Here is a 57,671-nt window from a genome sequence, read left to right on the forward strand (position 1 = left end):
GTCACCTCCGCCGCTGTACCACCGGTACTTCCAGGTAACGCCGGTGCGAAAGGGGGTGCAACCCTCGTCGGGAGGGGGCGCTGAGCTGGGGTTCTGGTCTGCGCGTTCGAATGTGTATTCGATAGTATGGTTCGTTCATGACCGTCACAGGTGCGGCCCCGCCGCACATGCCGCGCAGTGCTCTCGCCGACACCGTGCTGGAGCGGGTGACGGCCGCGTTCACGGCCGCCGCCGATGCCGGGCGGGCCGGTCCGATGCGGGCGTACATGAAGGATGTGGCGCCCTTCCTCGGCATCCCCACCCCGGACCGCCGTGCCCTGTCCCGCACCGTCCTCGCGGGCACCCCGCGCCCCGACGAGGCCGACTGCACTGCGATCGCCCTGCGCTGCTGGCAGCTGCCCGAGCGCGAGTACCAGTACTTCGCGGTGGACTATCTGCGCCGGCACGTCGGACGGTGCTCCTCCGGCCTCCTGCCGGTGACCCGGTACCTCGTGACGACCGTCCCGTGGTGGGACACCGTCGATCCGCTGGCCGCGCACGTGGTCGGCCGGCTGGTCGCCGCCGATCCCGCACTCGGCGCCGACATGGACGCCTGGATCACCGACGGCGACCTGTGGCCGGTGCGCACGGCCCTGCTCCACCAGCTGACCCGCAAGGAACACACCGACACCGACCGGCTGTTCGGCTACTGCCTGCTCCAGTCCGGGCATTCCGACTTCTTCGTCCGCAAGGCGATCGGCTGGGCCCTGCGCGAGTACGCCAAGACCGACCCCGGGGCCGTACGGGCCTTCCTGGCGCGGGAGCGGGGCAGGTTCGCCCCGCTGACCGTCCGGGAGGCGCTGAAGAACATCGGCGCCTGAGCAGGCCCCGACGCAGGCCTCGACGCAGGCCCCAACTCGCCGACCGCCGAAAATCGTTCGACGCCGGACATCGGCTCGGCGATGATCGACCCCATGTTCCGGTACGCCTTCCTCCTCGCAGCATCCGCCGTCGCGGATGCGCCGAAGGCTGCCGTCCTGATCCTCGCAGCCGCTGTCGACGGCGCCCGAAGCTGACCCTCCCCGGAACGTCCGGCGGACCCCGCAGGGGGAGGGTCGGCCGGTCCCCGGGGTCCTGATTCTCCTTTCACGGCTGAGAGGCTTCGAGGTACAGCCATGTCCAAAACGGCCTACGTGCGCACCAAGCCGCACCTGAACATCGGCACCATGGGTCATGTCGACCACGGCAAGACCACCCTGACCGCCGCCATCACCAAGGTCCTCGCCGAGCGCGGCACCGGCACCTTCGTGCCCTTCGACCGCATCGACCGGGCCCCGGAGGAGGCCGCGCGCGGCATCACCATCAACATCGCGCACGTCGAGTACGAGACCGACACCCGGCACTACGCCCACGTGGACATGCCGGGCCACGCGGACTACGTCAAGAACATGGTCACCGGCGCCGCGCAGCTCGACGGGGCGATCCTCGTCGTGTCCGCGCTCGACGGGATCATGCCGCAGACCGCCGAACACGTGCTGCTTGCCCGGCAGGTGGGCGTCGACCACATGGTCGTCGCGCTCAACAAGGCCGACGGCACGGACGACGGGGAGCTCGTCGACCTCGTCGAGCTGGAGGTCCGCGACCTGCTCACGGCCCAGGGCTACCCGGGCGACGCCGTACCGGTCGTACGGGTCTCGGGGCTGCGGGCGCTGGAGGGCGACCCGCGGTGGACGGCGTCCATCGAGGCGCTGCTCGACGCGGTGGACACCTACGTGCCCATGCCGGAGCGGTACTTGGACGCGCCGTTCCTGCTGCCGGTGGAGAACGTGCTCACCATCACCGGGCGGGGCACGGTCGTCACCGGCGCGGTGGAGCGGGGGACGCTCCGCCTCGGCGACCGGGTGGCGGTGCTGGGTGCCGAGCTGGAGACCGTGGTCACCGGCCTGGAGACCTTCGGCAAGCCGATGGATGAGGCGCAGGCCGGGGACAACGTGGCGGTGCTGCTGCGGGGTGTGCCACGCGACGCCGTGCGGCGCGGGCATGTCGTGGCGGCCCCGGGGAGCGTCGTGCCCGCCCGGCGGTTCTCGGCTCGGGTGTATCTGCTGTCGGGGCGCGAGGGCGGCCGTACGACGCCGGTCGCCACCGGGTACCGGCCGCAGTTCTACATCCGTACGGCGGATGTGGTGGGGGACGTCGACCTCGGTTCCGTGGGTGTGGCCAGGCCCGGGGAAACGGTGGAGATGACCGTGGAGCTCGGGCGGGAGGTGCCACTGGAGCCGGGGCTCGGGTTCGCCATCCGTGAGGGTGGGCGGACCGTGGGGGCGGGAACCGTGACCGCTGTGGAGTGAGGCTGGGGTGCGTGTGGGACTGCGGCGCCTTCGGGGCCCTACCGCCAGGCACAATGGACAGGTGAACGAAGCCATACCCGTCTCCCGCACCACCGACCACGGCACCGCCAGACTCATGCCCGACGTCGACCGTGCGCGGGCCTGGCTGCTCACGGTCGACGGGGCGCCGCAGTCGTACGTCGATCTGGACGAACCCGCGTATCTGGAGTTCGAGTACGCGCGGCGCCTCGGGCACGTGCTGGACACCGTTGCCGAGGCCGGACGGCCGCTGCACGTGGTGCACCTGGGCGGGGGAGCGCTGACCCTGCCCAGGTACGTGGCGGCGACCCGGCCCGGCTCGCGGCAGGACGTCGTCGAGGCCGACCGGGGGCTGCTGGAACTGGTCGCCGAGTATCTGCCGCTGCCGGAGGGCTCGGGCATCGCGGTGCACGCCGCAGACGCCCGGGCCTGGCTGGAGACGGCTCCCGACGATCATGCCGACGTGCTGATCGCCGACGTCTTCGGCGGGTCCCGGGTGCCGGCGCATCTGACCACGCTCGCCTACGCACGCGAGGCCGAGCGGGTGCTGCGCCCGGACGGCGTCTATCTGGCCAACCTCGCGGACGCCGCGCCGTTCGGGTTCCTGCGGTCCCAACTGGCCACGCTCGCCGCAGTTTTCGAGGAGCTGGTGCTGATCGCCGAGCCCGCGGTGCTGCGCGGCCGCCGGTTCGGGAACGCGGTGCTCGTCGCCGCGCACCGGCCCCTCGACATCACCGCCCTGGCCCGGCGCACCGCGGCGGACACCTTTCCGGCGCGGGTCGAACACGGGGCGACGGTACGGGAGTTCACCGGTCCCGCGCGGCCGGTGGAGGACGCCGACGCCGTACCTTCACCCGAGCCCCCCGGCGGGTCGTTCGGCATCGGCTGACGCGCCCCGGGAGGCGGCGACCGGCCGGCTGCGGCGGGTCAGCGTGCGGACGTCCGGGACCAGCAGCACCAGGGCGGTGGCCAGGACGACCAGTCCGGCGCAGCCCCACAGCGCGGCGGACCGCCCGAAGGCGCTCTCGGCGGGGCCCGCCAGCGCCGTCGCGAGCGGAATGAGGGAGACCGAGCCGAACCAGTCGTACGCCGAAACGCGGGAGAGCTTGTCCTCGGGGATCTCCTGGTGCAGCGCCATCGACCTGTGGACGCCTACGGAGCTGTCCTCCCTTATCTGATCAGGTCGGCTGCGTTCTGGGTCCGGGGCACGGAACAGCAAGTCCCATGTCTGTCACAACTGAGGCGGCATGATGTGCCCTGGTGACAAGATGGATGCCTCGTTCAGCGTGAGGGGGCGTCAGGTGAGTCGGACGGCACGTTGGTTGTTGGTCATTGCAGGGTCCCTAGCAGTCTTCGGGTTGTGCGTGCTATTGGGCGATCTGCTGTTGCCATGGGATCAGGCGACGCGGATCGGGACGGGTGCTGGTGCCGGTGCGGTGATCGCGGGGGTGCTGGGGACCTGGGCATCGTCCCTCATCGGCTCTTCGGCCCCGCCGACACCACCGACTGCAGGTGGACCATCGGTCTCGGGTGAACGTGCGGTGGTCACGCAGGACAATTCCGGGATCATCATCACGGGGGACAACGGCAACGTTCAGCGATGACCGAGACACCCACACCACCCGCTTCAGGCGGTCGCTCCGCTGCTGCGGGCCACAGCTCAGGAGTCATCTCCACTGGCGATCAGACGCGGATCGAGCAACGCAACCTTGTGTTGCCTGCCGGAGCCCTAGAAGCTGCGGTTCCCGAGGAGGCGATAGCGAAGTTGAGCAATCTGCCTGCCCCGGACAGCCGTGTGTTCGAAGGCCGTGACAGTGCACTCGCCAGCCTGAAGGACCTGCCGTCGACAGGAACGGGCATCGTCACGCAGACGGTGCGGGGCATGGGTGGAGTCGGCAAGAGCACGCTGGTCCTGCACCACGCGCACGCGCAACTGGCGGCTGGGCGCGGGCCAGTGTGGTGGATTGAAGCCTCGACGCTCGCCACTGTCACTGTCAGCCTGGCCTCCCTTGCCACGGCCCTCAACCCGGTGCACGCCGCACTCCCGTTGGACGAGGCCGCTTCCTGGGCCGTGACGTGGCTGCAGGGCCGCACCGGATGGCTACTGGTCTTCGACAATGCAGAGGACCCCGCCGACCTCCAGCCCTACCTCGGCCGACTAGGCACCGGTCAAACCGTCGTCACCACCCGTCGCGATCTGCCCTGGCGCGACCTCGGCGCCCCCCTGCGCCTGGGCACCTTGGATCCGGAGTCGTCTGTAAGGGTCCTTCAGGAGATCACTGGACACGGCGTCGACAGCGATGCTGTGGGGCTTGCCGAACTGGCCGAGGAACTCGGCCACCTGCCCCTGGCCCTGCAGCAGGCCGGCGCCTATCTGGCGCAGACCCGCATCAGCGCTGCAAGCTACCTAGCACAACTACGCGCCGATCCCGCTGGTGTTCTGGCCGCTGCTGCTCCCGGCGATCCGCAGCAACGCACCATTGCGCAACTGTGGAGCGTCACCCTCAATACGCTGCACGCTACAGACCCGCACGCGGTGGTACTGCTCCGGATTCTGGCGTATTGCGCCCCCGACCCGCTGCCCCGCCATGTTCTGGCACCTGTCCTGCCGACCCCTCAGGCCGTCGACCATGCTCTAGGCCTCCTCGCTGCCTACAGCATGATCGCCCTCACCGACAGCGCAGTCACTGTCCACCGTCTCGTACAGATCGTACTGCGCACCACTACTCCAGCGCCCACACCGCTGCCACGGCCCGGAGCCATACGGCGGCTGCTGCGTCGGCCCCAACCTCTCAGCCCACCGCACCCGAGCCAATCCGCTCTGAAGTTGCTGCACGCCGCCATGCCCTCGGGGAGTCCCAGAGATGTAGATGCCTGGCCGCATTGGCAAATGCTGCTTCCGCACATGCAGGCCATGCTGAAATACGGTCACGGCGTCGGTTCACGCCCCGAGCTTGTCGCCTTGCTGGGGCGGGCTGCCTATTACCTGTCGGCCCGGGGCCAGGCAGACCAAGCCCTGCCGTTGGATGAGCAGGCGCTGGAGATCACCGAGACCGCCCTCGGCCCCGACCACCCCGACACCGCCCTCCGCCTGGGCAATCTGGCATCCACCTTTGGTGACCTAGGGCGTCATGCCGAAGCCCTTCCCCTGGCGGAGCGGGCGCTGGAGATCACCGAGACCGTCCTCGGCCCCGACCACCCCGACACCGCCCACCGCCTGGGCAACCTGGCATCCACCCTCCGTGAGCTGGGGCGTCTTGTCGAGGCCCTGCCACTGGATGAGCGGGCGCTGGAGATCATCGAGATCGCCCTCGGCCCCGACCACCCCATCACGGCTCTCCGCCTGGGCAACCTGGCCAGAACGTTGTGTGAGCTGGGGCGTCATGCTGAGGCCTTGCCGTTGGATGAGCGGGCTCTGGAGATCACCGAGACGGCCCTCGGCCCCGACCACCCCGACACCGCCAACCGCCTGGGCAATCTGGCATCCACCTTTGGTGACCTAGGGCGTCATGCCGAAGCCCTCCCCCTGGCGGAGCGGGCGCTGGAGATCACCGAGACCGCCCTCGGCCCCGACCACCCCATCACGGCTCTCCGCCTGGGCAACCTGGCCAGAACGTTGTGTGAGCTGGGGCGTCATGCTGAGGCCCTGCCATTGGAGGAGCGGGCTCTGGAGATCACCGAGACCGCCCTCGGCCCCGACCACCCCGACACCGCCCTCCGCCTGGGCAATCTGGCATCCACCTTTGGTGCCCTAGGGCGTCATGCCGAAGCCCTCCCCCTGGCGGAGCGGGCGCTGGAGATCACCGAGACCGCCCTCGGCCCAGACCACCCCATCACGGCTCTCCGCCTGGGCAACCTGGCCTCCGCCGTTAGTGAGCTGGGGCGTCATGCTGAGGCCCTGCCGTTGGATGAGCGGGCGCTACAGATCACCGAGACGGCCCTCGGCCCCGACCACCCCGACACCGCCCTCCGCCTGGGCAACCTCGCCACCACCTACAGCGCCCTGGGCCGTCACACCGAAGCCCTGCCATTGGAGGAGCGGGCGCTACAGATCACCGAGACGGCCCTCGGCCCCGACCACCCCGACACCGCCAACCGCCTGGGCAATCTGGCATCCGCCTTTGGTGACCTAGGGCGTCATGCCGAAGCCCTCCCCCTGGCGGAGCGGGCGCTGGAGATCACCGAGACCGCCCTCGGCCCCGACCACCCCGACACCGCCCTCCGCCTGGGCAACCTCACAGCACTGCGTGAACGACTCGCAAACGCAGTAGGGAACGAACCACCTGCGAACGTGTGAAGGCAGTGACAAACAGAAAGTGGCTACATTTGACGACGTGTTGCGCGGTCATCCAGGACACCCCGAACACCTCCACCGTCGTACCGGCGGCGAACATCACCACGTACAGCGCCTCGGCCGGTACCGGTACGGCCAGGGCGGCGGCGGGCAGGGCCGTCGGGAAGACGCACAGGGTGCCGGCGAGCAGCAGGCGGCGGGGTTTCCAGCGGGTCATCAGCAGGGCGCCGGCCACCGTGCCCGCGCCGAACGCGGCCAGGGCCAGGCCCCAGGGTCCCGCGCCGCCCAGGCTGTCGCGGGCGACGAGCGGGCCGTAGACCGCCTCGGGCGCGCCGACCACCGCGTTGGCGATCGAGAACTGTACGACGATGGCCCACAGCCAGGGACGGCCGATGAACTCCCGCCAGCCGTCGCGGAGATCGGCCAGCATGCCCTCGCCGGGTGTGCGCGGCGGGATGTGGCTGACGTCGAGGAAGGAGCGGAGGGCGCCGGCGAGCGCGAAGGCGGCCGCGTCGAGCGCGAGCACCCAGCCGGGGCCGACGGCCGCGACCAGGGCGCCGCCCAGGGCCGCGCCGCCGAGGGCCGCGCCCTGCGTGGCCATGCGGAAGACGGCGAACGCCCGGCCCGCCTGCTCACCCTCCACCGAGGACAGCAGCATGCCCTCGGCCGCCGGGCCGAAGAACGCCTGCCCGGTGCCGCCGAGCGCGCTGAGCAGCATCATCTGCCACAGCCGGGGCTCGCCGGCCAGCACCAGCGCGGCGAAGGCGCCCTGGGAGAGGCAGTTGAGGGCGTTGGCGGCGACCATCACCCGGTGGCGGGGCAGCCGGTCCGCGAGCGCGCCGCCGACGAGCAGGAACACCACCAGCGGCACGGTGCGCGAGGCGGCGACGAGCCCCACGTCCGCGCCGTCGCCGCCCGCGTCCAGCACGGCGAACGCGGCGGCGACGAGCGAGCCGTTGGCACCGAGTCCGGTCACGACGGCCGCCGCGGTCAGCAGGGAGTAGTTGCGGCCCGCCCAGGAGGGCCTGCGCAGGGCGTGCGGGGTGGGCGGTGAGTTCACCGGGCGACTATCGCTCGCGGGTGCCGCGTGGGCAATCGGTTTCGTGCGTGTTCCGGCCCGCCGGGCCGCGGCGGGCCGGAACACACTGCGGGCTCACTGGTTGGTCGGGTCTCCGTGCAGCCGGACGGTGCTGAGGATCTTCAGCACGGTCGCCTTGGACACCTCGCCGTTCACTCCCTTGGCGCCGTAGAAGTCGAACGAGACGTAGTCGTGCGCAGAGTTCTGGAAGCCGAACGTGAGCGCCTTGCCGTCGGTCACGCACTTGCCCTTGCGGGGCGTGTGGGTCGACTGCGCCCACGCGTAGCTGCCCTCGACACCCGAAGCGGACTTGAAGGAAGTGGGCTTCTTGTCCCACGAGATGCTCTTCTTGTCCGGCATGGTGTAACCGCCGTAGATCCACCAGGGCGGTGTGTTGATGGCGATCTCGTCCGTGTTCTTGGCGCCGCTCGCCCCCTTGGTGCCCACGACCGCCAGCGGGGTGTCCTCGGTGCGGCCGTCCTTGTCGTCGTCCGAGGTGCACCAATTGGACTTGTACTCGGCGAGACCCGACATGGTGATGCCCGAGTCCTTCTCGCTCTTCGGGAAGGTGAAGCCGACCGCGACGCCGGGGGACTGGACCTCCCACTCCGCCGGCACGTCGAACGCGACGCCCCACTTGGGGTTCACCACGACCTTCCAGCCGGGGACGGTCGGTTTCTCCGTCGCGGCCCCGCGCGGGTCGTCCGCGTTCGACGAACTCGCCGTCGGCCGGGGCGCGGGCGACTGGCTCGCGTGCTGCCCGCCCTTGCCGTCGGCCTGGTTCTTCTTGTCGTCCTTCCCGCCGAGGACGAGATAGCCGGTCACTCCGGCGGCCACCACGACCGCCGTGGCCGCGGCGATCGCGATCAGCTTGGTGCGGCCGCCGCCCGACTGCGGGGGCTGCGGGACGGGCGCGGTGGGCGGCTGCTGCGGCCCCCACTGCGGCTGCTGACCGTACGGCGCGGCCTGCGGATACTGCTGGTATCCCGGCTGCTGGTACGGGTTCGGCTGCTGGTAACCCGGCTGCTGGTACGGATTGTGCTGCGGGTTGTTCTGCGGGTTCGGCGCGCCCCCTGGCGGCTGCTGATCTGGCCACATGGCCAGTAACCCTAGTGCCGCCATGGACACGATTCGGTCACCGGCCCTCGTCAGGGTCGTAGCGAAGCGGGGCGGACTCCGTGGACAGGAGGGGGCAGGCTACGGCTCCCTGCTGGTCAGGTTTGGCTACCCGTGAGTAACATGGCGGCATGAACGCAGACCAGATGTCGATCGGCGAGATGCTCGCCGCCACCGTGCCCATGGCCCGGACGCTGAACCTGGAGTTCCTGGAGACCTCTCCGGACAAGGCGGTCGTGTCCCTGCCGGACCAGGGCGCCTATCACAACCACGTGGGCGGGCCGCACGCCGGTGCGATGTTCACCCTCGGCGAGTCGGCCAGCGGGGCCATCGTGCTGGCCGCCTTCGGGGACCAGCTCTCCCGTGCGGTGCCGCTCGCCGTCCGTGCCGACATCGCCTACAGGAAGCTCGCGATGGGGGCCGTCACCGCGACCGCCACGCTGGGCCGTCCGGCCGCCGACGTCGTCGCCGAGCTGGACGCCGGGCAGCGCCCCGAGTTCCCCGTGGCGATCGAGATCCGCCGCGCCGACGGCGCCGTGACGGGAGAGATGACCGTCGTGTGGACGCTGCGTCCCAACGGCTAGGTTTGCGGGGCACTTGAGAGGGGCCCGCAGGTGAAGGGCCCCTCTGCTCACATGCGTTCGCCCTACGCCGCCCGCCGCCGGCCCCTGCTGCCGGTTGCGCCCTCCTCCAGTCCTGCCACGAACTCCCGCAGCCAGTCGGCGAATCCGGGGCCGAGGTCGGGGCGGGCGCAGGCCAGCCGGACCACCGTACGCAGGTAGTCGGCCTTGTCGCCGGTGTCGTAGCGCAGACCGTCGAAGACGACCCCGTGCACGGTGCCGTCCGCCGCGAGGTCCTGGAGGGCGTCGGTCAGCTGGATCTCGCCGCCGCGGCCCGGCGGGGTGCGCTCCAGGACGCCGAACACGGCCGGGTCCAGGACATAGCGGCCGATGACCGCGTACCGGCTCGGCGCGGTCCCGGGCACCGGTTTCTCCACGAGTCCGGTGACGCGTACGACCCCGTCCTCCCCGGCCGGCTCCACCGCCGCGCAGCCGTAGAGGTGGATCTGCGCCGGGTCGACCTCCATCAGTGCCACCACGCTGCCCGCGTACCGCTCGCGGACCTGGAGCATCCGGCTCAGCAGGGTCTCGCGCGGGTCGATCAGGTCGTCGCCGAGCAGGACCGCGAAGGGCTGGTCGCCGACGTGGTGGCGGGCGCACAGCACGGCGTGGCCGAGGCCGAGCGGGTCGCCCTGGCGGATGTGGTGGATGTCGGCCAGCCGCGCCGGATCGCGCACCGCGTCCAGCCGCACGGTGTCGCCCTTGGCCGCCAGCGCCTGCTCCAGTTCGAAGGCACTGTCGAAGTGGTCCTCGATGGCCCGTTTGTGCCGGCCGGTGACCATCAGGATGTCGTCCAGACCGGCCGCGGCCGCCTCCTCGACCACGTACTGGATGGCCGGCTTGTCGACGACCGGCAGCATCTCCTTCGGTGTGGCCTTGGTCGCGGGCAGGAAGCGGGTGCCGAGTCCGGCGGCCGGTACGACCGCCTTGCGGACCGTACGGGGGCAGTCGGGGGTCGCTGGGGAGTGGGAGGCGATCATGCGGGCCATGCTCGGACACGCCGATGAGAGCCCGCCCGGAGAAACATGAGAACGAGCTGTGGAAGTGATACCGGCGGTAACTCTCGTGCATTTCACCGACTCTGAAGTGGAGTCAATCGAACTTCTTGTTTCCTGTGAGTCGCGTGTGCGAAGGTGAGCCTTCCCGCGGGAGGGCAGAGGCAGGCGTCGAACGCCCAGGCCGGCCCTTTAGGTATGTACCAGAACCAGGTATGCACCACATCGGCACTGCTTTCCGACAGGACGGCATTTCGTGTGCGGTCCTGCGGCTGGAAGGAAATGGTTCCGTGCACCCCCCACACCCCCCACGCCCGCCCTATCCGCCGCTGCCCGGTTCGCCCGGGGAGTCCGACCGCGATCTCGCCGCCCGGCTCGGCGGCCCCCACCCTGTCCGCCATCACGCCGTCGCCCTGCTGCTGGCCCGCCACTGGCGCGCCGCCCGCGACTACGCCGTCGTCTGCCTGGCCTCCGCCGGTCCCGTGCCGCAACTCGTGGCCACCGCCGCCTTCCACGAGGTCCTCGGCCGGCTGGCGGGCGGAGCGGCCGGCGGCGCCCTGCGCCCGCACTTGCTCGTCGCCGTCCGCGACACCGTCCGCGCCTGGGCGGCGGACGACGTCGCCTGCGCGACCCTGCCGGAATTGCGCAAACCCGCCGGAGGCCGCGGACTGCGTGCGACAAACCCCCGAACACCGGAAAGACGACAACTCGCCGAACGTGCGTTCCAGGCACTTCCCGGCGCCTCGCAATGCCTTCTGTGGCACACCGAGGTGGAAGCGGAGCCGATAAACATACCCGCTGGTCTGCTGGGTATCGACCCGCTCACCGCGACGGCCGCCCTGGAACAGGCACGCGAGCAATTCCGGGCGGGTTGCGTACGCGGCCACCGGGAACTCGCGCCCTCCAGGGAATGCCGCTTCTACAACCGGCTCCTGGACGTACCCGTGCGCCGTGGCAGCGCCCTGCTGCCGGAGGTGCGGCAGCATCTGACGGCCTGTCCGTACTGCCGGTACGCCGCCGAGACCTTCGGGCTGTTCGACGGCGGCCTGGACCTCCTGCTCGCCGAGACCGTGCTCGGCTGGGGCGCCCGCCGCTACCTCGACTCCCGCCCCGGACGCGGCGCCGCCGAGGAACCGCCGTGCGGGCCGGCACCCGCCCCGGTGGCCGCGGGGGCGGGCGGCAGGCACCGCACCGGGCCCGGCAGCCGCCACCGCACGGCACTGGTCGTCGGCGTGGGACTGGCCTCGCTCGCGCTGCTCGCCACCGTCCTCGTGGCCAGGAGCTGGTCCGATGACAACGGTGTCCCCGTGCCCGGCGCCACCTGGGGTGCCCCCGTCGGCCACACCACACACCCGGGCGGCACCGGCACCCGGGCCGCCACTTCCTCCGCCGCCTCGGCGGGCGAGGGCGTCGAGGTGGCCCACGGGGGCCTGCGCGGCCTCGCCTCCGGGCGCTGCCTGGCCGTGCGCGGGGACAGCGTGCGGGCGGGCGCGGGCGTCGGGCTCGCACCGTGCTCCGCCGCCGCCTCGCAGCAGTGGTCGTACCAGGACGACGGGTTGCTGCGCAGCGCCTTCGACCCGTCCCTGTGCCTGGCCGCCGATCCCGGGACGCGGAGCGTCGTGCTGGCCGGATGCGTCGTGCACGCCGGAGAGGTGGCGTACGACATCACCGTGCGCGGCGAGATCCTGCCGCGCCGGCACGCGGGCCTCGCGCTCGCTCCGGACTCCGGCGACACGCCGGCCCGCGTCACGCTGGTTCCGCGCGACGGTTCGCCGGAGCAACTCTGGGTGCTGGAGCCGGCGGCGGAGGGGGCAGGAGCGGGACGGCCGGACGCGGCGCAGGGCGGGGCCGACGCGTCAGGGGGGTGGCAGCCGGGGTTCTCCAAGGGCGATGGGCCTTCGCAGGGCGATGGGTCCTTGCAGGGCGATGGGGCGTCGAAGGGCGTTGGACTCTCGAAGGGCGGCACCGAGGGCCCGCCGCACGGGAACACCTCGCGCGGGAGGCCGGAGGGCACCGGGAGCGGAACGGGGGTGCCGGGGGACCCGGGGGAGCCGGGCGAGGCGAACGAGACCCGGGTCGCGCGGGTCCGGGCCGGCCAGGACCGGCGGCGCACCGGGTCCGTGTCGCCCGCCCGGGCGGTGCGCGCGGTGCACCGGGCCCTCCCGCCGGTCGCCGGCACGGTCGCCGCCGTACCGGCGACCGTGGGCACACTGCTGCGCTGACGCGCGGCACGGGACGTCCCCCGGTCCCCGGACCGCGATCGGGCCACGACACCGAAGTCATGTGGAATTTACAGACTTCGAGCGGATGTACCGCCGCGTTGCGACCGGGTGAGTGGGCGGTGACGCAGGCGGGGGCTTTGCCGGGGTTGTGGTGGTGTGGTGCGGGGACCGCCGTGGTTCCCCGCCCGCACCGCCGAGGGGAATTACCGCGTTTTTCCAGTACTTGCGGGGAATTGGAACCGCTGGCCGAATCGATGTCACCGGGCGCGAAAAGGGGGCGGCGTTATTGACCCGTGAGTAGGCCGAGGCTAGTTTCCGGTGCCCTCGCACCAGAGCGTTCCGCCGCACACCCCCCACCGTGCTGTCTCGCCGATCGTGCCGGAGCATCATGACCTCGCCTGTGCGCCCCCATGACCTCGTCCTGTGCCTCACCCCCTTCGGAGAACCCGACGCCGGTCTCACCGCCGCGGCCTGCGCCGCCGGGTCGCTCGGCATCCTCGACCTCGGCGCCGGAGACCGGAGATCCCGGGAGGCGCTGTCCCGGCTGAGACGATCCGCACCGGGGCCCTTCGGGGTGCGGGTGACGGGGCGCTGCGCGCTGACCCCGGCCGAGGCCGGCGACGCCCCCGACACCGTGGTCCTCACCGCGGACGCGACCTGGTCTCGGTCCGAACTCCCCTCCGCCTGCCGCGTGTTGGCGGAGGTCACGGACATCCGCCAGGCGCACGCGGCCGTACGTGCAGGTGCCCAGGGGCTGATCGCCCGCGGCGGCGAGAGCGGCGGCCGGGTCGGCGAGCTGAGCACCTTCGTCCTGCTCCAACAGCTGCTGTCCGACGAGGAGTCGAGCCGCGTCCCGGTCTGGGCCTGCGGCGGCATCGGCCCGCGTACGGCGGCGGCCGCGGTGGCCGGCGGTGCCACCGGGGTGGTCCTCGACAGCCAGCTGGCCCTGCTCGCGGAGTCGGGGCTGCCCGAGACGGTCCGGTCCGTGCTGCGCACCCTGGACGGCTCGGAGACCGTGGTGCTGGGCGGCCACCGGGTACTACGGCGCCGTGGCCCGGACGCCCCCCGCCCGCCGGCCGACGACCCAGGGGCCGTCGCGCCCCTGCTGGGTGCGGACGACCTGCGCGGCAGGCTGCTGCCGGTGGGCCAGGACGGCTTCCTCGCCGCCCGGTTCGCCGAACGGTTCGGGGACGTACGGCGGTCGGTGCGCGAGGTGGCGAAGGCGATCGACGGCGTGGCCGACGGCGGAGCGGCCACGGCACTGCGACCGGGCTCGGCCATGAGCCGGGCGCTCGGGACCCGGCTCCCCGTCGCGCAGGGGCCCATGACCCGGGTCAGCGACCAGGCGGGCTTCGCCGCGGCCGTCGCCGCGGACGGGGCGCTGCCGTTCCTGGCGCTGGCCCTCGCCGACGGCGCGCGGACCCGGTCGATGCTCACCGAGGCGCGGGCCGTGCTGGACGGGCGGCCCTGGGGCGTCGGCGTGCTCGGCTTCGCGCCCGAGGAGATCAGGAACGCCCAGCTGGACGCCGTACGGGAACTGCGGCCCACGCACGCGATCATCGCCGGCGGACGGCCCGCCCAGGCCGAGACGCTGGAGCGGGCCGGGATCCGCACCTACCTGCACGTGCCCTCGCCGGGACTGCTGCGGCAGTTCCTGGAGGCGGGCGCGCGCCGGTTCGTGTTCGAGGGGGCCGAGTGCGGCGGTCATGTGGGGCCCCGGGCCTCCTTCCCCCTCTGGGAGGCCCAACTCGCCGTACTGCAGGACTTCCTGGACCAGGCCGACGATCCGACCGCCCGGCGGCTGGAGGTGTTCTTCGCCGGCGGCGTCCACGACGAGCGGTCGGCGGCGATGGTCGCGGCCCTGACCGCACCGCTCACCGCCCGGGGAGCCGCCGTCGGCCTGCTCATGGGCACCGCCTACCTGTTCACCGAGGAGGCCGTCGCGCGCGGCGCCGTCCGGCCCGTCTTCCAGCGGCAGGTGCTCACCGCCACCACAACCACCCTCCTGGAGACCGCCCCCGGCCACGCGACCCGCTGCGTCCCGAGCCCCTTCACCGGTGACTACCGCGCGCGCGAGGCCGCTCTCCGCGCGCAGGGACTGACCGACCGCGAGGTCTGGGAGCAGCTGGAACGGCTCAACGTCGGCCGGCTGCGCATCGCCAGCAAGGGCGTCGAGCGCGGAGCCGACGGCGCGTTGGCGACCGTGGACGAGGAACGGCAGCTCACGGACGGCATGTTCATGGCCGGCGAGGTCGCCGTGCTGCGCACGGCGACCACCACCCTGGCGGACCTGCACCGCTCGGTCACCGACGGCGCCGCCGATCTCCTGACGCGGCGGGCCGCCCGCCCGAGCGCCGAGGCTTCCGCCGCCGAGCCGGAGCCGCCCGCACCGCTGGACATCGCCATCGTCGGCATGGCCTGCATGTTCCCCCAGGCCCCCGACCTCGCCGCCTTCTGGTCCAACATCGTCGGCGGCCGCGACGCCGTCACCGAGGTGCCGTCCGAACGCTGGGACCCCGCCGTGCACCACACGGCCGGCACCACGGCGTCCAAGTGGGGCGGATTCCTGCCCCGCATCCCCTTCGACCCGCTGCGCTACGGCATCCCGCCGACCTCCCTCGGCAACATCGAGCCCGTCCAGCTGCTGTCCCTGGAGGCGGCCCGCCGGGCGCTGGAGGACGCCGGATACGGCGAGCGGGGCCGGGAGTTCGACCGCACGCGAACCTCGGTCGTCTTCGGCGCCGAGGCGGGCAGCGACCTGTCCAACGCCGTCACCCTGCGCGCCGTACTCCCGTCGTACTACGGCACGGTGCCCGACGGGCTGGACGAGCAACTGCCCCGGCTGACCGAGGACTCCTTCCCCGGCATGCTCGCCAACGTCATCTCCGGCCGGATCGCCAACCGGCTGGACCTCGGCGGCGCCAACTTCACCGTCGACGCCGCGTGCGCCTCCTCCCTCGCCGCCCTCGACGTGGCCTGCAAGGAACTCGTCTCCGGCACCAGTGACCTCGTGCTGTGCGGCGGCGCCGACCTGCACAACGGCATCAACGACTACGTCCTGTTCTCCTCCGTCCACGCGCTCTCCCCGACCGGGCGCTCCCGCGCCTTCGACTCCTGCGCCGACGGCATCGCCCTCGGCGAGGGCGTGGCCTGCCTGGTCCTCAAACGGCTCGCCGACGCCGAACGCGCCGGCGACCGGATCTACGGCGTGGTCAAGGGCCTGGGCTCCGCCAGCGACGGCCGCTCCCTCGGCCTCACCGCACCCCGCCCCGAAGGCCAGCGGGCGGCCCTGGAGCGGGCGTACCGCAACGCTGGTGTCTCGCCCGCGGATGTCGGCCTGGTCGAGGCGCACGGCACCGGCACGGTCGTCGGCGACCGCACCGAACTCACCGTGCTCAGCGAGGTGTTCACCGAGGCGGGCGCGCAGGCGGGCGGCTGTGCGCTCGGCTCGGTCAAGTCGCAGATCGGTCACACCAAGTGCGCCGCCGGCCTCGCGGGCCTGATCAAGACCGCCCTCGCCCTCCACACCGGTGTCACCCCGCCCACCCTGCACCTGGAGCGGCCCAACCCGGCCTGGGCGGAGGGCGACAGCCCGTTCGTCTTCCACACCCGCGCCCGGCCCTGGACGGCACCGCCCGCCGAACGCCTGGCCGGCGTGAGTGCGTTCGGCTTCGGCGGCACCAACTTCCATGCGGTGCTGGCCGCTCACGCCGACGCCGCACCACCCCGCCGGTCCGTGGACGCCTGGCCCGCCGAGCTGTTCCTCTTCCGGGGCCGGGACACGGCGGCGGCCCATCGGCAGGCCGAGGAGCTCCTCCGGGCCGCCGAGACCGACGGTCCCCCCTGGCGCCTGCGCGACCTCGCCCTCGCCGCGGCCCGCCGCGCCGACACCTCACACGAACCGGTACGGGCCGCGCTCGTGGCCCGCGACACCGACGAACTCACCGGCCAACTGCGACGGCTCCTCGCAGGGGACCGCGATCCGGCCGCCGGGATCCACGTGGCGGATGCGGTGAGGGAGGCGGGGGAGGACGGTACCGCGGGTGCGGGTGCGGGTGCGGGTGCGGGTGCGGGTGCGGTACGGGGCGCGGGCGCGTATCCGGCGCGAGGCGGGGCGTGGGAGCGCGTGGAGGGGGGCTTCGCGGGTCTGGTGGAGGGGGGTGGCGCTGGGTCGGGGGAGCGTGGCGTCGCCGGTCTGGTGGAGGCAGGTGGCGCGGGTCCAGCGGAGCGTGGCTTCGCGGGTCCGGTGGAGGGGGGTGGCGCGGACCGGCTGGCAGGCGGCGTCGAGGACTCGGTGGAGAGCGTCGTCGCGGGTTCGGTGGGGGGCAAGGCCGCGGAGCCGATGGATGGCAGGGCCCCGGCGTCGGCGGAGGGCAGATTCGCGGCGTCGGTGGACGGCGGAGGCGCGGCGTCGGTGGACAGGGGGGTCGGCGGACCGGTGCCGGGCAAGGTCGCCTTCCTCTTTCCCGGGCAGGGCAGTCAACGTCCCGGGATGCTCGCCGAGCTCCTGGTCCATCTTCCCGAGCTGCGGTACTACCTGGACCTCGGTCGCGCGCACGCCGACGCCGTCCACCCGCCCGCCGCCTTCGACGAGGCCGCGCGGGAGCGCCGGCGGGCCGCCCTCACCGACACCCGGGCCGCGCAGCCCGCCCTCGGCATCACGGGCCTCGCCGCCCACGCCTTCCTCACCTCGGCCGGGGTCCACCCCGACCAGGCCGCCGGGCACAGCTACGGCGAGCTGGTCGCCCTCGCCGCGGCCGGCGCCCTGGACCCCGAGACACTGCTGCAGCTGAGCGCCGAGCGGGCCGGCGCGATCCTGGCGGCGGCGGGCGACGACCCGGGCACCATGGCCGCCGTCGGCGCCGGCGCCGAGACCGTCGTACGCACCCTGCGCACGACCGGCGCACCTACCACTGTCGTCGTCGCCAACCTCAACTCACCCGAGCAGACGGTGGTTTCCGGACCGACGGCGGATGTCGAGACGGCCGTACGGCTGCTGCGCGACGCCGGGCTCGGCGCGCGGCGCATCCCCGTGGCCTGCGCCTTCCACAGCCCGCTCGTGGCCGCGGCAGGGGAGCGGTTCGCCAAGGTCCTCGCGGACAAGACGGTCCGGGCCCCCGAGTTCCCCGTCTGGGCCAACCGCACCGCCGCGCCCTATCCGCCCGACCCGGACGAGGTGCGCGCCGGACTCGCCGCCCAGATCGGCGCCCCCGTCGCCTTCGCCGCCCAGATCGAGGCCATGTACGAGGCGGGCGCCCGCGTCTTCGTCGAGGCGGGCCCCGGTACGGTCCTCACCCGGCTCGTCGCACGGATCCTCGGTGACCGCCCGCATCGCACGGTCGCCTGCGAACCGGACGCCGGCAGCGGCCTGCGCGGCTGGCTCGACGCCCTCGCCCGGCTCGCCGTCGCCGGACAGCCCGTGCGCACCGCCTGGCTCCTGCGCGGGCGCGACGCCGTCGACGCGCTGTGCGGCCCGGCACCGAAGCGGCCCGGCTGGACGGTCGACGGACACCTCGTCCGCACCGCCGACGGAGCACTCCTGCCCGGTGCCCTCGCACCGGCCCGACGAGTCGTGGAGACGACCGTGACCACCGACCAGCCGTATGGCGCCCCGGCCGACCGGGACGCGCTCATCTCCGACTTCCTGCGCACCAGCCGGGAGATGATCGCGGCTCAGCGCGATGTCCTGCTGACCTACTTCGGCGCGGCGCCCGGCGCCACACCGCCGGCGCCGGTTCCGGCCGTACAGGTTCGCCAGTCGGTCACACCTGAGTTGCCGCCGGTGGAAACGGAGTTGCCCGAGCCGGAGGGTGAGCCCGACGGCGAAGCGCCGGTCGCCGACATCGAGCGGGTCGTACTGGAGATCATCAGCGAACGCACCGGCTACCCCGTCGACATGATCGAGCCCGACCTCGACCTGGAGGCGGACCTCAGCATCGACTCGATCAAGCGGGCCGAGATAGCGGGCGAACTCGCCAAGCGGCTGGGCATCGCGGGCGGCGCCGAGGTTCTGGAGGATGCCGAACTGGAGGAGCTGGCCAAGGCGCGTACGGCCGCGGCCGTGACGGGGTGGCTGACGGCGCGGGTGGGGGCGCGGTCCGGCGTCGCGGGAGGGCTGCACGAGGAGTCCGGCACCGGCGACCAGGAACCGGCCGGAGCGGCGTACCCCCTAGCGGCATACACCCCCGCCCCCGGCGTCCCGCCCCGGCGCTGCGAGCTGCGTCCCGTGCCCCTCCCGGAGCCGGAGCCGGAGCCAGAGTCGGAGCCGGCTGTCGGTGAAGACGGAGGCCACGCCCTGTACGGCCAGCGTTTCGCCCTCCTCGGCGACGGTGCGGGCGTGGCGGCGGAGGTCGCGGCGCGGCTCGCCGAGCACGGTGCCGAAGCCGTGGTGCTCGACGCGGGCCGCCTCCTCACCGCGGCCGACGGCCCGGTCGACGGTGTGGTGTACCTCGGCGCACTGCCCGGCCCCGACCTCCCGGTGCTGCCGGACGCCTTCCCGGTGCTGCGCGCGGCGCTCGCCCAGGGCCCGGGCCGACTGCTGGCCCTGAGGGCCGCCGATCCTGTGGGCGCTCTCCGGGCGGCCGGACTGGACGGCCTGTTCCGCAGCGTCGGCCGCGAGTACCCGGACCTGCTCGCCCGGGTCGTCGCCGTCGCGGACACCGCCCCCACGGCCGTCGCCGACGCCCTGCTCGCCGAGCTGCGGGCGCCCGAACCGGTCCCCGTCGTCCTGCGTACGGCGGCCGGTGCCAGGCACGGCCTCGCACTGGTGCCCGCGCCTCTCGGCCCGCTTGCCGCCACCGGCGCCGGACCCGCCGGGGACGGTGCCGCCGAGGCGGCCGCGCTCGGCCTCGACCGGGACTCCGTCGTCCTGCTGGTCGGCGGCGCCCGCGGCATCACCGCGAGGTTCGCGGCCACGCTGGCCGGCGCCTGCCGGTGCCGTATCGAGCTGCTGGGCCGTACGCCCGCGCCCAACGCGCCCGAGGACCCGCACACCGCCGCCGCGCGCACCCCCGTCGAGCTGCGGGCGGCGCTCGCCGCCGGGCCGGGTGCGCCCGGCCCCGCCGAGATCAATCGGGCCGCCGCCCTGATCCTCGCCCAGCGGGAGATCACCACGACCCTCGCGGAACTCCGCGCACTCGGCAGCGAGGCACGCTACCGCTCGGTGGACTTCCGGGACCGGGACGCCGTCCTGCGGGCGGTCAAGGAGACCCACGCCGAACACGGCCGCCTCGACGGGGTCGTCTTCGCCGCAGGGGTCGTCGAGGACCGGCTGATCGCCGACAAGACCCCCGAGTCCTTCCAGCGGGTCTACGGCACGAAGACGGCCGGCGCCGCAGCGCTGTTCGCCGCCCTGGACGACCTGCCGGGCGCCCCCGCGTTCACCGTGCTGTTCGGCAGCATCGCCGCCGTGCTCGGCAACCGAGGCCAGTGCGACTACGCCGCCGCCAACGACGCCCTGGAGACCCTCGGCGCCGACTGGGCCGCCCGGACCGGCGCTCGCGCGCTGACCGTCCACTGGGGACCCTGGGCGCCGTCCGCGACGCACGGCGGCATGGTCGGCGCGGAACTCGGCCGTGAGTACGCCCGGCGCGGCATCGAGCTGATCGACCCCGACGAGGGCACCGCGGCCCTGCTGCGGGAGCTCGCCTGGGGCGAACCGTCCGTCCGCGCCGTCGTCTACACCGCGTCGGGCTGGTGACATGACGACACGTCAAACTCCTGTCGCCGTCGTCGGGATGGCGGTGCTGCTGCCCGGCGCCCTGGGGCTCGACGCCTACTGGCGCAACCTGCGTGACGGAGTCGACGCGATCAGCGACGTCCCGGCGGACCGCTGGGACGCCGACTACTACCGGCCCGGCTCGGACACCGGCCCCGCCGCCCCCGACCGGATCTACTGCCGGCGCGGCGGATTCGTGGACGGCCTCGCCGAGGTGGACGTCACCCGGTACGGCATCATGCCCGCCTCGGTGCCCGGCACCGAACCCGACCAGTTGATCGCCCTCGACGTGGCCGCCGCAGCGCTCGCGGACGCCGGCGGCGAGGAACGGCTCCCGGCTCGGGACCGGATCGGCGTGGCCCTGGGCCGTGGCGGCTATCTGACCCCTGGTCTGGTCCGCCTCGACCAGCGCGTGCGCACGGCCGGACAACTCACCCGCACCCTGGGCGAGTTGTTACCCGACCTCTCCGGGGCCCAACTCGACCGCATCCGCGCGGCGTTCACCGAACGACTCGGTCCCGACACCCCGGAGTCCGCGATCGGCCTGGTCCCGAACCTCGCCGCCTCCCGCATCGCCAACCGGCTCGACCTGCGCGGCCCCGCCTACACCGTGGACGCGGCCTGCGCCTCCTCCCTGGTCGCCGTTGACCAGGCGGTCACCGCACTCACCACCGGCAGCTGCGACCTGATGCTGGCCGGGGGAGTGCACCACTGCCACGACATCACGCTCTGGAGCGTCTTCGCCCAACTGCGCGCCCTGTCCCCGAGCCAGCGCATCCGCCCCTTCCACCGCGACGCCGACGGCATCCTCATCGGCGAGGGCACGGGCGTCGTCGTATTGAAACGGCTCGCGGACGCCGAACGCGCCGGCGACCGGGTGTACGCGGTGATCCGGGGCACGGGCGTGGCCAGCGACGGCCGTACCGCGGGGTTGGCCGCACCGGACCCGGGCGGGCAGGCCAGAGCCGTGCGCCAGGCCTGGCGGGCCGCCGGGCTCGACCCCGCCGCCCCGGACTCCCTCGGCCTGCTGGAGGCGCACGGCACGGCCACCCCCGCCGGAGACGCGGCCGAACTCACCACGCTCACCGAGGTGTTCGGGCCCGCACGGGGCAGAGACCGTCGCCCCGTCCTCGGCTCGGTGAAGTCGATGATCGGCCACACCATGCCGGCCGCCGGGGTCGCCGGTCTGGTGAAGGCCGCCCTCGCCCTCCACCACGGCACTCTCCTGCCCACCCTCCATTGCGACGACCCCCACCCCGCCCTCGCCGCCACCCGCTTCCGCACCCTGGAGCAGGCCCGCCCCTGGGAGACGGACGCCCGGCAACCGGTCCGCCGGGCCGCCGTGAACGCCTTCGGCTTCGGCGGGATCAACGCCCATGTGGTGCTGGAGGAGGCACCGGGGGGTGGTTCGGTGCCGGGGGAGGCCTCGTTCGGGCCCTCCATCCGAGCGCAGGCTGCGCAGGCGGGGGCGGCTTCGGCGGGGGCCGCAGGTGCAGACGTGGCGTCGGTGGAGGCCGCACCTGCAGATGTGGCGTCGGCGGGGGTCGTACGTGCAGGTGTGACGTCGGCGCAGGCTGCGCAGGCAGACGTGGCTTCGGCGGGGGCCGTACGTGCAGGTGTGGCGTCGGCGGGGGCCGTACGTGCAGGTGTGGCGTCGGCTGAGGCGTCGCGTGCAGATGTCGCGGCGGCGGTGGCCCCGCCCTCAGCTGCGGCGTCCGCGAAGGCCGGGCGTGTCTCTTCCGCGCCGTCGGAGGTCGCTCCGGCCAGTCCGCTGCCGGAAGGGACGCCCGGCCCGGAGCCGGCGCTGGCTCCGGCTCCGGCCTCGGTTCCGGCTCCGGCCTCGGCCCTGGCCTCGGCTCCCGCACCGGATTCTGCCCTGGCGTCGGCTCCTGCTTCAGTCCCGGTTCCTGCCTCGGCTCCGGCTCCTGGCTCGGCTGAGGCTCCCGCCTCGGTCCCGGCTCTTGGCTCGGCTGAGGCTCCCGCCTCGGTCCCGGCTCTTGGCTCGGCTGAGGCTCCCGCCTCGGTCCCGGTTCCCGCCTCGGTCCCGGTTCCCGCCCCGGCCCCGGCTCCTGCCTCAGCTCCGGCTCCTGTCTCAGCCTCGGACCCAGCCCCGGCCTCGGCCCCGACGTCGGCCGCTCCGACGTCGGCCCCCGCTTCGGCCCCCGCTCCCGCCCGTGTCGCCGAGCCCGAGCGGATCCTCCTGCTGGCCGCTGACGGCGTGCCGGATCTCGTCGCCCTCCTGCGCGCCGACGACTCGGCGGTCCTCGCCGCCGGACTCGCCCCGGACCTGTCGCACCCCGACGCCGGCCCGGTCCGCCTCGGCATCGTGGCCCCGACCGCCAGGCGGCTGGCGCTGGCCCGCCGAGCCGTCACCAAGGGGCGCGCCTGGCACGGCCGTAGCGATGTGTGGTTCCGGCCGGGCCCGCTGCTCGGCCACGCCGGCGGCGGCAGGTCGGCGTTCGTCTTCCCCGGCCTGGAAGGCGACTTCACACCCCGCACCGACGACATCGCCGCCCACTTCGGCCTCAATCCGCTGCCCGGCACCGACGTCGGGGTCGGTGACGTCGGACGGCACGGCTTCGGGGTCGTCGGTGTGGGCCGCCTGCTGGACCGGGCGCTGCGCGGCATCGGTGTCGTACCGGACGCGGTGGCCGGACACAGCGTCGGCGAGTGGACGGCCATGGTGGCCGGCGGGCTCTATGGGCCGGACCAAGTGGACGCGTTCATGGCCGAGTTCGACCCCGACACGGTCACCGTGCCCGGTCTCGCCTTCGCCGCCCTCGGCACCTCCGCCGCGCACGTCCGCGCCCTGCTCGCCGAGTCCTGGGCCGGCTCCGGGATCGTGCTCTCGCACGACAACGCGCCCCGCCAGTCCATGGTCTGCGGGCCCGGCGCGGCGGTCGAGGAGTTCGTACGGTCCCTGCGCGCGCAGGGCGTGATCTGCCAGGTACTGCCCTTCCGCTCCGGATTCCACACGCCGATGCTGGAGCCGTACCTCGCGCCCATCAAGGAGGCCGCCGACCGCTTCCGGCTCCACCCGCCGACCGTTCCGGTGTGGTCCGGGACGACCGCCGCGCCCTTTCCTCGGGCCGAGCGGGCGGTGCGCGAGCTGTTCGTGCGGCATCTGCTGGAACCCGTCCGCTTCCGTGAGCTGACCGAGGCCCTGTACGGCGCCGGGCACCGCGTCTTCGTCCAGGTGGGCCCCGGCCGTCTCACCTCCCTGATCGCCGACACCCTGGGCGACCGCGACCACCTGGCCGTCGCCGCCAACGCGCCCGAACGCAGCGGCATGTCCCAACTGCGCCGCGTGAGTACGGCGTTGTGGGTGGCGGGAGCCTCCGTGGCACCGGCCCTGCCGCCGCGCGCCACGACATCCGGACCCGCCGCGCCGCCATCCACCGCGCCGACCGCGTCCGCTGCGCCGCCGCGCACCGCAACGACCGCGCCCGCTCAGCCGCCACCCACCATGCCGGCCCCGGCCGCTCTGCCGCCGCGCACGGCAGCGATCCCACCCCCCGAGCCACTACGCACCGCAGCGACCGCGTCGGCGCACCGGCGCCGCCGGCCCGTCCGGCTCGACCTCGGCGGTGCGCTCGTCTCGCTGGACGGCCCGGTACTCGACGCCCTCCGGGCCGAACTGCGACCCGTCCCGTCCGTCGTACACCCCTCGCCCACGAGCCATTCGGACGACGACAACCCCGCCCCCGACCCCGGCCCCGGCCCCGCCCCCGACCCCGGCCCCGGCCCCGCCCCCGACCCCGGTCCCGGCCCCGGCCCCGGCCCCGCCCCCGGCCCCGGCCCCGGCCTGGGCCCCGGCCTGGGCCAACTGGACCGCGTCGCCCCACACTTCCCGGCAGTCGCCGAGCTCACCGCCCTCCTGCGGGAGACCGCCGACACAGCGGTGGAGCTGATCACGGCGAGCGGCCGGCGCGACCGTAGAACCGCCGCAGGCGCAGCCGCAGCGGCAATTGCAAGTACCGCCCCCGCCACCGCCGCCACGGTCGCTGCCCCGACGACCACCACCCTCCACGTCTCCCCCCACACCATGCCCCACCTCCTGGACCACTGCTTCTTCCCGCAGCGCCCCAACTGGCCCGAGATCGCGGACCGTTGGCCGGTCGTCCCGGCCACCACGATCGTTAGGCACATCATGGACGCGGCCGAGGCGGCGGCCCCGGGCAAGCGCGCGGTCGCGGTGCACGAGGCCCGTTTCGACCGCTGGCTCACCGCCACGCCCCCCGTCGACGTACCCGTCACCGTGACCCCGCTCCTTGGCCGTCCGGACCGCGTCACCGTCGCCTTCGGCCCCACGGCCCGCGCCACGGTCGAACTCGCCCCATGCCACCCCGCACCGCCCCCGCCCAGCCCCCTCCCGGACGCCGTCGAGCGCCGCCCCGAGCACACCGCAGCCCGGATCTACCGGGACCGCTGGATGTTTCACGGCCCCGGCTTCCAGGGCCTGTCCGACGTCACCGCGATCGGCGAGCGGCACATCCGGGGAGTGATCACCGCGCCCGCCGCCCCGGGCGCCCTGCTGGACAACGTGGGTCAGCTGCTCGGCTACTGGATCATGGCGACGCGTACCGAGCGGACCGTCGTCTTCCCCGTGCGGATGCGGCACCTGCGGTTCCACGGACCGCACCCGGCGCCCGGCACCGAGGTCGGCTGCGTGCTGCGGATCACCTCCCTCACGGACACCGTCCTGGAGGCCGACGCGGAGCTCACCGTCGCCGGCCGGGTGTGGGCCGTGATCGGCGGCTGGCAGGACCGCCGCTTCGACAACGACCCCACCACCCGGCCCGTGGAACGCTTCCCCGAGCGCCACACCCTCTCCCGCGCCATGCCCGGGGGCTGGGCGCTGGTGCACGAGCGCTGGCCGGACCTCGCCTCGCGCGAGCTGATCATGCGCAACTCGCTCGGCGGCGCCGAGCGGGCCGAGTACGCCGAACACCCGCCGCGCGGACGCAGGCAGTGGCTGCTGGGCCGCATCGCGGCCAAGGACGCCGTACGGCAGTGGCTCTGGCGGCAGGGCGCGGGACCCGTCTTCCCGGCCGAACTACGCGTGCACAACGATGAGTTGGGAAGGCCGTACGTCACCGGCGTGCACGGCCGCGTCCTGCCCCCGCTGGACGTCTCGCTCGGCCACCGCGCCGAGGCGGCCGTGGCGATCGTCCGGCCGCACACCCCGCGGCCCGGCCCCGGCATCGACATCGAAGAGGTCACCGAGCGCGACCCGGCGACGCTCGCCACCGCGCTCGGCCCGGCCGAACTCCGCCTGCTGCGCACCCACTCCGCCGAGGGCGGGGAAGAAGCCGTGTGGTTCACCCGGTTCTGGGCCGCCAAGGAGGCCGTCGCCAAGGCCGAGGGCGTCGGATTCGGCGGTCGCCCCCGGGACTTCGCGGTTCTGGAGGCCGCGCCGGACGGCAGCCGGCTGCTGGTCTCCGGCCGCCTGGAACGCGTCTACACCGTGCACTGCGCACCGGTGGCCAACCCGGCCGACCTGCCGCAGCGCACCTACGTGGCGGCCTGGACGACCGGGCCGGGAGCCGACGACGGACACCCCGACGACGGACACCCCGAGGGCGGCCAGACCCACGAAGCAGCCGACGACGGACACCCCGACGAAGCAGCCGAGGAGTACCCCCGATGAACCCCACCCAGCCGGCCCCGGCGCAGCCCACCGCCGACACCGTGCTCGCCGACCTCACGGGCATGCTCCGCGCGGTGCTGGCGGAGTACGGCGACGACGACGTGCTCATCGGCATGTCCACCACCTTCAACCGCGACCTGGAGCTGGAGAGCATCGACCTCGTCACCCTGGCCGGGCTGCTGGAGGAGCGCTACGGGCAGCGGGTCAACCTCGCCGAGTTCCTGGCCGGCATGGAGTTCGACGAGATCATCGAGCTGACCGTCGGCAGGCTCGTGGAGTACGTCGTGTGGAGCCTGAAGACCACGCAGGCGGGCTGAGCCGTGGCCATGGTCGACGCCGGCGGGATCCGGCTGCACGTCCAGCGCACGGGGCCGGCCGACGGCCGCGTCCCGCACGCCACCATCGTCCTGGTGCACGGGCTGCTCACCGACAGCCTGGCCAGCTACTACTTCACCGTCGCGCCCGCGTTCGCCGCGGCCGGCCTCGACGTCGTCATGTACGACCTGCGCGGCCACGGCCGCAGCGAGCGCCCGCCGCAGGGCTACACCCTCGACCACAACATCGACGACCTGGAGGCCCTCCTGGACCGGCTGGCCGTCACCGGGCCCGTCCACCTCGTCGGCAACTCCTACGGCGGCACGATCGCCTTCGGCTTCGCCGCCCGCCACCCGGAGCGCACGGCCAGCCTGACGCTGATCGAGTCCGAGCCCGCGACCGCGGCCTGGGCGGCGAAACTCGGCCGCATCCTCGACCGGGTCATGACCGAACTCGCCCACAACGAACGCGACGCCCTCGCCTGGATCATCGCCCACCGCGGCCACAACACCGCCCGGCTGGCCAAGGGCGCGGCCCGGCTCGCCCGCGAGACCACCCTCGGCCGGGACATCCCCGCCAGCCGGGTGCTGACCGAGGCCGCGATCAGTGCCGTACGCTGCCCGGTCCTCGGCGTCTACGGCGGCGAGTCGGACCTCGCGGGCCTGGTCCCGCTGATGCGCGCACTGCTGACGGACTACCGGCCGGTCGTGCTGTCCGGCTACGAGCACTCGGTGCTGGTGGAGGCGCCGGCGGCCGTGGGCGGGCACATCCTGGACCTGGTCGGCGCCGGGGCGGGGGTCGGATGAGCGCCTTCCTCTTCGTGGTGCCGCCGCTGACCGGGCATGTCAACCCGGCCGTCGGCGTCGCCGCCCGGCTGGCCGCGCACGGGCACCGCGTGGCCTGGGTGTGCGCCGACCCGGCGCTGGTGCGGCGGCTCGCGGGCCCGGACGCGGAGGTGTTCGGCTGCGCCGGCCGGGTACCGGGCGCCGAGGGCGCCGTACGGCCGCCTGACCTGCGTGGCGCGGAGGCGCTGAAGTTCCTGTGGGAGTGGTATCTGCTCCCGCTCGCCGACGCCATGGCACCGGGTGTCCGTGCGGCCGTTGAGGCGTTCCGCCCGGACGTGGTGGTGGCCGACCAGCAGGCCTTCGCCGGCGCCCTGGTGGCCGAACGCCTCGGACTGCCGTGGGCCACCTCGGCCACGACCTCGGCGGAGTTCACCGGTGCCTACGACGGCCTGCCGAAGGTGGTGGCCTGGCTGCGACACCGCCTGAGCGAACTGCGCGCCCGCGTCGGCGACCCGTCCGGCACCGCCGACCCGCGCTTCTCGCCGTACCTCCTGATGATCTTCAGCACACCCGAACTCATCGGTCCGCTGGCGCCGTTGGCTCCGCACGTCCACTATGTCGGCCCCTCCCTCGCCGACCGCCCGGCCGGCCCCGGTTTCCCCTGGGAACGGCTGGACCGGCCCCGGGCGAAGGTCCTGGTGACCCTGGGCACGGCGAACGCCGACACGGGCGGCCGGTTCCTCGCCGAGTGCCTCACCGCGCTGCGGGAACGCGCCGACAGGGTGCAGGCGGTGATCGCCGACCCGGGCGGCGCCCTCGCGGTGCCGCCGGGGGACAGGGACGTCCTGATCCTTCCCTCCGTGCCCCAACTCGCCCTGCTGGAGCGGATGGACGCCGTCGTCTGCCACGCCGGACACAACACCGTGTGCGAGGCCCTGTGGCACGGCGTCCCGCTCGTCGTCGCGCCCATCCGGGACGATCAGCCCGTGGTGGCCGGACAGGTCGTGGACGCAGGCGCCGGTGTCCGGGTCCGCTTCGGCCGGGTCCGCGCCGACCGGCTGGGCGCGGCCCTCGACACCGTCCTCACCGATCCGGCCCACCGGGCCGCCGCCGCCCGGATCCGCACCGCGTTCCGCGCGGCGGGCGGCGCCCGGGCAGCGGCGGCCCAACTCGAACGACTCGCAGCGGAGAGCCGATGAGCGACCACGACGAAAAGACGGCCAACAGCGCGAAGAGTGCGCAGAGCGCTGAGAGTGCTGAGAGCGCCAAGAACGACAAGGCGGCCCGTATCGCCGCCCTGCGTCCCGCCTACCAGAAGGACCTGGCCACCGGCACGGAACGGTTCTTCGGCGCCCACCGCCCCGACTGCCCCTGGTGCGGCTCGGACCGGCTCGACACCCGCCTGCGGACCACCGACCTGCTCCAGCACAAGCCCGGCCGCTTCACCCTCGACCGCTGCGCCGACTGCGGCCACATCTTCCAGAACCCCCGACTGACCGAGGAGGGCCTGGAGTTCTACTACCGGGACTTCTACGACGGCCTCGGTGAACAGCGCATGAGCGGCACCTTCGGCGGCCGTGGCGCCATGTACCGGGCCCGCGCCGAGGCGATACTCCCGCACGACCGCACCCCGAAGGCATGGCTGGACGTCGGCACCGGCCACGGCCACTTCTGCGCGACCGCCCGCACCGTCCTGCCCGGCACCGCCTTCGACGGGCTGGACTTCACCGACGGTGTCGAACTCGCCGCCCGCGAGGGCCGCGTGGACCACGCCTACCGCGGTGCCTTCCCCGATCTCGCGCCCGATCTCGCCGCCCGTTACGACGTGGTGAGCATGTTCCACTACCTGGAGCACAGCACCGACCCGGACCGCGAACTCCGCGCCGCCCACGAGGCCGTACGCCCCGGCGGGCACCTCCTCATCGAGGTGCCGGACCCGGAGAGCAGCTACGCCCGGCTGCTCGGCCGCTGGTGGCTGCCCTGGCTCCAGCCCCAGCACCTGCACTTCATGCCGGTCGCGGGCCTGAGACAGCGGCTGACCGAGCGGGGCTTCACGGTGGTCGCCGAGCAGCACGCCGCGGCGCACGATCCGGTCGACCTGCTCGCCGCGGTCTGGCTGGCCCTCGACCACACCGCCCCGCGCGAGGACGCCCCCTGGCTGCCCGAGCCGCCCGGCGTCCTGCGCCGCGCCACGCGCACCGCACTCCTCCTCGCGGGCGTGCCGGCGCTCATCACGGCGACGCTCCTCGACCGGTTCGCGATCCGCCCCCTGTCCCACCGCCTGGGCCTGTCCAACGCCTACCGCCTGGTTGCGCGCCGCGAGTGACCGGAACTCACAGCACCTTGGCGCGGATCAGCGCGGACAGCGTCAGGGTGCCGGGCAGCAGCGGCACCCAGTCGGTCAGCACCCGGTAGCCGATGACCGTCGCGGTGGCCACCGCCGGTGCGGAGCCGAAGGTGACCAGCGTCCACACCAGTGCCGCGTCGACCGCGAACCCGCCCGGCGCCGGAACCGCGCCGACGGCCGTGCCCGCCGCGAGATAGGCGAGCACCACGTGCGTCCAGGGCAGCCCCAGCCCGAGCGAGGCACCGACACAGGCCAGGGTGGTCCCCTGCACCAGCGGCATCGCGACCGCCCCGCCCCACAGCGCGACCACCCGGCAGGGCCGCGTGTGCACCTCCCGGGCGTCGGCGAGGGCGGAGCGCAGCAGCCCGGTCACCGGCCGCCGCAACGGCCGTACGACCGTCAGCAGCACCCCGGCCGCCGCGACGACCCCGCCGGCGACGGCGGCGACCGGGACCAACAGCCGTCCGTCCGGGACCAGATCCCCGAGGCGCCGCCAGGCAGGGGACGCGGCGAGGAACACCAGCAGCACCACGGTCTTCGCGCCGGACTTGGCCAGCGAGTACAGCCCGATCGAGGCGGTGGCCCGGGCCGGCGGCACCCCGCGGCCCCGCAGAAAGCGCAGGGTGACGGCATGGGCACCGAGCCCGCCCGGCAGCGCGTGGTTGGCGGCACCGGCGGCGAACTGCGAGGCCAGCAGCAGCCCCGGGGGCACCGGGTCGGGCAGGGCGCCCTGCCGGACGCACGCGGCCGCCACACAGTTCAGGCAGGTGAAACCCGCCCCGGCCAGCAGCCACCCCGGGTCGGCCGCGACCAGCCGCCGGACCCCCTCGTACATCACCGGGCGGTTGGCGGCGGCCCAGCCGGCGGCCAGCAGCAGGGGAGCCAGGCACAGCGCCAGCCGCAGGTGCCGGGCCGCGAGGGGGGACGCGGGCCGGGGAGCGGCCCCGGGAGCGGGGTCCGGCAGAGCGCCGGAGCCGACGGGGAGCGGATCCGCCGTCCGGGGACACGGCGGGGAGGGAAGCGAAGGGGACGGAGACAGTGAGGACACGGGGACGTCGTCCTTCCGCAGCGGGTCCCGCGGCGGGGACCTGGGGGAGGCGGGTCGGGCGATACCGCGGGGAGCCTTCCCCTCCCGCGTGACACGGGGATGTCCGAAAACCGAAGGCGCGAGGGCGGGACGGTGCCGCCGGGCGGGTGCGCGCAAGCCGCCGTTCACCGCCGACCAGGTAGCCTTCCCTTGGGGCGCGCTTTACATGCGGCGTCCCGCACGGCAAGGACAGCGACAGGGGAGGATCCCGCGGTGCACGTCCAGGAATGGCTCGACACGGTGCCCGCGGCCGCCGTCTACGCAGTGGTGGCCCTGGTGATCGGTCTGGAGAGCCTGGGCATCCCACTTCCCGGAGAGATCATTCTGGTCTCGGCGGCGTTGATGTCCTCCCAGCACTCGGGCATCAATCCGGTCGTCCTCGGCGCGTGCGCGACCGCGGGCGCCGTGATCGGCGACTCCATCGGCTACGCGATCGGCCGCAAGGGCGGCCGCCCGCTGCTGGCCTGGCTGGGGAACAAGTTCCCGAGACACTTCAGCGAGGGCCATGTGGCCACCGCCGAGCGGTCGTTCGAGAAGTGGGGCATGTGGGCCGTCTTCTTCGGCCGCTTCATCGCCCTGCTGCGCATCTTCGCCGGCCCGCTCGCGGGCGTCCTGCACATGCCGTACTGGAAGTTCCTGATCGCCAACGTCCTCGGCGGCATCTGCTGGGCGGGCGGCACCACGGCCGCCGTCTACTACGTCGGCGTGGTCGCCGAGGGCTGGCTGAAGAAGTTCTCGTACGTGGGGCTGGCCGCGGCGGTGGTGATCGGTCTGGCCACCATGCTGGTCATCAAGCGCAAGGCGAAGAAGGCCCAGGAGCAGGCGGATCGAGAGGCAGAGCCTGTGAGCGCCGGAGAATAGGGCGCCCGACAGGCACGCGGGGAACTGCGCGAGCAACCCTCAGCCACCCGCACCCGGGAAGGCGCCTACCCGTGCACCTCGTGGTGCGCCTTCGCCAACTCCGCGTACATGGTGCCGTTGAGGGTGACCCCCTGCCGTTCCTCCTCACTCAACGGCCGCCTGACCTTGGCCGGAACCCCCGCCACCAGCGACCCGGGCGGCACCACCGTCCCCTGCGGCACCAGAGCCTGAGCGGCCACGAGTGACCCGGCGCCGATGACGGCCCCATTCAGGACGGTCGCCCCCATCCCGATCAGACAGTCGTCCTCGACCGTCGCCCCGTGCACCACCGCGTTGTGCCCGATGGACACCCGCTCACCCACGCTCACCGGAAACCCGGGATCCGCGTGCAGGGTGACGTTGTCCTGCACATTCGCCTGCGCACCCACGGTGATCTTCTCGACATCCCCGCGCACCACGGCCCCGTACCAGACACTGGCCCCGGCGTGCAGCGTGACGTCCCCGATCACGGAAGCCGTAGGAGCCACGAACGCCTCGGGATCGACCTGGGGCTCCTTGCCGCCGATGCCCACGATCAGCGCCTGCTGTGCCATCACCGTCTCCTCGCATCCGTAAGTACCCCGCACGGTACGACAAAGGGTGGGGCAAAGATCACAGCAGCCCACCCTCTCGCCGAAGGCAACCGATGAGTAACGTAAGCCCGTGCCGAAGCCCAAGAACACGTTCTCGTCCTGGCGCCGCCGCCTCGCCCAACGCGCGGTGCACGCGGCCTGGGCCTGGGCTCAGCGCACGGGCTCCGTCACCGCCGATCACCCCGGCCGCCTGAAGTTCGGCGCGATCGGCGAGGCCACCCGGCTCGCCTTCCCGCTCGGCACGGTCTTCGGCGAGCCCTGGATCCACCTCGGTTCGCACTGCATCATCGGCGAACAGGTCACACTGACCGCCGGCCTGATGCCGGACCTTGACCTCGGTCCGGAACCGATCCTGCGCATCGGCGACGGCGTGGTCCTCGGCCGCGGCAGCCATGTCATCGCGGACACGACGGTCACCATCGGCAGCGACTGCTACTTCGGCCCGTACGTCTACGTCACCTCCACCAACCACTCCTACGACGACCCGCACCAGCCCATCGGCAGGCAGTGGCCGCGTATGGAGCCGGTGGAGATCGGTCCTGGCTGCTGGATCGGCACCGGCGCGGTGATCCTGCCGGGCGCGCGCATCGGCCGGAACGTGGTGGTGGCGGCCGGTGCGGTGGTCCGGGGCACGGTGCCGGACCACGCCGTGGTGGCCGGGGCGCCCGCCCGGGTCGTCCGGCGCTGGACGGCCGAGCAGGGCTGGCAGCCGCCACTCAGGACGCCGACCCCGGTGCCCATCCCGGAAGGGACGACATCGGAGCAGCTGAGGGCACTGGCGGAACTGGACGAGGACGTGGTGGCCCGGCTCGCGCAACTGGAACCCGAAAGCTGACTCGGCGGGGACTGGAGCCTGCGGGCTGGTTCGGCCTGGGCCGGAATCTGCGGGCTGGGTTGGCCGGTGCGGGAATCTGCGGGGGCCGGCTGGGCCTGGACGGGAGCCTGCGGGCTGGCTCCAGCGGGACGGGAGCCTGCGGGCCGGCTCAGTCTGGACTGGACCCGGGGGCTGGCCTGCCCGGGACGGGAGCCTGCGGGCTGGGTCGGCCTGAGCGGGAGCCTGGGGGCTGGTTCGGCCGGGATGGGAATCTGCGGGCTGGTTCGGCCTGGGCGGGAATCCGCGGGCTGGTCCGCCCGGGACGGGAGACCGCAGGTCGGCTCGGTCGGGACCGGAACCCGCAGGCCGGCCGGGCCGGCACCGGAATCCGCGGGTTGACCCGCCCCGCACTGGAACCCGCAGGTCGGCTCAGCCGGTCGCCAGTAGCACTGTGCCGAGCAGCGCCAGCCCCGCGCCCGCTGCCTGGATCGCCCGCAGGCGCTCGCTGAGGAAGCCGCGCGCGGCCAGCGCGGTCACCACCGGGTACAGCGAGGCGAGGACGGCCGCCACGGTGACCGGGCCGTGCTGGGCGGCCACCGCGTAGGTGCCGTTGGCGGCCACGTCGGCGAGCCCGACGAAGGCCAGCGCGGGCAGCGAGGCCCACGGGAAGCCGCCCTCCGGCACCGCCCGGCCGCCCCGCCGGACGGAGACGGCGAGCGCGGCTCCGCCGACCGCGACGTTCGTCAGACGCTGGACGAACAGGGCGAGGAACAGGCCCGTGACGGTGGTGGAGGCCTCCGTGATCAGGGCGAACACCGTGCCGAAGCCCAGCGCCGCGACCAGCGTGAGCAGGATCGTCCGCCGCTGTACGGGCGCCCCGCGCAGCTGTGGACCGCCCGCGAGGACGACCCCGGTGACGGCCACGGCGATGCCCGCGACCTGGAGCATTCCGGGCCGCTCTCCGAGGACGAGGCCCACACCGACCGGCACGCCCACGCTCAGTGTCGCGAGTGGCGAGACGACCCCCATGGGGCCGAGCGCCAGGGCCTTGTAGAAGGAGAGCAGGGCGACCGGACCCACCAGCCCGGCGGCGAACGCGAACCACAGGCGCGGCCCGGCCTCGCTCCATCCGCCGGTCGCGGCGACGATCGCGCCGAGGATCGTCGCCGCGATGGCCTGCGAGACGACCACGACCGTCAGCGCGGGCGTACGCCGGGTCAGCAGTCCGCCGCCGAAGTCGGCCAGTCCCCACAGGAGGCTGGTGGTGAGGGCGAGGAATGCTGTCACGGTCGGCCTCGCAGTACAGTTTGGTGAACGATCAGGTACACCCCACCGTAGTTCAGTCAAGTGAACTCTGTCATCCCGTATATTGAACCCAATAGGGAACCCTCATCGATGGACGTGATGTGTCGGACCTCGACCTGCTGACCCAGTCCCTGGCGCGCAACGTCAAGCGCTGGCGCACCGAGCGCGGCTTCACCCTGGACGCGCTCGCGGCCCGCGCGGGCGTCAGCCGCGGCATGCTCATCCAGATCGAGCAGGCCCGGACGAACCCCAGCATCGGCACCGTCGTCAAGATCGGTGACGCGCTCGGCATCAGCATCACCACCCTGCTCGACTACGAACAGGGCCCCACCGTCCGCATCGTCCCCGCCGAGCAGGCCGTACGGCTGTGGCACACGGACGCCGGCAGCTACAACCGCCTCCTCGCCGGCACGGAGGCGCCCGGTCCGCTGGAGATGTGGGACTGGCGGCTGATGCCGGGCGAACAGAGTCCCTCAGAGCCGCACCCGGCGGGCACGGTGGAACTGGTCCATGTCACCGCCGGCGAGCTGACCCTGACCGTGGACGGCGTGAAACACCTGGTGCCGACCGGCGCGAGCGCCACGTTCGAGGCGAGCACCTCGCACACCTACGGCAACGAGGGCGACGTACCGATGGAGATGGTCATGGCCGTCTCGGTACCGCCCGTGCGCTGAACCGCACTGCGGCGGCCTGTTAGCGTGCGGCCATGCGTGCACCCATCGGAGACTTCGACACCGCCACCCCGGTCCCGGACTGCCTTCAGGAGCTGACCGCCCCGGTCGCCGACGCCGTACGCAACTGGCAGGGCGCGGTCCCCGCCGACCGGGTCCTCCACGTCGAGACGGACCCGCGCTGGGCCGATACGGCCGCCTTCGTGGAGCACTACGGCCGCGACCTGCTGCAGCAGTCGGCGAACTGTGTGGTGGTCGCGGGCAAGCGGGGCGGCGAGACCACCCTCGCCGCGTGCGTGGTGCTCTCCACCACCCGGGTCGACGTCAACGGCGTGGTGCGCCGCCAACTCGGCGCCCGCAAGGCCTCCTTCGCCTCGATGGAGACGGCGACCGGCGAGACCGGCATGGAGTACGGCGGCATCACCCCGGTCGGACTGCCCGCCGGCTGGCCGGTGCTGATCGACTCGGCCGTGGTCGACCTGCCCTACGTCCTCGTCGGCAGCGGACGCCGGCGCGGCAAGCTGCTGGTGCCCGGCAAGGCCCTCGCGGACCTCCCGGGCGCCGTGGTGCTGGAGGGCCTCGGGGTCGCCTGAGGCCGGCGAACGGCAGATCCGTTCCACCGGCCCGGCGGTGTTCAGTAGGCGCTTGCGGTGCCGAGGTACTGCTCGGCGAAGGCCGCCGCCGCGGCCGGCGAGGTGAACAGCCGGCGCAGCCGGGCCAGTGTGGTGCCGGCGCGGAACGGATCACCGGACGCGACACCGTGATAGATGTCCGACAGCCACTGCGAGAACTCCTGGTAGTCCCACACCCGGCGCAGACATGCCGCGGAGTAGCCGTCCAGGCCGCTGCCGTCGCCCTTCGTGACGCAGGCCGTGAGCGCGTCGCCGAGCAGGAAGGCGTCGTGCAGGGCGAGGTTCATGCCCTTCGCGGCGATGGGCGCGACCAGATGACCGGCGTCCCCGGCGAGGAACAGCCGCCCGTGGGCGAGGGGTTCGACGACATAGTGGTGCATGTCCAGCACCCGTTTCTCGATCAGCCGGCCCTCGCCGAGCGGGGGCGCTCCGGCCGCGCCGAGCCGCTCACGCAGCTCGGTCCAGACCCGGTCGTGCGACCAGTTCTCCGGATCGTCGCCGGGCGGGCACTGGAGGTAGAACCGGGTCATCTCGGGGCTGCGCGGCATCTGCCCGGCGAAACCGCGCGGGTGGACACCGAACAGCACGCAGTCCGTCGACGGCGGAACCTCCGCGAGCAGCGCCAGCCAGCCGATGCCGTCGTCCTGCCGCGCGATCCGCCTGCGCTCGACGGGTATCGCGTCCCGCGTGACGCCGCGCGCCCCGTCGCAGCCCGCGACGAAGTCGCAGCGCAGCAGCCGGCGTTCGCCCGTCTCCGGGCACCGGTACGAGACCGCGGGCCGGTCCGAGTCCAGGTCGTGCAGCGAGACGTCGTGCACGCCGAAGCGGATGTCGCCGCCGCGTACGTCGGCGTACTCCCGCACCAGATCCGTCACCAGCAACGGCTGCGGGTAGACGTAGTGATGGCTGCCGGTCAGGTCGGCGTAGGGAAAGCGGTACCGCTCGCCGTCGAAGCGGAACTCGCAGGCGCTGTGCGACTCGGCCCGGTCCGGCAGCCGTTCGGACAGTCCGCGTCGGCCGAGTTCGCGCACCGCCCACTCCTCGATGACACCGGCCCGGGGCCGGGTCTCGATGAACTGCCTGCTCTCGGTCTCCAGGACGACACAGTCGACGGAGGCGGCCCGCAGGATGTTGCCGACGGTGAGCCCGGCGGGCCCGGCGCCCACGACGACGACCGTACGGCGTTCCCCGGGCGCGGAATCGGGGTGGGGGGAAGGGAAGACCATCCCCGCATTATGACGGTGTCCCGTCAGCCGGGTCGGCCGGGCGGACACCAGGGAGAGCAGGGTCAGTCCGCGGGGGCGTCGGGGCTGGTGAAGGAGTTCCTGAAGACGGCGGATCACCGCCTTGCTGAACGGTGAGGTGCGCGGTGTGAGCGGCCCGGCTTTTCGGTGAAAGAGAAAAACGACCCCTGAAGGGCCGTTTTCCCCCGTCTTCGTGGTCAGGCGGATCCGGATCGAGTCACGAGTGGATCTTGAGGGGCTGGGTGCACAGGCTCTTGGCGGGTATGTCGCCGGTGATCTCGCTCAGACAGACCTTCATCGTGGTCCCGTTCGCGTACTTCTTGTCGAACTTCGAGGGGAAGGCGGTCAGCCAGTCCTGCGTGGTCTTCGGGGACTTCAGGCTGGACGCCAGCTTTCCGTTGATGTACAGCGTCAGCTTCGGCCTGCCCCAGATGCCCATGAAGCGTCCGTGGATCGACTTGACCGTCAATCCGTGGCCGTCGATGAAGATGCACACCATGTTCGATTCCTCGCGCGTCACCTGGTGGTTCTCGCAGTCATTGGAGGAGGCGGACGCGATGCCGGTGGAACCGACCACGAACGTAGCGGCCATCAGCGGTACCAGCAGGGCGGGCACGGCCGCCCGCAAACCCTTGATCTTCACGTGAACTTGTTCTCCGTTGGCTTTTGCGTGGTTATGCCTGGTTCCCAGACCTTCTCGGCGATCATGGTATGGGCGGAATCAGGGGTTCCGTCCTGTCCCTACTTGCCCTTGACCAAGTCATGTGCCGATCTTTGGTGTGAGCATGTCATTCCAGGCCGTGAGGGCGCCGTCGGTCACGGCCGCATGTGGGGAGATCACTCCCGCAACATGACGGTGTCCCGTCAGCCGCGACGCGGCCAACGGGACACCGGGGGTAGGAGTGGGGGTCAGTGCGCCGGGGCGTCGGTGACCACGACCTCCTCGATGTCGCGCTCGATCTGCTCGGGCTTGGAGGCGGTCGCCTTGGCCCAGTAGTAGATGCCGAGCGAGAACACCGCGACGACCAGGATGTCCCACCACAGCGGCAGGTCACCGTTACCGCCGAAGGTGCTCAGGTAGGAGAGCACGCCGATGCCCACCAGGTAGGGCGGCAGCCACTGCGCGGCCTTGAAGTCCAGGCGCGGCGCGTTGGGCAGGTTCTTGCGGATCGCGTACCAGGCGTAGGAGCCGAGCAGCACGTAGCCGATCAGGATCGCGCAGCCCAGGCGCCACAGGGTGTCCCAGCCGGACCAGAAGATGATCAGGTTGGCGACCACGAAGGACAGCGGGGAGATGAAGTTGCCGAAGGGCAGCTTGTACGGACGCTCGTGGTTCGGCAGCCGGTCGGCGAAGACGCCGTAGGCCAGCGGGGCGCCGGCGTACATCAGCACGCTCGCCGAGGTGATGAAGCCGACCAGCGTCTGCCAGCTCGGGAACGGCGCGAAGCAGACCACACCGGTCACGAACGACATCGCCAGGCCGAACCACGGCACACCGCGCGAGTCGGTCTTGGCGAAGACCTTCGGCGCGTAGCCGTTCTTGGCCAGGCCGTAGGAGATACGGGACGTGGCGGTGGTGTAGATCAGGCCGGTGCCACCGGGGGAGATGATCGCGTCGGCGTACAGCACCCAGGCCAGCCATCCCAGGCCGCACAGCGTGGCGAGACCCGCCCAGGGGCCGCTGATGCCGACGTAGTTCAGGTTTGCCCAGCCCTTGGCGAAGGAGGCGTGCGGCAGGGCGCCGATGAAGACGATCTGGAGCAGCAGGTAGATCACGGCGCCGATCGCGACCGAGCCGAGCGTGGCGCGCGGAAGGTCACGCTTGGGGTTGCGGCTCTCGCCGGCCAGCTGGATGGCCTGCTCGAAGCCGAGCAGCGCGAAGATGATGCCGCTGGAGCTGATAGCGCCGAGAACGCCCGCGGCGCCCTTGGGTGCGAAGCCCTCGGAGGTGAAGTTCGCCGGGTGGAAGTTGCCGATCGCGATGACGAAGATCGCCGCGAGCGGGACCGCGATCTTCCACCAGGTGGCGGCGCTGTTGGTGTGCGCCAGGACGCGGACACCGAGGAAGTTGACCGCGACGAACACGGCCATCAGGAGCACCGCGACGACGATGCCGCTGGTGGTGAGCGTGCCGTTGGTGTTCTGCAGGCCGTCGGCGAAGTGCCAGTGCTTGGCGTAGCCGATCATGGCCTCGACCTCGATCGGGGCCACCGTCGCGGCCTGCAGCCAGGCGAACCAGCCGAAGGACATACCGGCCAGGCCGCCGAAGGCGTAGTGCGGGTAACGGGCGGTACCGCCCGCCACCGGGAACATGCCACCGAGCTCGGCGTGCACGAGGGCGAGCAGCACGATCGCCACGGCACCGATCATCCACGAGATGATCGCCGCGGGGCCGGCCGCCGTGACCGCCTTCTCGGCACCGAAGAGCCAGCCGGAACCAATGATGGAACCCACCGAAGCCCACATCAGGCCGATGAGCCCCACATCGCGGCGCAGGCCGCCGCCGGTGTCGCTTGTGGCTACCGGCGCAGCCTGGTCGACGTTCGCCATGTCTAGTGGCCTCTCAGATCTATACGCAGCGTTAACGAGCAAGGAGGCCACAGGCTAGGGAGACTTTCCGCATGAGCAAAAGAGTGTTAACCAAATTTTGACCTGGGATCTTAGGTGTCTTGGGCGCACACTCGGTCACGGACTTGTCACAGGTCAGATGCCTGACCGGAATGTCAATATTCAGCGGCAGATTGTGAGTAGAAGGAAAGATTCACTGGTTCAGAAGGGGAATTTCGATGGCGGGACAACGATCCATGACAATGTCAAGGCCTGCCGCCAGGGTCCGCTCGTAGGCGGTCTCGTCCACGACCCCCAGCTGGAACCACACCGCCCGAGCGCCCCTGGTCACGGCCTCGTCGGCCACCGCGCCGGCCAGTTCGCTGTTGACGAAGACGTCGACCACGTCGACCTCGAAGGGAACGTCCGCGAGGGAGGCGTACCCCGGTTCGCCGTGCACCGTCTCGGCCTTCGGGTGCACCGGGACGATCCGCTTGCCGAACCGCTGGAGCACCTGCGCCACCCCGTACGCGGCCCGGCTCCGGTTGGTGGACAGGCCGACCACCGCCCAGGTGTCGCCCAGCTCGGTCAGGATCCTGCGGATCGTCGCTTCGTCGCCGTACACGACCGCCTCCTCGAACTGCGGGAACTGTTCGCCTGGACAACAGTACGGTGGCGGGTCGGGATTCCCGCCCCGCCACCTCGCCACCGTGTCCGGAATCGGCACGAGATGCCTGCGTACGGCCGCCCGCCCGCCTACGCTCAGCCCGTGCTGCGCATCCTCGACGCCCGAACCGGTGAGCCCGTCCCCGCCGCGCCCGCCCGGCGCGGCCTGACCCGCATCGAAGCCCACGCCTCCGGCCCCGACCCGACGGCCCTGCGCGTTCTCCTCACCGCTGACCTGCTGGTCCGCGCCCTGGAACTGGGCGGCACACCGGTCTGGCCGACCCTCGCCGCACCCCACAGCCCCACCGACCTCCGCACCGCCGCGACCACCCTGGCCATCCGCCCCTTCGAGGACGCCCGCGACGTCACGTCGGGGCTGGGGGAGGCGCAGACGCTCCACGTGACGGCCGAGCTGTCGGACGGCTCCGGCGGGGGGCCGGTGGTGTGGGTCGCGGCTGTGGAGTGGAGGGGTGAGCCGGCGGGCGGCTCGGGGACGGACCTCGTCGCGGGGCACGCCCCCAGGCATGCCCCCGAATCCGCCCCCGGGCATGTCCCCGAGCCCGGCCCCGGCCACGCCGCCGGGCGCGAACCCGAGTCCGCCTCCGAGCCTGCGCCCGGCCGTGCCCCGGAGCCTGCCGCGGGTCAGACCGCTGAGCCTGCGTCCGGCCGTGCCCCGGAGCCTGCCGCGGGTCAGACCTCCGAGCCTGCGCCCGGCCGTGCCCCGGAGCCTGCCCCGGGCCGTGCCGCCGAGCCGGCCCGCGCCCCCGCCCCCGAGCCCGCTCCCCGCCCTCCGCTCCCCGCGCTCCTCTCCGGGCTCTCAGACCCGTCCGCCCTTCGGCTGGCTCTGCTGTCCGTCCCCCGTGGTGAGCCTGTGCGGCTGGACTCCGGCGCGCTGGAGGAGGCCGCCGGGTGGCTGGCCCGGTGGCGGCGGGCTGTGGCGAGGTGGGCGCGGCAGCCCTCGCGGCCGGTACCCGACGACGTGCGGGCGCGGCTGCGCTCCGCGTGGGAGGACGACCTCGACCTGCCCGGGGTGCTGGAGGTGCTGCGGGCCGTGGAGAGCGCCCGGGATCTGCCCGACGGAGCCCGCTTCGAGACGTACGTCTACGCCGACCGTCTGCTGGCCCTCGACCTCGCCCGCGACCTGGGGAGCCTCGCATGATCGTGCGGGCGGGCACGGGCCCGCTGCGCAGGCTGGTGGTCCTGAGGCACGCCAAGTCCGCCTGGCCCGAGGGCGTCGAGGACCACCGCAGACCGCTTGCGCCGCGCGGGCTGCGCGACGCCCCGGCCGCCGGACGCGCCCTCGCCGAGGCGGACTGCCTGCCCGACCTCGCCCTGTGCTCCCCGGCCGTACGCGCCCGCCGCACCTGGGAGCTGGCCTCCGCCGAGTGGGGCACTCCGCCGCCGGTGCGGTTCGACCGGCGGTTGTACGCGGCCGGCGTACCGGAGCTGCTTGAGGTGGTCCGCGAGGCGCCGCCCGAGGTCGAGACACTGATGCTGGTCGGGCACAACCCCGGTCTCGAGGAACTGGTCCTGGAGCTGGCGCGGGACGGTCTCGACGACACGCTGGAGCGGGTGCGGACGAAGTTCCCCACGTCCGCGATCGCCGTCCTCTCCTGGCACGGCACCGGCTGGCCCGCCCTCGGCCCCGGAACGGCCCTTCTGACCTCGGTGATCATTGCGCGCGGGAAGAAGAAGTAGCACCACACGCGCGCGTAGCGCGTGCCCGAGCCGCGACGACCGGGTTACGCGCGCGTGCCCGGCCGCCCGTGGCCCCACCGCCGGCATGCGCCCGTCGCGGCCCACTCCCCGTCACCGCATAGGCTTGCGGGATGCAGGACGAGTACCGCACAGTCGCCCACGCGGGCGTGCACGAGATCGAGATCAACCGCTCCCGCTTCCTGTGCGCCCTCGCCCCGGCCGCCACCGAGCAGGAGGCGCAGCACTTCATCGCCTCCGTGCGCAAGGAGCACGCCGACGCCACCCACAACTGCTGGGCGTACGTCATCGGCGCCGACGCCTCCGTGCAGAAGGCCAGCGACGACGGCGAACCGGGCGGCACCGCCGGCGTCCCCATGCTCCAGATGCTGCTGCGCCGTGAGATGCGCTACGTCGTCGCGGTCGTCACCCGCTACTACGGAGGCGTCAAGCTCGGCGCCGGCGGACTCATCCGGGCCTACGGCGGCGCGGTCGGCGAGACCCTCGACACACTCGGCACGATCACCCGGCGCCGCTTCCGGCTGGCCACGGTGACCGTCGACCACCAGCGCGCCGGCAAGGTCCAGAACGACCTGCGCGCCACCGGACGCGAGGTGCGCGACGTCCGCTACGGCGAGGCGGTCACCATCGAGATCGGCCTGCCGGACACGGACGTCGAGGCGTTCCGCGCGTGGCTCGCGGACGCGACGGCGGGCACGGCGGGCTTCGAACTGGGCGGCGAAGCCTACGGAGATGCCTGACACTCCGCCTTGATCGGGCGAAAATCACCAAAGTTGGCCTGCCGTGTCGGGTCGTTACGGGAGTAACCGCCCGTGATGTCAGACCCGGCCGTTAGTCTCGGGGATCATGAGACTCCTGCACACGTCCGACTGGCATCTCGGCCGGGCCTTGCACCGGGTGAACATGCTCGGGGCCCAGGCCGAGTTCATCGGTCACCTCGTCACCACCGTGCGCGAGCACGAGGTGGACGCGGTGGTCGTGTCGGGCGATGTGTACGACCGTGCGGTGCCCCCGCTCGCCGCGGTCGAGCTGTTCGACGACGCCCTGCACCGTCTCGCGGACCTCGGCGTGCCCACGGTGATGATCTCCGGCAACCACGACTCGGCCCGCCGGCTCGGTGTCGGCGCCGGGCTCATCGGCCGCGCGGGCATCCACCTGCGCACCGAGCCGTCGGCCGCCGGCACCCCGGTCGTGCTGGCCGACGCCCACGGGGAGGTCGCCTTCTACGGCCTGCCGTATCTCGAACCGGCCCTGGTGAAGGACGAGTTCGCGGTGGAGAGGGCCGGCCACGAGGCCGTACTGTCCGCCGCCATGCACCGCGTCCGCGCCGACCTCGCCACGCGCGACCCGGGGACCCGCTCGGTCGTCCTCGCCCACGCCTTCGTCACCGGCGGTCAGGCCAGCGACAGCGAGCGGGACATCACCGTCGGCGGGGTCGCCGCCGTACCGGCCGGGGTCTTCGACGGCGTCGACTATGTGGCACTCGGCCATCTCCACGGCTGCCAGACCATCACCGAGCGCGTGCGCTACTCGGGCTCACCACTCGCCTACTCCTTCTCCGAGGCCGACCACCGCAAGAGCATGTGGCTGGTCGACCTCGACGGCGACGGCCGCGTCCACGCCGAGCGCGTCGACTGCCCGGTGCCGCGCCCGCTGGCCCGTATCAAGGGCAGGTTGGACGACCTCCTCGCCGACCCGGCGCTCGCGGGCCACGAGGACGCCTGGGTCGAGGCCACCCTCACCGACGCGGTCCGCCCCGCCGAGCCCATGGCCCGCCTCACCGAGCGCTTCCCGCACACCCTCAGCCTCGTCTTCGCCCCCGAGCGCGCCCCCGACGACCCCCAGGTCTCGTACGCCCGGCGCCTCGCGGGCCGCAGCGACCAGCAGATCGCCGAGGACTTCGTCGCCCATGTGCGCGGCGCCGGGCCCGACGAACGGGAGGCGGCCGTGCTGCGCGAGGTCTTCGACGCCGTGCGCGCCGACGCCGCCGTGCGGGAGGTGGCCCGGTGAGGCTGCACCGCATCGACATCACCGCCTTCGGGCCCTTCGGCGGCTCCCAGGGCGTCGACTTCGACGCCCTGTCCACCGCCGGGCTCTTCCTGCTGCACGGCCCCACCGGCGCCGGCAAGACCTCCGTCCTGGACGCCGTCTGCTACGCCCTGTACGGCTCCGTCCCCGGCGCCCGGCAGAACGGCCAGGGCATGAACCTGCGCAGCGACCACGCCGAGCCGGGCACCCGCACCGAGGTCCGCCTGGACCTCACCGTCGCCGGACGCCGCCTCGAGATCACCCGACAGCCGCCCTGGGAGCGGCCCAAACTGCGCGGCACGGGCACGACCGTCGACAAGGCGCAGACGTGGCTGCGCGAGTACGACGCCACCACCGGCGCCTGGAAGGACCGCAGCCGCTCCCACCAGGAGATCGGCGAGGAGATCACCCAGCTGCTCGGCATGAGCCGCGAGCAGTTCTGCCAGGTCGTGCTGCTGCCCCAGGGCGACTTCGCCCGCTTCCTGCGCGCCGACGCGGAGGCCCGTGGGCGGCTGCTGGGCCGCCTCTTCGACACCCAGCGCTTCGCCGACGTCGAAAAGCGCCTCGCCGAGCGCCGCCGGGCCACGGAGGCACGCGTGCGTGAGGGCGACGCGACGCTGCTCGCCGACGCCCACCGCATGGAGCAGGAGGCGGGTGAGGCCATGGAGCTGCCCGAGCTGGCCCCCGGTGACCCGGGCCTGGCCGACGCCGTCCTCGGTGCCGCCGCCGTCGCCCGCGCCACCGCCCGCGAACGGCTCACCGTCGCCCACTGCCGGCTCGCCGCCGCCGAGTCCGCCCACGCCGCGACCCGGCGCGCCCTGGACGACGTGCGCGAACTCGCCCGCCTGCAGCGCCGGTTCGCCGAGGCCCGGCAGCGCGCCGAGCGGCTGCAGGAGCGGGCCGGCGCCCATCACGAGGCCCAGCGGCGCATGGAGCGGTCCCGCAAGGCGGAGGCGGTCGCGCCCGCACTGGAGCTGCGGGAGGCGGTCGAGGAGGAGCACCGCAGGGCGGCCGCGGCCGAGGCACGCGCGCGTGGCATGCTCCCCGGCTCCTACGCCGACGCGGGGGCGGGCGGACTCGCCGCCGCCGCGCGCCGGGCCGCCGAGGAGCTGGGCGGCCTGGATGCGGCCCGGCGCGCCGAGCGACGGCTCGCCGGGCTGGCCGAGGAGCGGTCCGGGCTCGACCGACAGGAGCGCGCCGACGAGGACGTGCTGCGCGAGGCCGAGACATGGCTCGCCGAGTGGGACGCCACCCGTGCGGCGCTGCAGTCCCGCCTCGACTCCGCGCAGGAGGCCGCCACCCGCGCCGAACAGCTCGCCGTCCAGCGGGAACCGATGCGCGGGCGCCTCGACGCGGCCCGCACCCGCGACCAGCTGGCAGCGGACCTGGAGCAGGCACGGCAGCAGGCACTCGCCTCCGAGCAACGCGCCCTCGACGCCCGCGCCCACTGGCTGGACCTCAAGGAACAGCGCCTGACCGGCATCGCCGCCGAACTGGCCGCCCACCTCACCGACGGTGAGCCCTGCGCCGTCTGCGGAGCCACCGAACACCCGGCGCCGGCCCGCAAGGTCGCCGGACACGTCGACCGCGAGACCGAGGACCGGGCCCTAGCCGCCTTCCAGCGCGCCGAGGAGCAGCACACCGAGGACGAGCGGCGACTCGGTGTCGTCCGGGAGGCCCTGGCCGCCGCAACCGCCGAGGCCGGCGACGCGCCGACCGCCCAACTCGAAGAGCAGGCCGTCGAGTTGGAGCAGGAGTACGCCCGCGCCCGCCGCGACGCCTCGGCGCTGCACGCCGCCCACGAGGAGCTGCGGCGCGCCGAGCACGAACGCGAGCGGCGCCTCGCCGACCGCCAGCAGGCCGCCGTACGGGCCGCCTCCCGGCTCACCCGGCGCGAGACCCTGGAACGTGAACAGGCCGAGCTGGAAGCCGAGTTGACCAAGGCGCGCGGCGGCTCCGGCAGCGTGGCCGCACGTGCCGCGCAGCTGGAGCGGCAGGCGGCGCTGCTCACCGACGCCGCCGACGCGGCACGCGCCGCCGAGGACGCCGCCCAGCGCCTGAAGGACGCCGACGCCCGCCTCGCCGACGCCGCCTACCGGGCCGGCTTCGACACCCCGCAGGCCGCGGCCGCCGCCCTCCTGGACGCCGCGGCCCACCGCGAGCTGCAGCACCACCTGGACGCCTGGCAGGCCGAGGAGGCCGCCGTACGCGCGGTGCTGGCGGAGGCCGACACCGCGGCCGCCGCCCAACGCCCGCCCGCCGATCCGGCCACGGCCGAGCGCGCGGCCGCCACGGCCGAACACCGGCTGCGCGAGGCGGCATCCGCGCGCGACGCGGCGGCCCGCTGCTGCGCCGAGCTGGACCGCCTCTCCGCGCGCGCCACCGAGGCCGTACGCCGGCTCGCCCCGCTCCGCGAGGAGTACGACCGGATCGCCCGCCTCGCCGCCCTCAGCGCGGGCACCTCCGCCGACAACGAACGCAAGATGCGCCTGGAGTCATATGTGCTCGCGGCCCGCCTGGAGCAGGTCGCCGCCGCCGCGACCGCCCGGCTGCAGCGCATGTCGTCGGGCCGCTACACCCTCGTCCACTCCGACGACCGCACCGGGCGCGGTCGCAGCGGGCTCGGGCTGCACGTGGTCGACGCCTGGACCGGACGCGAACGCGACACCGCCACACTCTCCGGCGGCGAGACCTTCTTCGCCTCCCTCGCCCTCGCCCTCGGCCTCGCGGACGTCGTCACCGACGAGGCCGGCGGCGTCCGCCTCGACACGCTGTTCATCGACGAGGGCTTCGGCAGCCTCGACGACCAGACCCTCGACGAGGTCCTCGACGTCCTCGACTCCCTGCGCGAACGCGACCGCAGCGTCGGCATCGTCAGCCACGTGCCCGACCTGCGGCGCCGGATCCACGCCCAGCTGGAGGTCGTCAAGGGGAGAACGGGGTCGGTGCTGCGGCAGCGTGGGGTCTGACCGGGCATGAACCCCCGCTGGACCGGGTCAGCGGCCCAGCGCGCGCCGTGGCAGCGGGGAGGAGTACACGACGCTGGTGGTCACCGAGCCCAGGGCGCCGATCTTCCCGGAGATCTCCTCCAGGTGTGCCATGGAGCGGGCGGCGACCTTGATGACGAAGCAGTCGTCGCCCGTCACATGGTGCGCCTCCAGGATCTCGGGCGTCGCGGCCACCAGGTCGTGGAACGGCTTGTAGTTGCCGTTCGGGTAGCGCAGTCGTACGAACGCCAGGATCGGCAGTCCGAGCCGCTCGGGGTCGACGACCGCCGCGTACCCCTGGATCACGCCCGCCTCCTCCAGCCGGCGGACCCGTTCGGTGACGGCACTCGGCGACATCGAGACGGCCCGCGCCAGCTCGGCGTAGCTGGCCCGTCCCTCCCGCTGGAGGACCTCGAGAATGCGCCAGTCGGTGGCGTCCGGGGAATACGCGGTCATCCCGGATGGATAGCAGGGAAATCCCGGTGAGGACAAGGGGGATGCCGTGGATTCCCACTTCAGGGAGCGGATCCGGGGCCGTAGATTTCCAGTCATGATCACCAAGACCACTCGGACCTCCGGGAACCCCGTCCTGCGCGTCGCCCCCGCCGCCCCCGCCGAGGCGGCCGCCCATTTCCGCGCGAGCCTGGCCTTCCACGCCGACGTCTCCGACGTGGCCGCCGCGCTCGCGGCCGGCGACGACCCCGGCTTCGTCGTCGTGGACTCCCGCTCGACCGAGTCCTGGAACCAGGGCCACATCCCCGGCGCCGTCCACCTGCCCACCGCGCTCATCCCCGAACAGGCCGAGCAGCTGCTGGACAAGTCCGTGCCGGTGGTGACGTACTGCTGGGGCCCCGGCTGCAACGGCGCCACCCGCGCCGCCCTCGCCCTCGCCGAACTCGGCTACCGGGTCAAGGAGATGCTCGGCGGCTTCGAGTACTGGGCGCGCGAGGGCTTCGCCTACGAGACATGGCAGGCGCGTGAACAGCGCGACGCCGACCCGCTGACCGCACCCGTCGAAGGCGAGTGCGGCTGCTGACCCCCGCCCGTGTAGGTTCTCTGCCCATGGCTCGATACGCGGATCCAGGCGCGCTGGAGTGGGTGGAATCGGGTGGCGGCCCCTTGATAGCGGTCCCGGAGACGGTGCTGCCGTTCTGGGCCGGCGCCGACAGCGAGGAGCTCGACACCGACTACGACCGGGCGTGCGAGGTCGACGGGCACATCGGACTGCTGCCCGTCGGCGACAGCGCGGCCCTGGTGTTCGGCGACGAACCCGCCTCCACCTCGTACCTGCCGGACCACGCCACCTTCGTACGGTGGTCCGCCGCCGACTCCGAGGCGGAACTCCTCGCCGGGGTGCCCGCCGCCCTGGACGCGGCGGTGTGGGGCAGCGAGGTGCACTGGCGCGTGCCCGGCCCGGTGCTGCTGTTCGACTCGGCCTGGCCGGGCGACAAGGCCGGCCGTACCGAACACCTCCGGGTGCCGCTGGAGGCGGGCACGTACGCGGTGCGCTCCGCGTACGTGCAGCCGGGGCCGGAGACCTGGGTCGGGCTGGTCCAGCTCAGGCCTGTCGCGCACTGACAGAAGGCTCAACGCAGGCCGTCGAAGGCGATGTTCAGATGCCGGGGCCCGCGCAGCACCGCGTTCTGCCGGTACGGCGGCGGGTCCTCGACGAGGCGGGGGTTCTCCAGCCGCCGGGCCAGCTCGGACAGGGCGATCTGCGCCTCCACCCGGGCCAGCGGGGCGCCGAAGCAGCTGTGGATGCCGCTGCCGAAACCGAGGTGCTGGATGTCCTCGCGGTCCGGGTCGAAGCGCTCGGGGTCCTCGAACCGCTCGGGGTCGCGGTTGCCCGCGGCCAGCATCAGCCAGATGTGCGAGCCCTTGGGGATGGTGACCCCGCGCAGCTCGATGTCGGTGATACAGGTGCGCTGCGGCACGATCTGCACAGGCGGCTCGTAGCGCAGCAGCTCCTCCACGATCCGCACCGACAGACCCGGATCGTTGCGCAGCCGCCCAAGGACCTCCGGGTGGCGCAGCAGCGTGAGCATGCCGTTGGTGATGAGGTTGACCGTCGTCTCGTGGCCCGCGATGAGGAGCAGCACCGCGGTGCTGAGTACTTCCATCGTCGTCATGGCGCCGTCCGGACCGTGACCGTTCACCAGGTCGGAGAGCATGTCGTCGCGAGGTTCGCTGGCCCGCTGCTCCACCAGCCCGTTCAGGTACATGCCGAGCTGCAACCGTGCCTCCTGCGCGGTCCGCTCGGATTCGGCGCCCGCGCGGGTGTCGGGGTCCAGGCCGGCGACGATCGGGTCGACCCAGGCACGGAAGCGGGGCTCGTCCTCGCGCGGCACGCCGAGCAGCCGGCAGATCACGGTCACCGGGAAGGGGTACGCGAACTGGTCGACCAGGTCGATCTGCCGCGCGTCCCCGAACCCGTCGATCAGCCCGGTGACGATCTCACCCAGCTCGCCCCGCATGTTCTCGATCCGGCGCGGCCTGTGCGGTGGCCCGAAGGAGCTGTTGGCGATCCTCCGCAGCCGGTCGTGCTCCGGCGGGTCGAGCCGGATGAAGCTCGGAGGCAGCCCCGTCGCCTCCGGCCCGGACAGTTCGTCGTCCCCGGCGGCGGCCAGATTGACGGCGTCGGAGCTGATCCGCGGATCGTGGAGCAGCGCCTCGATGTCCCAGTACGAGCTGATGACGTACGGGCCGCCCTCCTCCTCGCACAGTACCGGGGTCTTGCGGAGCTCCTCGTACAGCGGATACGGGTCGGCGCGGTTGGCGAAGTCGGTGATCTGACGGAACAGCGAGGCCTGCGTCATGACAAGTCCTTGGAGCATCGGCGCCGGTCGGCGGTCAGTGGCGGGCGGGGTGGAAGACCAGCTGCTGGTCGGCCGGTGAGTAGCCGCTGAGGGTGACGGTGGGGCCGTGGGTGGGCAGCGAGGGGTCGGGGAAGTCGGCCGCCACCGGCTGCCGGCCCTCGGGACGGCGGTCCACCGTCGGGTACTCCACCGGGAACGGCGCGCCCCGCTCGATCTGCCGTGCGTAGAACTCCAGCCAGCGGGTGTTGTCGAAGGTCACGGCGGCGATGACGCGGTCCTGGTAGCCGTACACGCCGAGGAACCGGCGTTCGGCGAGCGAACCCTGCGTGATCATGAGCTGGTCGCCCATGGACGGCACGCCGACCGACTTGATGTTCACGCCGAACATCGACGACCAGAAGGCGGGCATCCACAGGTGCGGGCGCCGGTCGGCGCCGTGGCAGATCATGTTGTGCGCGGCCGTCTCCGCCTGGGCGACGGCGTTGCCCCAGTGCTCCAGCGAGAGGAACTGGTAGCCGAACAACGCGTGCGGGGAGCGCGCGACGTCACCCGCCACGAAGACGTGGTCGGTGACGATGCCCCGGAAGTCGAAGGCACGGCAGCCCGCGTCACAGGCGATGCCCCGGGGCCCGGCGCCCAGCCCCGACCCGGCCAGCCAGTCGGTGTTGCGCACCGAGCCCAGCGAGACCACGACCACGTCCGCCTCGACGACGCTCTCGTCGGACAGATGGACGGCCCGTACCCGGCCGACCGAGTCGCCCTGCAACGAGGTCACCGTGACCCCGGTGCGCAGATCCACGCCGTTCTCGGTCTGCAGGTCGGCCGCGACCGCGCCGATCACTCCGCCCAGCGCACCCACCAGGGGGGCACCCGCGCGCTCCGCCACGGTGACGGGGATGCCCGTCTCGCGGCAGGCCGACGCGACCTCCGAACCGGCGAACCCGGCGCCGATCACGAACACCCTGCGCGGCCCGGCCTTCAGCCGCTGGTACAGATCGGCCGCGTCGTCCCGGGTCCGCAGCAGGCAGACGCCGTCGAGACGAGCTTCCTCCTCCTTCGGCCAGGGCCGGGCGCGGACGCCGGTCGCGATGAGCAGCCGGTCGTACTCCACCTCGTCCCCGTCGGCCAGCCGGACCCGCCTGGCCGACAGGTCCAGTCCGGTCGCCGGGACACCGAGCCGCCACTTGGCGTCGATCTCCCGGCGGTGCGGCAGCTCGGTGCGGTGCGGGGAGGCCTTGCCCAGCAGGACCGACTTGGACAGCGGCGGCCGGTCGTACGGCTCGTACGGCTCGTCGCCGATCAGGGTCAGTTCGCCGGCGAAGCCCTCGGCGCGCAGGGTCTCGGCGGCCCGCAGGCCCGCCAGCGAGGCGCCGACGATCACGATCCGGCCTTCGCGCCTGAGCCAGTCGACGTAGTCAGCGACCATCCGACGCCTCCTGAACGTCTCCGGTCCCTCCTGCCTTTCCTGTGTCTCTGCCGTCTCCCCTGTCGTCCAGCCCGTCCGCGGTGATCGCCTGCACCGGGCAGGCGGCGACGGCGCGCGCCAGCCGTTCCCGCTGTTCCTCGGGGGCGTGCGGGTTGTAGATCAGGGCCTCGTCGCCGTGCATGGCGAAGACGTCGGGCGCGAGGAACGCGCACTGGGCGTAACCCTGACATTTGTTGAGATCGACGACGAGCCGCATCGGCGCTCCGCCTTCCGATGGCCAGGTCCGGTGGCGCCCGCCGAGTCGCGCGGCACGCCCGGACGGCGGTCATGTCCCATGTGCAAGCTTGAGGGCGATACGGCCGCCTCGCCCGTCGGCAATGCCCATTCGAGCTCATGGACCCTCCCTCTCTCCGTCCGTCACGCGTCCGCCGCGGTACGGGCTCGGGCGCGACCGCTCACCAGGAGGATGTACACGCTGATCAGCAGCGACCAGGCGGGGAAGACGAGTTCCGACCAGGGCACGTCGGACGCTACGAAGAGGAGGACGAGGGCGGTCAGGAAGCCCAGGATCGTCAGCGGGCGCGGCAGGACACCCAGGCGGTGGCCGATCACCGACAAGGAGGAGACGAAGACGGCCGCCATCCGCATGGCGTACTCCGTCAACAGCGTGTACGCGAGATGACGGCCGAAGTCCCAGTAGGCCGGCGCCGGCGCCGTGCCGGTGGGGTGGGCGACGGCGAGAACGGCGCTCGCGGCGGCCGCGGCGCCGAACAGCGCGGCGGTGAAGACCAGCCCGCTGCCGATGAGGACGGTGGCGAGGAACTTGTCCTCGCCCGCACCGAGGTGTGCCCGTACGACGCCGATGAACCACAGGAAGAAGATCCCGGCGAACGGCACGAGCGCGAGGGCCGCACGCACGGTGTCACGGCGCGCGGAGTCCGTGAATCCCCGCGCGGTGACCGCCTCGGCTCCTTGGGGAATGCCCAGCCGGATCAGGACGATCGCCGCGGTGATCAGCAGCGCGAAAGCGACTCCCGCCAGCCCGGCGGCCCGCGGCGTCTCCAGCACCCGCTGCTCCTTCTGCCGCATCCCGTCCCGCCTCCTCCACACCGCCTCCCGCACCAGCAAGCCGCCCCCGCACCGCTCGCGCCACCGGGGACACCCGGACGGCCGATCGACCGACGCTCCGACGGGACGCGTCATGACGACAATGACCCCGGACTTCCACGACACCCCCACGGCCACGGCCACGGCCACGGACCGCCGGCGGCTACACGGGACTTGAGGGGGAGGGGCAAGGCAGCATGCGCCATTTTCGGCTCGCCCGGTTCGGACCGGTCCGGTCCCCGGGCTTCCGGTCCGGTCCCGGGGCTTCCGGTCCGGTCCCCGGCCCTCCGGTCCAGCGACCGGTCCGCCGGTCCGGCCCCGGCCTTCCGGTCCAGCCCCCGTACCCCCCTGCCCCCGACGGCCCAGCCCTCTGCCCCCAACGCCCTTGCCCCGCCACCCCCGCGCGCCCAATTCGCTCGCGCCGCGATCCCCCCGCCCCCTAAGGTGATCCGCCGTGCCTGCGAACAAGTTCCCCGCCCCGGAAGACCTGCGGCGCGACCCGTTGCCCCTGCGTGGGCGTACCGCCCTTGTCACCGGGGCCAGTCGGCGGGCCGGGATCGGGCATGCTGTGGCGCGGCGGTTGGCGGCGTACGGGGCGAGTGTGTATCTGCATCACCATGCACCGCACGACGCTGCCATGCCGTGGGGTGCCGACAGCCCCGAGGCCGTCGTCGGCTCCGTGCGCGCCGTGCTCGCAGACCCAGGGGCCCGCGTCGGCTCCGGACCCGGCGATCTCGCCGACCCGGCGGAACCGGCCCGGCTGATCGACACGGTCGTCGAGGAGTTCGGGCGCCTGGACATCCTCGTCGCCAACCACGCCCTCAGCGGCTCGGACGGCACCCTGGACGAGATCGACGCCGCGATGCTCGACGCGCACTGGGCCGTCGACACCCGCTCGGTCCTGCTGCTCGTCCAGGCCTACGCCCGCTCGCGTGCCCGGCTGCCCGGGGCGACTCCCGGCGGGCGGGTGGTGTTGATGACCTCCGGACAGGATCTCGGCGGCGGCATGCCCGGCGAGATCGCCTACGCCCTCCAGAAGGGCGCACTCGCCTCGATCACCCGCTCTCTGGCCGGCACGCTGGCCGAACAGGGCATCACGGTGAACGCCGTCAACCCCGGCCCGGTGGACACCGGTTACGCCACCGGCGAGGCCCATGCCGCCGTCGCCGCCCGTTTTCCCGGCGGACGCTGGGGCCTCCCGGACGACCCAGCCCGCCTCATCGTGTGGCTGGCCACCGACGAGGCCGGCTGGATCACCGGGGAGGTCATCAACTCGGAAGGCGGCTTCCGGCGCTGACGCCGGGCGTCAGAGCCGGGCCAGCTCGTCCACGAGGTCGTCCAGGCCCAGCGAACCCTGCGACAGCGCCGCCATGTGCCAGGCCTTCAGGTCGAACGCGTCGCCGTGCCGCTCGCGCGCCTTCTCCCGGCCCAGCAGCCACGCCCGCTCACCGAGCTTGTAGCCGATCGCCTGACCCGGAATCGTCAGATACCGGGTCAGCTCGCTCTCCACGAAGTCCGCCGGCCGGCTGCTGTGCGCCCCGAAGAACTCCTGCGCCAGCTCCGGCGTCCACCGCTCACCGGGGTGGAACGGCGAGTCGGCGGGGATCTCCAGCTCCAGGTGCATGCCGATGTCCACGATCACCCGGGCCGCCCGCATCATCTGCGCGTCCAGGTAGCCGAGCCGCTCCTCGGGATTGGTGAGGTAGCCCAGCTCGTCCATCAGCCGCTCCGCGTACAGCGCCCAGCCCTCGGCGTTGGCGCTGACCCCGCCGATCGTCGCCTGGTAGCGGGAGAGGTTCTCCGCCACGTGCGCCCACTGTGCGAGCTGGAGGTGATGCCCGGGCACGCCCTCGTGGTACCAGGTCGAGACCAGGTCGTAGACCGGGAAGCGGGTCTGCCCCATGGTGGGCAGCCAGGTGCGGCCGGGGCGGGAGAAGTCCTCCGACGGGGCCGTGTAGTAGGGGGCCGCCGCACCGCCGGGCGGGGCGATGCGCGACTCCACCTTCCGCACCCGCTCGGCGAGTTCGAAGTGAGTGCCGTCCAGGTCCTCGATGGCCTTGTCCATCAGGCCCTGCAGCCACTCCCGCACCTCCTCCACACCCTCGATGTGCCGGCCGTGCTCGTCGAGGTGCGCGAGCGCCACCCAGGGGGTCTCGGCACCGGGCAGGATCTTCTCCGCCTCCTGCTGCATCGCGCCGAGGATCCGGTGGAACTCCGACCAGCCGTACGCGTACGCCTCGTCCAGGTCCAGATCGGTGCCGTTGAAGTAGCGGGACCAGCGTGCGTACCGTTCGCGGCCCACCGTGTTCGGGGCGCCCTCGATCGCCGGCGCGTAGACGTCCCGCAGCCAGTCCCGCAGCTCCACCAGGGCATCGGTCGCCGCGCGGGCCGCCTCGTCCAATTCCGCGCGCAGCGCCTGGGGCCCGCCGGCGGCGAAGTCCTCGTACCAGCCGCGGCCCTTGCCGTCCGTGTTCGTCCACTCGGAGAGCTGCTCGATGTACGTCGCCGTCGGCCGCGGCGCCGCGAACAGCTTGCGGTCCAGGCCGAGTTGCAGCGACTCACGGTAGCCCGCGAGCGCTCCCGGCACGGCGCGCAGCCGCTCGGCGATCGCCGACCAGTCCTCGTCCGTCTGCGACGGCGTGACCGTGAAGATGTCCCGCACCGAGTGGCCCGGCGTGGCCATGTTGCCGACCGCGCGCAGGTGCTCGTCCGCCTCGTGCACGGCGAGTTCGGCGGTCAGCCGCTCCCGCAGCAGCCGCCCGCAGCGCCGCTCCGCGTCACTGTCCGCCCCCGGCTGCCGCTCCGCCTCGTCCAGCTTCGCGAGCGTGGTCCGCGCCAGCTCCGCGAGGGCCGCCTGGCCCGCGGGCGAGTAGTCGGGCAGGCGGCTCGAACTCTCCTTCACACCGAGGTAGGTACCGGTGACCGGGTCGAGGGCGATGAGGTCGTCCACGTACGCGTCTGCCACCTGACGGGGCAGCGGGCTCTTGGTCTCAGACATGTGCCCATCCTCGTACGAGAAGGATCACTCCGTCACCCACGTATGGGGGGATTCAGCTCTGGGCGTGGCCGGGCGGCAGCAGCGGCCCGCACTCCCACTGCTGGAAGATCAACCGGGTCTCCACCCGGGCCACCTCGCGCCGCGCGGTGAACTCGTCGAGCACCAGCCGCTGCAGATCGGCCATGTCCGCGACGGCCACATGCACCAGATAGTCGTCGGGGCCGGTCAGATGGAACACCGTCCGCGCCTCGGGCAGCGCCCGGATCCGCTCCACGAACGGTCCGACCAGCTCCCTCCGGTGCGGCCGTACCTGTACCGACAGCAGCGCCTGCAGCCCGCGCCCCAGTTTGGCCGGATCCAGTCGCAGCTGGTGGCCCAGGATCACGCCCGAGCGCCGCAGCCGGGTCACCCGGTCAAGACAGGTCGACGGCGCCACGCCCACCTGCGTGGCCAGATCACGGTAGGTGGTCCGGGCGTCGTTCTGCAGCAGCCGCAGCAGATGGAGATCCACCGGATCCAGTACGACAGATTCGGCCATGGGCCGAACGTAGCACGGTGTTCGAATCCAGTGAACCGTTCACTGTTCACCCTTCCGCGCATGGACACAGCGAGCACCGGTGCCTACGACGGCGTACGCACCGCATCGAGAGCCCTGGCCACGGAAGCCGTGCACGCCGGCCGCGACGATCTAGCCCGCCAGGGCCTGCACGCCCCGCCGATCGACCTGTCGACCACCTACCCCTCGTACGACAGCCGCGGTGAGGCAGCCCGCATCGACGCTTTCGCCACCGACGGCGCCGACCCGGTGGGACCGCCCGTCTACGGTCGGCTCGGCAACCCGACCGTCGCCCGCTTCGAGACCGCCCTCGCCCGCCTGGAGGGCACCGAGTCCGCGGTCGCCTTCGCCAGCGGGATGGCGGCGCTCAGTGCGGTCCTGCTGGCCCGTTCGGCCATGGGCCTCCGCCATGTGGTGGCGGTACGACCCCTGTACGGCTGCAGCGACCATCTGCTGACCGCCGGGCTGCTCGGCACCGAGGTCACCTGGACCGACCCGGCCGGCATCGCCGACGCGCTGCGCCCGGACACCGGCCTGGTCATGGTGGAGTCCCCGGCCAACCCGACCCTCGCCGAGATAGACCTGCGGGCCGTCGCGCACGCCTGTGGTTCGGTCCCGCTGCTCGCCGACAACACCTTCGCCACGCCGGTGCTGCAACGCCCGGCCGAGCACGGCGCCCGCCTGGTGCTGCACAGCGCCACCAAGTACCTCGGCGGGCACGGCGATGTGCTGGCCGGAGTGGTCGCCTGCGACGAGGAGTTCGCCGGGCGACTACGGCAGATACGGTTCGCCACCGGTGGCGTCCTGCATCCGCTGGCCGGGTATCTGCTGCTGAGGGGACTGTCCACGCTCCCGGTCCGGGTGCGGGCCGCGTCCGCGAACGCCGCCGAGCTGGCCGGTCGGCTCGCCGCCGACCCGCGCGTGACCCGCGTCCACTATCCGCGCATCGGCGGCGCGATGATCGCCTTCGAGGTGCACGGCGATCCGCACGAGGTCATCTCCCGGGTCCGGCTCGTCACCCCGGCGGTGAGCCTCGGCAGCGTCGACACGCTCATCCAGCACCCCGCTTCCATCAGCCACCGCATCGTCGACGCCGACGACCGGCGCGGTGCGGGGGTGAGTGACCGGCTGCTGCGGTTGTCGGTGGGGCTGGAAGACGTGGACGATCTCTGGTCCGACCTCGACCAGGCGTTGGGGGAGCCGGTCCGCATGCCGGTGCCACTGCGGGAGGCGGTGCGCTGAGCGGTTGCGGCCGGTGGTGGGTGCGGGTGAGCGGGGGTGAGTCGGGGTGAGTCGGAGTGGGTGGGGCACCGCCGGACACCGCCGTTGTGGCTGAGCGCCGTTTCGGCGGATTCATGGCGCGGCCGTCTTCATAGAGCGCCCGGGGTTCCGGCTGCCGGTTTCCGGCCCGGGCGGCAGATTCCGGTTCCGGCCGCACGGACCGGGTCAGGCCGCAGATGCCGGGCCCGGCGGCCGGCCCGGCCCCGACGGTCGGCTCCGGGCCACAGATCCCGCCCCGGGCCGCCGATTCCGGGCCGGGCCGCGAGCCGGGCCCTGGTTGTCGGACTCGGCTCAGTCCGGCCCCGATGGTCGACACCGGCCGCAGATCGGGCCTCGTGCCGCAGATCCCGGACCTGACCGCCAGCCCGGCCCTGGTCGTCGACCTCGGGTCTGAGTCCGGCTCCGACGGGCGAGACCGGCGGCTGACTCGGCCCCGGGCGGCCGGCCCCACCCCGGGCTGCCGCCTCAGCCCGGCTTTCGCATCGGCTCAGGCTGCCGGTTCCCGCCCGGGGCCTTCGGCTTCGCCCGGGGCTGCCGGCCTCGCCCCGGCGTGCCTGTCCTCGGCGCGGGCTGCTGATCCCAGCCGGGCCGCCGGCCGCAGCCCGGGCTGCCGGTCCCGGCTCGGCTTCGCGTGCCGGCCCGCCTTCCCACGCCGGGGCGGGGGTGCAGATGACGGCCGGGTCGGGGCCGGGTGGCGTCTCAGTCGCGCCGGGCCGGGTTGCCGAGGTGGTGGAGGCCGGCGTCGTACGGCGGCCGGGCGGCGGCCGGTGTGGTGGCCAGGCGGGCGGTGATGACGAGCGTGCCCTCCTCGAT

Annotated in this window: 42 protein-coding genes and 3 pseudogenes (1 of these 45 cut by a window edge); 26 read left to right on the top strand and 19 right to left on the bottom strand. The window is 73.1% G+C overall.

The window, feature by feature from the left end; genetic code table 11:
• Window positions 1-137: 137 nt before the first annotated feature.
• The 3 genes from ACWGJ5_RS26230 to ACWGJ5_RS26240 all read left to right on the top strand — a co-directional run bounded on the left by ACWGJ5_RS26230 (window position 138) and on the right by ACWGJ5_RS26240 (window position 3,234).
• On the top strand, window positions 138-860 hold the full coding sequence (locus ACWGJ5_RS26230) for a DNA alkylation repair protein (protein ID WP_453312120.1): 723 nt from the start codon (window positions 138-140) through the stop codon (window positions 858-860).
• Window positions 861-1,154: 294 nt separating this feature from the next.
• On the top strand, window positions 1,155-2,327 hold the full coding sequence (tuf, locus tag ACWGJ5_RS26235) for an elongation factor Tu (protein ID WP_453312121.1): 1,173 nt from the start codon (window positions 1,155-1,157) through the stop codon (window positions 2,325-2,327).
• Window positions 2,328-2,388: 61 nt separating this feature from the next.
• Window positions 2,389-3,234: a spermidine synthase gene (locus ACWGJ5_RS26240; protein WP_453312122.1), complete on the top strand. Its 846-nt coding sequence runs from the start codon at window positions 2,389-2,391 to the stop codon at window positions 3,232-3,234.
• Here ACWGJ5_RS26240 and ACWGJ5_RS26245 read toward each other — a convergent pair.
• Window positions 3,196-3,498: pseudogene (locus tag ACWGJ5_RS26245) on the bottom strand (MFS transporter); the annotation flags it as partial. The gene ACWGJ5_RS26240 and the pseudogene ACWGJ5_RS26245 sit on opposite strands and share 39 nt — an antisense overlap.
• Before the next feature lie 447 nt (window positions 3,499-3,945).
• On the opposite strand from ACWGJ5_RS26245, the gene ACWGJ5_RS26250 reads away from it, so the two are divergent.
• Window positions 3,946-6,642 carry a tetratricopeptide repeat protein gene (locus tag ACWGJ5_RS26250; protein WP_453312123.1) on the top strand — a complete coding sequence of 899 codons (2,697 nt, stop codon included), beginning with the start codon at window positions 3,946-3,948 and terminating at the stop codon, window positions 6,640-6,642.
• Here the strand turns inward: ACWGJ5_RS26250 and ACWGJ5_RS26255 are convergent.
• Window positions 6,581-7,699, bottom strand: a complete 1,119-nt coding sequence (locus ACWGJ5_RS26255) for an MFS transporter (protein WP_453312124.1) — start codon at window positions 7,697-7,699, stop codon at window positions 6,581-6,583. The genes ACWGJ5_RS26250 and ACWGJ5_RS26255 overlap by 62 nt on opposite strands.
• A 93-nt stretch (window positions 7,700-7,792) precedes the next feature.
• Window positions 7,793-8,815, bottom strand: coding sequence for a hypothetical protein (locus ACWGJ5_RS26260; protein ID WP_453312125.1), 1,023 nt, complete (start codon window positions 8,813-8,815; stop codon window positions 7,793-7,795).
• A 149-nt stretch (window positions 8,816-8,964) separates the two neighbouring features.
• Here ACWGJ5_RS26260 and ACWGJ5_RS26265 point away from each other — a divergent pair, with 149 nt between their 5' ends.
• Entirely contained in the window at window positions 8,965-9,417 is a 453-nt protein-coding gene (locus ACWGJ5_RS26265) for a DUF4442 domain-containing protein (RefSeq protein ID WP_453312126.1), read from the top strand.
• 62 nt (window positions 9,418-9,479) lie between these two features.
• On the opposite strand, the gene galU is transcribed toward ACWGJ5_RS26265, so the two are convergent.
• Window positions 9,480-10,433: a UTP--glucose-1-phosphate uridylyltransferase GalU gene (gene galU, locus ACWGJ5_RS26270; RefSeq protein WP_453312127.1), complete on the bottom strand. Its 954-nt coding sequence runs from the start codon at window positions 10,431-10,433 to the stop codon at window positions 9,480-9,482.
• 305 nt (window positions 10,434-10,738) lie between these two features.
• Here galU and ACWGJ5_RS26275 point away from each other — a divergent pair, with 305 nt between their 5' ends.
• The 7 genes from ACWGJ5_RS26275 (at window position 10,739) to ACWGJ5_RS26305 (ending at window position 29,463) form a co-directional block, all read left to right on the top strand.
• A complete protein-coding gene (locus ACWGJ5_RS26275; protein ID WP_453312128.1) occupies window positions 10,739-12,670 on the top strand; it encodes an RICIN domain-containing protein in 1,932 nt (643 codons plus the stop codon).
• 388 nt (window positions 12,671-13,058) lie between these two features.
• A complete protein-coding gene (locus tag ACWGJ5_RS26280) occupies window positions 13,059-20,369 on the top strand; it encodes an SDR family oxidoreductase (protein WP_453312129.1) in 7,311 nt (2,436 codons plus the stop codon).
• 1 nt (window position 20,370) lies between these two features.
• Window positions 20,371-26,037 carry a beta-ketoacyl synthase N-terminal-like domain-containing protein gene (locus tag ACWGJ5_RS26285; RefSeq protein ID WP_453312130.1) on the top strand — a complete coding sequence of 1,889 codons (5,667 nt, stop codon included), beginning with the start codon at window positions 20,371-20,373 and terminating at the stop codon, window positions 26,035-26,037.
• A complete protein-coding gene (locus tag ACWGJ5_RS26290; RefSeq protein ID WP_453312131.1) occupies window positions 26,034-26,354 on the top strand; it encodes an acyl carrier protein in 321 nt (106 codons plus the stop codon). The genes ACWGJ5_RS26285 and ACWGJ5_RS26290 overlap by 4 nt, the downstream gene beginning before the upstream one ends.
• A gap of 9 nt (window positions 26,355-26,363) precedes the next feature.
• Window positions 26,364-27,158, top strand: coding sequence for an alpha/beta fold hydrolase (locus ACWGJ5_RS26295; RefSeq protein WP_453312242.1), 795 nt, complete (start codon window positions 26,364-26,366; stop codon window positions 27,156-27,158).
• A complete protein-coding gene (locus ACWGJ5_RS26300) occupies window positions 27,155-28,336 on the top strand; it encodes a glycosyltransferase (protein ID WP_453312132.1) in 1,182 nt (393 codons plus the stop codon). The genes ACWGJ5_RS26295 and ACWGJ5_RS26300 overlap by 4 nt, the downstream gene beginning before the upstream one ends.
• Before the next feature lie 89 nt (window positions 28,337-28,425).
• Window positions 28,426-29,463: a class I SAM-dependent methyltransferase gene (locus tag ACWGJ5_RS26305; protein ID WP_453312243.1), complete on the top strand. Its 1,038-nt coding sequence runs from the start codon at window positions 28,426-28,428 to the stop codon at window positions 29,461-29,463.
• A gap of 7 nt (window positions 29,464-29,470) precedes the next feature.
• On the opposite strand, the gene ACWGJ5_RS26310 is transcribed toward ACWGJ5_RS26305, so the two are convergent.
• Window positions 29,471-30,532, bottom strand: a complete 1,062-nt coding sequence (locus ACWGJ5_RS26310) for a lysylphosphatidylglycerol synthase transmembrane domain-containing protein (RefSeq protein WP_453312133.1) — start codon at window positions 30,530-30,532, stop codon at window positions 29,471-29,473.
• Window positions 30,533-30,784: 252 nt separating this feature from the next.
• Between ACWGJ5_RS26310 and ACWGJ5_RS26315 the strand changes: the two genes are divergently transcribed.
• Window positions 30,785-31,432, top strand: coding sequence for a DedA family protein (locus ACWGJ5_RS26315; RefSeq protein ID WP_453312134.1), 648 nt, complete (start codon window positions 30,785-30,787; stop codon window positions 31,430-31,432).
• A gap of 65 nt (window positions 31,433-31,497) precedes the next feature.
• On the opposite strand, the gene ACWGJ5_RS26320 is transcribed toward ACWGJ5_RS26315, so the two are convergent.
• Complete coding sequence (locus ACWGJ5_RS26320) at window positions 31,498-32,025, bottom strand: gamma carbonic anhydrase family protein (protein WP_453312135.1); 528 nt, start codon at window positions 32,023-32,025, stop codon at window positions 31,498-31,500.
• Window positions 32,026-32,134: 109 nt separating this feature from the next.
• Here ACWGJ5_RS26320 and ACWGJ5_RS26325 point away from each other — a divergent pair, with 109 nt between their 5' ends.
• Window positions 32,135-32,899 (top strand): acyltransferase, encoded by a 765-nt coding sequence (locus ACWGJ5_RS26325; RefSeq protein WP_453312136.1) that lies wholly within the window; start codon window positions 32,135-32,137, stop codon window positions 32,897-32,899.
• 408 nt (window positions 32,900-33,307) lie between these two features.
• On the opposite strand, the gene ACWGJ5_RS26330 is transcribed toward ACWGJ5_RS26325, so the two are convergent.
• Window positions 33,308-34,165, bottom strand: coding sequence for an EamA family transporter (locus ACWGJ5_RS26330; protein WP_453312137.1), 858 nt, complete (start codon window positions 34,163-34,165; stop codon window positions 33,308-33,310).
• 119 nt (window positions 34,166-34,284) lie between these two features.
• Here ACWGJ5_RS26330 and ACWGJ5_RS26335 point away from each other — a divergent pair, with 119 nt between their 5' ends.
• Both ACWGJ5_RS26335 and ACWGJ5_RS26340 read left to right on the top strand, forming a co-directional pair.
• On the top strand, window positions 34,285-34,857 hold the full coding sequence (locus ACWGJ5_RS26335) for a helix-turn-helix domain-containing protein (RefSeq protein ID WP_351621424.1): 573 nt from the start codon (window positions 34,285-34,287) through the stop codon (window positions 34,855-34,857).
• Between the two features lie 32 nt (window positions 34,858-34,889).
• Window positions 34,890-35,447 (top strand): YbaK/EbsC family protein, encoded by a 558-nt coding sequence (locus tag ACWGJ5_RS26340; RefSeq protein WP_453312138.1) that lies wholly within the window; start codon window positions 34,890-34,892, stop codon window positions 35,445-35,447.
• A 41-nt stretch (window positions 35,448-35,488) separates the two neighbouring features.
• Here ACWGJ5_RS26340 and ACWGJ5_RS26345 read toward each other — a convergent pair whose 3' ends face one another.
• The 4 genes from ACWGJ5_RS26345 to ACWGJ5_RS26360 form a co-directional block, all read right to left on the bottom strand.
• Entirely contained in the window at window positions 35,489-36,712 is a 1,224-nt protein-coding gene (locus ACWGJ5_RS26345; protein ID WP_453312139.1) for a 4-hydroxybenzoate 3-monooxygenase, read from the bottom strand.
• A gap of 235 nt (window positions 36,713-36,947) precedes the next feature.
• Complete coding sequence (locus ACWGJ5_RS26350) at window positions 36,948-37,373, bottom strand: hypothetical protein (protein ID WP_453312140.1); 426 nt, start codon at window positions 37,371-37,373, stop codon at window positions 36,948-36,950.
• Between the two features lie 266 nt (window positions 37,374-37,639).
• Window positions 37,640-39,280, bottom strand: a complete 1,641-nt coding sequence (locus tag ACWGJ5_RS26355; protein WP_453312141.1) for an APC family permease — start codon at window positions 39,278-39,280, stop codon at window positions 37,640-37,642.
• 211 nt (window positions 39,281-39,491) lie between these two features.
• Window positions 39,492-39,902, bottom strand: coding sequence for a CoA-binding protein (locus tag ACWGJ5_RS26360; protein ID WP_453312142.1), 411 nt, complete (start codon window positions 39,900-39,902; stop codon window positions 39,492-39,494).
• Between the two features lie 105 nt (window positions 39,903-40,007).
• On the opposite strand from ACWGJ5_RS26360, the pseudogene ACWGJ5_RS26365 reads away from it, so the two are divergent.
• The 6 genes and pseudogenes from ACWGJ5_RS26365 to ACWGJ5_RS26390 form a co-directional block, all read left to right on the top strand.
• Window positions 40,008-40,430 (top strand): annotated as a pseudogene (locus ACWGJ5_RS26365) (hypothetical protein); the annotation flags it as partial.
• 267 nt (window positions 40,431-40,697) lie between these two features.
• Window positions 40,698-41,102, top strand: a pseudogene (locus ACWGJ5_RS26370) (hypothetical protein); the annotation flags it as partial.
• Window positions 41,099-41,641, top strand: a complete 543-nt coding sequence (locus ACWGJ5_RS26375; RefSeq protein ID WP_453312143.1) for a SixA phosphatase family protein — start codon at window positions 41,099-41,101, stop codon at window positions 41,639-41,641. The pseudogene ACWGJ5_RS26370 and the gene ACWGJ5_RS26375, both read left to right, overlap by 4 nt.
• 131 nt (window positions 41,642-41,772) lie before the next feature.
• Window positions 41,773-42,399, top strand: coding sequence for a YigZ family protein (locus ACWGJ5_RS26380; protein ID WP_453312144.1), 627 nt, complete (start codon window positions 41,773-41,775; stop codon window positions 42,397-42,399).
• Window positions 42,400-42,505: 106 nt separating this feature from the next.
• The gene (locus ACWGJ5_RS26385; RefSeq protein ID WP_453312145.1) at window positions 42,506-43,669 is read left to right on the top strand and encodes an exonuclease SbcCD subunit D; all 1,164 of its coding nucleotides are present in this window, start codon (window positions 42,506-42,508) and stop codon (window positions 43,667-43,669) included.
• The gene (locus tag ACWGJ5_RS26390; protein ID WP_453312146.1) at window positions 43,666-46,656 is read left to right on the top strand and encodes an AAA family ATPase; all 2,991 of its coding nucleotides are present in this window, start codon (window positions 43,666-43,668) and stop codon (window positions 46,654-46,656) included. The genes ACWGJ5_RS26385 and ACWGJ5_RS26390 overlap by 4 nt, the downstream gene beginning before the upstream one ends.
• Window positions 46,657-46,683: 27 nt before the next feature.
• Here ACWGJ5_RS26390 and ACWGJ5_RS26395 read toward each other — a convergent pair whose 3' ends face one another.
• On the bottom strand, window positions 46,684-47,130 hold the full coding sequence (locus tag ACWGJ5_RS26395) for an Lrp/AsnC family transcriptional regulator (protein ID WP_453312147.1): 447 nt from the start codon (window positions 47,128-47,130) through the stop codon (window positions 46,684-46,686).
• 94 nt (window positions 47,131-47,224) lie between these two features.
• On the opposite strand from ACWGJ5_RS26395, the gene ACWGJ5_RS26400 reads away from it, so the two are divergent.
• Together ACWGJ5_RS26400 and ACWGJ5_RS26405 are read left to right on the top strand one after the other, a co-directional pair.
• Window positions 47,225-47,710 (top strand): rhodanese-like domain-containing protein, encoded by a 486-nt coding sequence (locus tag ACWGJ5_RS26400; RefSeq protein WP_453312148.1) that lies wholly within the window; start codon window positions 47,225-47,227, stop codon window positions 47,708-47,710.
• A gap of 26 nt (window positions 47,711-47,736) precedes the next feature.
• Window positions 47,737-48,252, top strand: a complete 516-nt coding sequence (locus ACWGJ5_RS26405) for an immunity 21 family protein (protein WP_453312149.1) — start codon at window positions 47,737-47,739, stop codon at window positions 48,250-48,252.
• A gap of 8 nt (window positions 48,253-48,260) precedes the next feature.
• On the opposite strand, the gene ACWGJ5_RS26410 is transcribed toward ACWGJ5_RS26405, so the two are convergent.
• The 4 genes from ACWGJ5_RS26410 to ACWGJ5_RS26425 form a co-directional block, all read right to left on the bottom strand.
• Window positions 48,261-49,490 carry a cytochrome P450 gene (locus tag ACWGJ5_RS26410; protein ID WP_453312150.1) on the bottom strand — a complete coding sequence of 410 codons (1,230 nt, stop codon included), beginning with the start codon at window positions 49,488-49,490 and terminating at the stop codon, window positions 48,261-48,263.
• A 34-nt stretch (window positions 49,491-49,524) separates the two neighbouring features.
• Entirely contained in the window at window positions 49,525-50,916 is a 1,392-nt protein-coding gene (locus ACWGJ5_RS26415; protein ID WP_453312151.1) for an NAD(P)/FAD-dependent oxidoreductase, read from the bottom strand.
• On the bottom strand, window positions 50,906-51,172 hold the full coding sequence (locus tag ACWGJ5_RS26420) for a ferredoxin (RefSeq protein WP_453312152.1): 267 nt from the start codon (window positions 51,170-51,172) through the stop codon (window positions 50,906-50,908). The genes ACWGJ5_RS26415 and ACWGJ5_RS26420 overlap by 11 nt, the downstream gene beginning before the upstream one ends.
• A gap of 161 nt (window positions 51,173-51,333) precedes the next feature.
• Window positions 51,334-52,005, bottom strand: a complete 672-nt coding sequence (locus ACWGJ5_RS26425) for a hypothetical protein (RefSeq protein WP_453312153.1) — start codon at window positions 52,003-52,005, stop codon at window positions 51,334-51,336.
• A 472-nt stretch (window positions 52,006-52,477) separates the two neighbouring features.
• Between ACWGJ5_RS26425 and ACWGJ5_RS26430 the strand changes: the two genes are divergently transcribed.
• On the top strand, window positions 52,478-53,320 hold the full coding sequence (locus tag ACWGJ5_RS26430) for an SDR family oxidoreductase (RefSeq protein WP_453312154.1): 843 nt from the start codon (window positions 52,478-52,480) through the stop codon (window positions 53,318-53,320).
• Window positions 53,321-53,329: 9 nt separating this feature from the next.
• Here the strand turns inward: ACWGJ5_RS26430 and ACWGJ5_RS26435 are convergent, their stop codons facing one another.
• Complete coding sequence (locus tag ACWGJ5_RS26435; protein ID WP_453312155.1) at window positions 53,330-55,021, bottom strand: DUF885 domain-containing protein; 1,692 nt, start codon at window positions 55,019-55,021, stop codon at window positions 53,330-53,332.
• Between the two features lie 52 nt (window positions 55,022-55,073).
• Complete coding sequence (locus ACWGJ5_RS26440) at window positions 55,074-55,559, bottom strand: Lrp/AsnC family transcriptional regulator (protein WP_453312156.1); 486 nt, start codon at window positions 55,557-55,559, stop codon at window positions 55,074-55,076.
• Window positions 55,560-55,619: 60 nt separating this feature from the next.
• Between ACWGJ5_RS26440 and ACWGJ5_RS26445 the strand changes: the two genes are divergently transcribed.
• Window positions 55,620-56,819 (top strand): trans-sulfuration enzyme family protein, encoded by a 1,200-nt coding sequence (locus ACWGJ5_RS26445; RefSeq protein WP_453312157.1) that lies wholly within the window; start codon window positions 55,620-55,622, stop codon window positions 56,817-56,819.
• A 738-nt stretch (window positions 56,820-57,557) separates the two neighbouring features.
• On the opposite strand, the gene ACWGJ5_RS26450 is transcribed toward ACWGJ5_RS26445, so the two are convergent.
• Window positions 57,558-57,671 carry the 3' end of a GNAT family N-acetyltransferase gene (locus ACWGJ5_RS26450; protein ID WP_453312158.1) on the bottom strand. The gene runs 1,335 nt beyond the window's last position, so the window shows 114 of its 1,449 coding nt (coding positions 1,336-1,449); its start codon lies off the right edge, out of view — the gene reads right to left on this strand; its stop codon occupies window positions 57,558-57,560.

The organism is Streptomyces sp. NPDC054783, assembly GCF_053611725.1.

Excerpts from the sequence above, each read along its gene's own strand:
- ACWGJ5_RS26230 (WP_453312120.1), top strand. The coding sequence starts at position 138 with ATGACCGTCACAGGTGCGGCCCCGCCGCACATGCCGCGCAGTGCTCTC.
- tuf (WP_453312121.1), top strand. The coding sequence starts at position 1,155 with ATGTCCAAAACGGCCTACGTGCGCACCAAGCCGCACCTGAACATCGGC.
- ACWGJ5_RS26250 (WP_453312123.1), top strand. The coding sequence starts at position 3,946 with ATGACCGAGACACCCACACCACCCGCTTCAGGCGGTCGCTCCGCTGCT.
- ACWGJ5_RS26260 (WP_453312125.1), bottom strand. The coding sequence starts at position 8,815 with ATGTGGCCAGATCAGCAGCCGCCAGGGGGCGCGCCGAACCCGCAGAAC.
- ACWGJ5_RS26265 (WP_453312126.1), top strand. The coding sequence starts at position 8,965 with ATGAACGCAGACCAGATGTCGATCGGCGAGATGCTCGCCGCCACCGTG.
- galU (WP_453312127.1), bottom strand. The coding sequence starts at position 10,433 with ATGATCGCCTCCCACTCCCCAGCGACCCCCGACTGCCCCCGTACGGTC.
- ACWGJ5_RS26280 (WP_453312129.1), top strand. The coding sequence starts at position 13,059 with ATGACCTCGCCTGTGCGCCCCCATGACCTCGTCCTGTGCCTCACCCCC.
- ACWGJ5_RS26285 (WP_453312130.1), top strand. The coding sequence starts at position 20,371 with ATGACGACACGTCAAACTCCTGTCGCCGTCGTCGGGATGGCGGTGCTG.
- ACWGJ5_RS26290 (WP_453312131.1), top strand. The coding sequence starts at position 26,034 with ATGAACCCCACCCAGCCGGCCCCGGCGCAGCCCACCGCCGACACCGTG.
- ACWGJ5_RS26295 (WP_453312242.1), top strand. The coding sequence starts at position 26,364 with ATGGTCGACGCCGGCGGGATCCGGCTGCACGTCCAGCGCACGGGGCCG.
- ACWGJ5_RS26300 (WP_453312132.1), top strand. The coding sequence starts at position 27,155 with ATGAGCGCCTTCCTCTTCGTGGTGCCGCCGCTGACCGGGCATGTCAAC.
- ACWGJ5_RS26320 (WP_453312135.1), bottom strand. The coding sequence starts at position 32,025 with ATGGCACAGCAGGCGCTGATCGTGGGCATCGGCGGCAAGGAGCCCCAG.
- ACWGJ5_RS26340 (WP_453312138.1), top strand. The coding sequence starts at position 34,890 with ATGCGTGCACCCATCGGAGACTTCGACACCGCCACCCCGGTCCCGGAC.
- ACWGJ5_RS26345 (WP_453312139.1), bottom strand. The coding sequence starts at position 36,712 with ATGGTCTTCCCTTCCCCCCACCCCGATTCCGCGCCCGGGGAACGCCGT.
- ACWGJ5_RS26355 (WP_453312141.1), bottom strand. The coding sequence starts at position 39,280 with ATGGCGAACGTCGACCAGGCTGCGCCGGTAGCCACAAGCGACACCGGC.
- ACWGJ5_RS26375 (WP_453312143.1), top strand. The coding sequence starts at position 41,099 with ATGATCGTGCGGGCGGGCACGGGCCCGCTGCGCAGGCTGGTGGTCCTG.
- ACWGJ5_RS26380 (WP_453312144.1), top strand. The coding sequence starts at position 41,773 with ATGCAGGACGAGTACCGCACAGTCGCCCACGCGGGCGTGCACGAGATC.
- ACWGJ5_RS26385 (WP_453312145.1), top strand. The coding sequence starts at position 42,506 with ATGAGACTCCTGCACACGTCCGACTGGCATCTCGGCCGGGCCTTGCAC.
- ACWGJ5_RS26395 (WP_453312147.1), bottom strand. The coding sequence starts at position 47,130 with ATGACCGCGTATTCCCCGGACGCCACCGACTGGCGCATTCTCGAGGTC.
- ACWGJ5_RS26400 (WP_453312148.1), top strand. The coding sequence starts at position 47,225 with ATGATCACCAAGACCACTCGGACCTCCGGGAACCCCGTCCTGCGCGTC.
- ACWGJ5_RS26405 (WP_453312149.1), top strand. The coding sequence starts at position 47,737 with ATGGCTCGATACGCGGATCCAGGCGCGCTGGAGTGGGTGGAATCGGGT.
- ACWGJ5_RS26410 (WP_453312150.1), bottom strand. The coding sequence starts at position 49,490 with ATGACGCAGGCCTCGCTGTTCCGTCAGATCACCGACTTCGCCAACCGC.
- ACWGJ5_RS26415 (WP_453312151.1), bottom strand. The coding sequence starts at position 50,916 with ATGGTCGCTGACTACGTCGACTGGCTCAGGCGCGAAGGCCGGATCGTG.
- ACWGJ5_RS26420 (WP_453312152.1), bottom strand. The coding sequence starts at position 51,172 with ATGCGGCTCGTCGTCGATCTCAACAAATGTCAGGGTTACGCCCAGTGC.
- ACWGJ5_RS26425 (WP_453312153.1), bottom strand. The coding sequence starts at position 52,005 with ATGCGGCAGAAGGAGCAGCGGGTGCTGGAGACGCCGCGGGCCGCCGGG.
- ACWGJ5_RS26435 (WP_453312155.1), bottom strand. The coding sequence starts at position 55,021 with ATGTCTGAGACCAAGAGCCCGCTGCCCCGTCAGGTGGCAGACGCGTAC.
- ACWGJ5_RS26440 (WP_453312156.1), bottom strand. The coding sequence starts at position 55,559 with ATGGCCGAATCTGTCGTACTGGATCCGGTGGATCTCCATCTGCTGCGG.
- ACWGJ5_RS26445 (WP_453312157.1), top strand. The coding sequence starts at position 55,620 with ATGGACACAGCGAGCACCGGTGCCTACGACGGCGTACGCACCGCATCG.